Here is a 57,671-nt window from a genome sequence, read left to right on the forward strand (position 1 = left end):
CCCAACCGGCGTCGCCGTCCCGCTGCCCGGTCTTGCAGCTCCGGCGCTCGGTAAGTGCCGGCGTTTGCTGTACTCGGTGTTGGGTCAGCGCCCGCCCAACCGGCGTCGCCGTCCCGCTGCCCGGTCTTGCAGCTCCGGCGCTCGGTAAGTGCCGGCGTTTGCTGTACTCGGTGTTGGGTCAGCGCCCGCCATACCCGGCGTTGTTGTTGTTCCGGTACTCGTCGGCGGCCTGGCCGTCCCGGGTGAAGTCCCACCCGCCGGCGGCCTCTCGCCCGGGTCGGCCGCCCATGGCGAAGCCGCCGATCTCCTGACCGCGCCGCCAGCCACGGAAATAGCCCGTGGTGTGCGCCGCGATCGAGGCGGCGTCGCGGACGATCCGCAGCGGCCGTTCGTCGCGCAGCGGGGAACCCGGCACCAGGTTGGCCTGGGGCACCCGCTTCGGCAGGCCGGCCGAGGTCTCGGCGGCCACGGCCGGGGTAGCGGCCTTCTCCGCCGCACGCCAGCCGCTGTCGTTCGGGTTCGCCCAGTCCGGTTTGTCGGACTCCTTGGGTCCGGTGAACCAGGCGGAGCGCGCCGCCGCGAAGATCAGCAGGTCACCGTCGTTGCCGTCGGCCGGGACCGGTGGTGTGGTGCTGCGGTCGAGCGCGGTCAGCTTGTGGCTGCTGGAGCCGCGGGGGTCGCCGTCCACCAGGCGCAGTGGAGGCGGGCCGCCCATCGGGTCCAGACCGGCCGCGCCGGCGCGGCCGCCGAGCTGGGGGTCGACCAGGCGCAGCGACGGCGGCTCCTTCGGCATGTCCTGCCACGGCGGCTTGACCCGGCCCGAGGAGGGCGGCGAGCTGACCGACGCGGCTGCCGGCGGTGGCGTCGTGGCGGCGTCGTCGTTGCCGGTGTTGAGCAGCGGCCAGTTGGCCCGTGAGCCCGGCTCCGGCGTCTCCTGTGCGGGACGCTGGCTGGGCATCGGCAGGCTGTAGTCGGTGGCACCGGCGGTCGAACCGTTGGCGGCCGCCGGGGTCCGGGTGCTCGGCCGGGGCGGGATGACCGTGCGCTGGCGCTCGGCCCGCGCCCGGTTGATCTCGGCGTTGGTGAGGGTCGGCCGGAAGGGCTCGCCCGCCTCGGCCGGGGTGCTGCCGCCGCGGGCGGCGGGCTGCACCGACGAGGGCGCTCCGGGCGTCCGCGACGCCGGCACCGGGCGCGTGCCCGGGGTGATCGGCGTCATGCCGGGCGGGGGCGGCGGCACGGAGACCGGGCGGTTGCCCGGGTTGCCGCCGCGGGTCGGCAGACCGTTGGCCGCGGCCGGTGCGACCGGCGGCGGTGCGATCGGGTCCGGTGCGACCGGCGGTGTGGTCATCGGTTTCGGCGTGGCCGGACCGGCGCCGGTGGTGGCCGGCTCAGGACGGCTGCGACGGCCGAAGCGCGAGCTGTCGTTGTTGGGCACCGGGGCCAGCGCCGGCTCGGCGGCCCGCCGCGCGGCGCGACGGCCGACGTTCGGGCTGTTGGCGGGCTGCGTGGCGCGGGCGCTGAGAGTGCCGACCAGCGCGGTGCAGGCGGCGTCGCAGGAGCGGACGGCCGCGATGGCCTGGCGGACCGCCTCGGCGGCGGCCGGTGCCAGCGACTTGTTGACCCCGCCTCGCCGCGGCGACTCGCTGATCGCCACCTGCAGAGCGGTGACGGCACCGATCACCTGGTCCTGCGGTCCCGCGCCGGCGCGGGTCAGCTCGACGGCGACCTCGCGCGCGGTCTCGGCCGGGTCGCCCCGGCCGGTCAGCCGCCCGGGCTCGGGAAGTGCGTCGAGAACGGCGAGGACAAGAGGGTGCGCCGGATCCGGGTACGCCCGAAGGGCGGCCGGGTAGAGCTCGCGCAGCACCTCGCGCAGCGCGGCGGCGGCCGAGTTGCGCCCGTTCAGCATGGCCACGTGGGCCGCCAGGACGGGCTTGTAGCTGACCAGGTCGCGCGGTGTGGTGAGGTTCACCGCGGCGATGGCGCCGGCCTGCAGGGCGCGGGCCAGGCCCACGGCACGCCGGGCGGCCGCGGGCGCCTGGATCTCCTCGGGGGAGTCGTCGTCGGAGAAACGCTCGGCGAAGTCGTCCGCGTCGTCGTCGTCGACCACCACCAGCGGCCGGCCGGCCGCTGTCAGCAGCGAGGTGACCACGTGGTCGTCGCTGTCGGCGGCGACCGCCGCGTCGCTGAAGCCCGTCGTCCGTTCCACGAGCAGCGAACCCAGCTGGGCGTAACCGCCCGGGTCGTCGCTGATCTCATGAACGCCGAGCAGCCGGCCTGCGTCGTCCACCACGGCGATGGTCAGCGGCGCGGCCGAGGCCGAACGCACCGAATCATCAGCCGACGCCAGACCGCAGTACACGCGCACGAGCGCCACGGCGTCGTCCTCCTCCCCGGGACTGCTGCTTCGTTGTGGCCAAGGACTGATGTTCCCTGGTAATCGGTCAGTCACGCCAGTCCACAGCGGCAGAGATCTTGCCGATGACGGAGCGCCAGCCCAGACTCGCCTGTTGTGCCCCGATTTTCTTCAATCTCCGGCGGCCAAAGAAACCCCCCATTCCGCCACTTTCCGCGGCGCGAAGGGAGTCGTCCAGGTCGTCGAGCGGTGAGCCGGGCGACAGTGCCAGGATCACCGGCTTGATACGGAGCGCGTATCCCAGGTCTCGGGCCACTTCGCCAGCGGCGATGAGCAGCGGTAGGTCCCACGTGTCATGCCCGCCACGCAGGTTCTCCACCACGAGGTCCAGCTCGTAGCGATCATCAGGCAGCGGGTCGATGTCGCTCGACTGTACCCGCTCCGCGACGGTGTCCCAGGTGTCCAATTGTGCGAGATCGTGGGGCGCACCCGAACGAATGAAGGAGACCAGCGACTCGGCGCTCTTGAAAGCGAGCAGCCGGCCCTTGTGGCTGAGGAACATGGGTACGTCCTCGTCAGCCGCCTGGTCCTTGACCTCCTCCGACTCGTCCTCGAAGTCGGCCGGGTCGGGCTCCTCGGCGTCACCCTTCGCGATCTCGCCCTTCTCGGAGTCCTCGGCGAGCAGCGCCTTGAACTCCTCGTCGACGATGATCTCTTCCTCGTCGTCCTCGTCGGCGGCGGCCGCGCGCTTGCGGCTCTCGAACGGGTCGTCCTCGTCGATCTGGATCTCGGTCGGCGTCAGCTCCGAGGCCGTGCGGTGGGCGCGCAGCGTCAGGCCCACGCCGCCGGGCAGCGCGATCTCCACCGGCTGGATCCGGACACTCTCCCAGAGCTCCTGCCCGGCACCCCCGTCGGTCGAGGACTTCTCGGCCACCGGCGCGGGCGCCTCGGGCTCGTCGGACTGGCTGGTCACGGTAGACCTCCGGGTGTTCTGGGGGTGGCGGGACGGGTGACTCTGGGCACACACCCTAGTCGGCAACGCTGTGTGACAACCGCCCCGTCCCCGTTGTTAGAAGCCCTTCGGGTGCCAGACGGTCTTGGTCTCCAACAGCGCCGTCATCGGCCGCAGCCCGGGATCGGCGCCGAAGTCGACTTCGCCGGCTGGTCGCCTGACCACCCGCTTCAACGTTCCCGCGGCGGCGCGCTCCAGCTCGGTCGCCAGGTCCGGCTCCGAGACACCGGTCAGATCCAGGGCGTTCACGTCGGCGTGCGACGCCAGCCACGGAGCCGTCTCCGCATAGCGGCCGGTGAGGATGTTCACCACGCCACCGGGCACGTCGGAGGTGGCCAGCACCTCGGCCAGGGTCACCGCGACCTGCGGATTCGCCGCGAGCACGACCACCGTGTTCCCGGTCACCACGGCCGGGGCGATCACGCTGACCAGCCCGAGCAGCGAGTCCGGGGCGATCACGGCGACCACACCGGTCGGCTCCGGCGCGGAGATGTTGAAGAACGGCCCGGCCACCGGGTTGGCGCCACCGGCCACCTGGGCGATCTTGTCGGACCAGCCCGCGTACCAGACCCAGCGGTCCACGGCCGCGTCCACCTCGTCGTCCGGGACGCCGAGCGACACGAACTCGGCGCGCCGGGCCTCGACCATCTCGGCGACCCGGTACAGCACCTGACCCCGGTTGTACGCGGTGGCGCCGGCCCACTTCGACTGGGCGGCCCGGGCGGCGAGCACCGCGTCGCGGGCGTCCTTGCGGGAGGCGAGGGCCACGTTGTCGCCGTTCACCACGTAGGTCCGTCCTGATTCGCTGCGCGGAAACTTGCCGCCGATGTAGAGCTTGTAGGTCTTGCGGACCGAGAGTCTAGGCAAGGTACGCCTCCAGGCCGTGCCGGCCGCCCTCACGGCCGTATCCGGACTCCTTGTAACCGCCGAACGGCGACGTCGGGTCGAACTTGTTGAACGTGTTTGCCCAGACCACGCCGGCCCGCAGCTTGTCGGCCACCGACAGGATCCGCGAGCCCTTCTCGGTCCAGATGCCGGCGGACAGACCGTACGGTGTGTTGTTGGCCTTCTCGATCGCCTCGGCCGGCGTCCGGAACGTCAGGACCGACAGCACCGGTCCGAAGATCTCCTCGCGGGCGATCCGGTGTGCCTGCGTCACGCCCGTGAAGATCGTCGGCGCGAACCAGAAGCCCCGGTCCGGCAGCTCGCAGGCCGGCGACCAGCGCTCAGCGCCCTCCTGCGCCCCGATTTCCGACAATTCGGTAATACGGGCAAGTTGCGCGGCGGAGTTGATTGCGCCGATGTCGGTGTTCTTGTCGAGCGGGTCACCGACGCGCAGCGTGGACATCCGCCGCTTCAGCGAGGCGAGCAGCTCCTCGGCGATCGACTCCTGGACCAGCAGGCGCGATCCGGCACAGCAGACGTGACCCTGGTTGAAGAAGATCCCGTTGACGATGCCCTCGACCGCCTGGTCGATCGGCGCGTCGTCGAAGACGATGTTGGCTGCCTTGCCGCCCAGCTCGAGGGTCAGCCGCTTGCCCGTGCCGGCCACCGAGCGGGCGATCTCCCGGCCCACCTCGGTCGAGCCGGTGAAGGCGACCTTGTTGACGTCCGGGTGCTGCACCAGGTGCGCGCCGGTGTCGCCGGCGCCGGTCACGATGTTCACCACGCCGGCCGGCAGCTCGGCCTGGCGGCAGACGTCGGCGAAGAAGAGGGCCGACAGCGGGGTGGTCTCGGCCGGCTTGAGCACCACGGTGTTGCCGGTGGCCAGAGCCGGTGCGATCTTCCAGGCGAGCATCAGCAGCGGGAAGTTCCACGGGATGACCTGACCGGCGACGCCGAGCGGCCTCGGGTCCGGCCCGAACCCCGCGTACGAAAGCTTGTCCGCCCAGCCCGCGTAATAAAAGAAGTGTGCGGCGACCAGCGGGAGGTCGACGTCGCGCGACTCCTTGATCGGCTTGCCGTTGTCGAGGGACTCCAGGACGGCCAGTTCACGGGAGCGCTCCTGGATGATCCGGGCTATCCGGAACAGGTACTTGGCGCGCTCCGAACCGGGCAGCGCGGACCAGCTCTCGAAGGCGCGGCGAGCGGCGGCGACCGCCCGGTCGACGTCCTCCGGGCCGGCCGCGGCGACCTCGGCGAGGACCTCCTCGGAGGCCGGGTTCACGGTCTTGAAGACGTTGCCGTCCTTGGCCGCCTCGAACGACCCGTCGATGAACAGGCCGTACGAGGAGGCGATATCTACTATCGAGCGGGATTCCGGTGCTGGTGCGTATTCGAACATCGGGCGGCCTCAGTCCAGGGTGAAGTAGTCCGGACCGGCGTAGTGGCCGGTGGTGAGCTTGGTCCGCTGCATGAGCAGGTCGTTGAGCAGCGACGAGGCGCCGAACCGGAACCAGTCCGGGTCCAGCCAGTCGTCGCCGACCGTCTCGTTGATCATCACGAGGTACTTGATGGCGTCTTTGGTGGTCCGGATGCCGCCGGCCGGTTTCACGCCGATCTGGCGCCCGTGCCGCTCCCGGAAGTCCCGGACCGCCTCCAGCATCACGAGCGTGACCGGGAGCGTCGCGTTCACCGAGACCTTGCCGGTGGAGGTCTTGATGAAGTCGGCGCCGGCCAGCATCGCGAGCCAGGAGGCCCGGCGCACGTTGTCGTACGTCGCCAGCTCGCCCGTCTCCAGGATGACCTTGAGGTGGGCGGCGCCGCACGCCTCCTTGACCGCGACGATCTCGTCGAACACCGCCCGGTAGTCACCGGCCAGGAACCGGCCCCGGCTGATCACCATGTCGATCTCGTCGGCGCCCGCCTCGACGGCGCTGCGGGTGTCCGCGATCTTCACCTCCAGCGGCGCCTGGCCGGACGGGAACGCGGTCGCCACGCTGGCCAGGTGCACGCCCGAACCGGCGAGGGCCTTGGCGGCGACCGGGACCATGGCCGGATAGACGCAGATGGCGCCGACCGAGGGGCAGCTCGGGTCGGCCGGGTCGGGGCGGATGCCCTTGGCGCACAGTGCCCGCACCTTGCCGGGGGTGTCGGCGCCCTCGAGCGTGGTCAGGTCGACCATCCGGATCGCCAGGTCGATGGCCTTCGCCTTGGCGCTCGTCTTCACCGATCGGGTGCCGAGAGCGGCCGCACGAGCCTCGATGCCGACCTTGTCGACACCGGGCAATCCGTGCAGGAAGGAGCGCAGATCAGACAGCTCGGTGGCTGCTGTCACAGTCATGAACGCGATTCTACGCGGCCCGCTGCCAGTTGATCTTGATGGACCGGTAGGTTGAGCGCGTGGACGTACTGGTCGTAGATCACCCGCTGGCACAGACCCGGCTCACCGCGATGCGCCGCACGGACACCGACTCCGGCGTCTTCCGTGCTTCCCTGCACGAGCTGACCACCATGGTGGTCTACGAGGCCGCCCGCCTGTTCGCGGTGGAGAAGTACCCCATCGAGACGCCGGTCGCGCCGACCGAGGGCACCCGCCTGGCCAACCCGCCGCTGATCGTCCCGGTGCTGCGCGCCGGTCTCGGCATGGCGGACGCCGCGCTCGGCCTGCTGCCCGAGTCGTCGATGGGCTTCGTCGGGCTCGCCCGCGACGAGAAGACGTTCGAGCCCCGGGCGTACATGGAGTCGCTGCCCGGCGACCTCTCCGGCCAGCCGGTCCTGGTGCTCGACCCGATGCTCGCCACCGGTGGCTCGCTGCTGCACTGCTGCAAGCTGCTCGCCGACCGTGGCTGCACCGACATCATCATCTGCTGCGTGCTGGCCGCTCCCGAGGGCATCGAGCGCCTGGCCGCGTCCGACCTCCCGCTGCGCCTGGTCACCGCGTCGATCGACCAGGGTCTCAACGACAAGGCGTACATCGTGCCTGGCCTGGGTGACGCCGGCGACCGCCAATTCGGCGGCATGCGCCGCTTTTAAGAGCATTTCAGCGTACGCGTAAAGCACTACACAGTCGTGAACGACCACGACTGGGCCTTACCCGCCAGGAACGGCATCACCCCGTGGAATACTTCCGGCCGCTCGGCGAAGACCAGCGGCAGGAAGTGCCGGTCCGACTCCCACATCGGCACCCGTCCGGCCAGCACCTCGTCGATCTCGACCCAGTGCAGGCTGCCCTCGTCGTTGGCGGAGTGCGGCGTCCCGGTCCAGGCGGTGACCCGGAACAGGAAGCCGAGCCAGTTCTCGCCGTCGCGCCCGAAGCCGGGCCAGGAGATCGTGCCGGCCAGCTCGACGCCGGTGCAGTCGATGCCGGCCTCCTCGTGCAGCTCCCGGCGCAGGCCGCTCACCACGTCCTCGCCGGGCTCGAGCTTGCCGCCCAGGCCGTTGTAGTAGCCGAAGTGGATGTCATCCGGGCGGGCGTCTCGCCGGATCATCAGGATCTTGCGACGATCGGGGGAGAAAACGTAGCCGAGCGTGGCGACAATGGCCTGCACGTGGCCAACCCTAGAGCACGCGCCTGGGTGACGAATGCCCCACAGGGGCTACAGACCGTGATGAACGGCCTTCACGTCCCGGTTTGCCGGTCTGCTAACGTTCGCCGAACAGCGGGCGCACAGATCGCGCCGGAGCACCCCGCGCCAGTGGTTCGGTCCCGGGCAATGAAATTTGGAGGGTCACGGGATGGATTCCGTGCTGAGCGTCGTTGTGCCGATCTACAACGTGGCGCCCTATCTGGAAGAGTGCCTCGACTCGATCGCCGCTCAGTACTACACGGCTCTCGAAGTCATCATGGTCGACGACGGGTCCACCGACGAGAGCGGCGAGATCGCTGCCGACTACGCGCGTCGTGACTCTCGGTTCAAGTTGGTGACCAAGGCGAACGCCGGTCTGGGCGCGGCCCGCAACACCGGCGTCGAGCACGCCACCGGCGAGTTCCTGATGTTCGTCGACAGCGACGACGTCATCCCGCCCGCGTCGGCCGAGCTGCTCATCGCCTCGATCACCGAGACCGGCTCCGACTTCGCCTCCGGCAACGTCTACCGGCTGACCAGCCGTGGCGTACACCAGTCCGGCCTGCACCGCACCGCGTTCGCGACCACCACGTTGCGCACCCACGTCAGCAAGCAGTCCTCGCTGATGGACGACCGCACCGCGTGGAACAAGATCTTCCGCCGTAAGTTCTGGGACAAGCACAAGCTGGCCTTCCCCGAGGGCGTGCTCTACGAGGACACCCCGGTCATCGTCCCGGCGCACGTGCTGGCGAAGACGGTGGACGTGCTCGACGTGCCGGTCTACTACTGGCGCGAGCGCGAGGGCCAGGACAAGTCGATCACCCAGCGCCGTGACGAGGTCCGCGGCTTCGTGGACCGGCTCGCCGGCGTGGAGCAGGTCAGCCGGTTCCTGGCCAAGCACAAGCAGCACAAGATCAAGCGGATCTACGACGCGTCGGTGCTCCAGGGCGACCTCATGATCTTCATGCGGGAGCTGCCCAAGGTCAACGACGCGTACCGCGAGACGTTCCTGGACGGGTGCAATCGGTTCCTCGACGGCGTCGACGCCCGGGTCTGGGACGAGCTGCCGGCCGCCAACCGGGTGCTCTGGCGCCTGGTCCGCAACCGGATGCTGGCCGAGCTGCTGGAGATGATCCCGACCGTCCGGGCCCGGCACCGCATCGTGCGCAAGGGCCTGCGCCGCTACCACCTGTTGATGTACTTGGAGGAGCGCCTGCCGAACGTGCCGCGCTCGCTCTTCCTGGCCGGCGTCCCGCGGCCGCGCACCCGGCTGCACGACGCTCAGTGGCGCGGCGACAAGCTCTTCCTGCGCGGGCACGCGTTCATCCCCGGGCAGGGTGCCGCGCACCCGTGGTCGACGACCCGCCTTCTCTGGCTGCGCGACGAGGAGGGCCGCCGCACCAAGCGGCTACCACTGGCCAACCACAAGTCGATCGACGCCACCGCGGTGCACGGCAACCAGGACATCTCGTACGACTGGTCCGGCTTCGAGACCGAGATCGACGTGCAGGCGCTGCGCGGCGAGGACGGCCAGTGGCACGACGGCATCTGGACCGTGGTGATCGGCGTGCTCGGCCTCGGCCAGAAGAGCAAGGGCCCGCTGACCGTCGGCGAGCACGCCAACCCGATCCGGCTGACCAGCATGTACGTCGACAAGGACGTGCGGATCACCCCGGTCGTCACCAACGGCAAGTTCCAGCTGTACGTGGAGCACGTCGGCGCCCGGATCACCGGTGGCTCGCTGAACGGCGACTCGCTGGAGATCCGTGGCGAGCTGACCGGTGCGAACCGCAAGCCGGCGACGGCGCGGCTCTCGCGTACGTCGGGGATCGTGTGGCGCAGCTACCCGGTGGACATCAGCGACGACGAGTTCGTCTTCCGAGTGCCGGTCACCGACCTGCGCGCGCCCGGCGCGGAGTACCCGCAGCTGCTGCCCGGCGAGCCGGGTGAGCGCTGGGACGTCGAGCTGGCACCCGGCGACGAGCACAGCGCGCCGATCCGCCTGGCCGTACACGAGTTCTTCTCCTGGCCGCCCCTGCACCTGGGCAGCCGGACGATCAACCTGGTCCCGGACCACAAGGGTCACCCGGTGCTCACCGCGCTGCCGGTGACCCCCACGCTGACCAGCATCACCGCGGGCAGCGCCGGGTTCCGGCTGGCCGGCCTGCTGCCGCCCGTGGGCGACTGGAGCGACATGCGCCTCGTCGTGCGGATCTCGAACGCCCGGGAGACCCGCGACATCCCGGTGGAGATCGACGGCGACAGCTGGAGCTTCGAGCTGGACCCGCTGCGGGTGCCGAGCTTCGGCTGGGACGTCCGGCTGAAGGCCGGCACCTGGAACCTGCTCTACCGGCTCGGTGACGGCCCGATCCGGCCGCTGCCGGTCACCGCGAGCGGCATGGACAACCTGCCGCTGCCGCACCCGGCCGACCCGCAGCGGGTCACCCTCGAGTGGCTCTCCGACCAGCGGGTCGTGGTCCGCGTCCGGACCGCGCTGACCGACGACGAGCGCGGCAAGGCGAACGGCCACATCAGCCGTACCGTGCTGTACCCGAAGATGCGCAAGACCCCGCTGCGTGACGTCGTGCTCTACAACAGCTTCACCGGCCGGCAGTACTCGGACAGCCCGCGTGCCGTACACGAAGAGCTTGTTGCCCGTGGTCTTCCGCTGGGTCATCTCTGGGTGATCAGTGACGGTCAGGCCGCCGTGCCGGACACCGCCAAGACGGTCGCCCTCTGGCGCCACGAGTGGTACGAAGCGCTCGCCACCAGCCGCTACATCGTCACCAACCAGCACCTGCCCGCCTGGTTCGAGCGGCGCGAGGGCCAGGTCGTCATCCAGACCTGGCACGGCACCCCGCTCAAGCGGATCGGCTTCGACATCGAGGACCTGCAGTTCGCCGACAAGCAGTACTTCGAGAAGCTCGAGGAAGAGGCGCAGAACTGGAGCCACCTGGTCTCGCCGAACAGGTTCAGCACCCCGATCCTCAAGCGCGCGTTCCGCTTCAAGGGCGAGATGCTGGAGATCGGCTACCCGCGTAACGACGTCCTGTTCGCCGAGGGCGAGAAGCGCGACGCCGTCATCGCCGACGTCCGCAGCCGGATCGGCCTGCCCGAGGGCAAGAAGGTGGTGCTGTACGCGCCGACCTGGCGCGACGACGAGTACTACACCGGCGGCCAGTACAAGATCACGATGATGCTGGACCTGGACGCGGCCCGCGAGCGCCTCGGCGACGACCACGTGCTGCTCATCCGGCGGCATCCGAACGTGGTCGACGAGATCCGTGGCGCCGGCAACGGCTTCGTCTACGACGTCTCGACGTACCCCGACATGGCCGACCTGCTCGCGATCACGGACGTCCTGATCACCGACTACTCCTCGGTGATGTTCGACTTCGCCAGCACCGGCCGGCCGATGCTGTTCTTCACGTACGACCTGGAGAACTACCGGGACAACCTGCGCGGCTTCTACTTCGACTTCGAGGCGGAGGCGCCGGGGCCGCTGCTCGCCACCTCGGACGAGGTGATCGACGCGATCCGGGACGCCGACCAGGTGCGTGGGCAGTACGCCACCCAGTACAAGGCGTTCACCGAGCGGGCCAGCGACCTCGACGACGGCCACGCCGCCGCGCGACTGGTCGACGCGATGCTCGACGCCGGGCGTAAGATCCGCTGACTTTCATCGACTTCGAGGGACGACCAGTGTTTCGTGAGGTGTTCAAGCCCGACGCCGACAAGACGGCCGAGGAGAAGCGCAAGGCGGCCGCGGCGAAGCGCAAGGCCGACGAGAAACGCGAGGCCGAGGACCGCAAGATCCTCACCGACATCCGCTGGGAGTTGCAGGAGCAGCGCAAGTACCTCGAGCTGTTCCGCGTCATGCTCACCAAGGACGTCATCACCGAGGTGACCGCGTTCACCGGCGAGCACCAGCTCACCTTCGAGGACACGCTTCAGCGGATCATCAAGGACAGGGTGAGCTTCGCCCGGTTCGGCGACGGCGAGTTCAAGACCATGCTGCGCTCGGACTTCAATCTGAAGTTCCAGCCCTGGTCGCCGGGGCTCGCCTCGGAACTGCGCGAGGTGCTGCGCTTCGACGGCTTCGACCAGGAGCGCCTGATGCTCGGGTTCCCGTACCCGTACCGGAACCTGCACTGGTCGGGCGTCTGGGTGGACATCTGGCACGAGGTGCGGCCGCTGCTGCGTACCGACATGAAGTACGGCAACAGCCACGTCTCCCGGCCGATCTTCTTCCAGCAGATGGGCCAGCGTGGCGCCGACATGTGGCGCCAGGTCTGGGAGGACCAGGACATCTGCATCATCACCGGGGAGAACTCGCGGTTCACGCTGACGCCGCAGCTCTTCGACAACGTCAAGAGCAGCTCTTACATCTACTCGACCCCGGTCAATGCGTACGCTGATCTGCCCCGCCTCATGAAGGTGCTCGAGGACGAGGACCCGGACCGGCTCTACCTGCTCTCGCTCGGCCCGGCCGGCACCCTGGTCAGCGCGTGGCTGTCCCGGATGGGCCGCTGGGCGATCGACGTCGGGCACATCAGCGACAGCTGGGCCAACGTCTTCGACGGTGGGGCCTGGCCCGAGTCGCTGGGTGTCCACCGGAAGTGACCGACCTGCGGATCTGTTCGAGTGACCGGGAGCACTATCGTTGCGAGATATGACCCCCATCCCGCTCGCCGAGGAACTACTCCTCCTCGCGTACGACGACCAGACCGGTAAGGCGACCGGCTCACGCATCGGGCTCGATCTGGGCATGGCCGCGGCCGTCCTGATCGACCTGGCGCTGGCGAACCGGGTCGCCTACGCGGCGGACGGCTACCTCAAGGTGGTCGACGCCACCCCTCTGGGCGACCCGGTGGCCGACGCCGTCCTGGAGAAGGTGTCGTCCGACGAGCCACACACCCCGGCGCAGTGGCTGCAGCGGCTGAGGCACCGCCTGCGGACCCGCGTGCTGGAGGACCTGTGCGCCCGGGGCGTGGTGCAGGACGTGGACGAGACCCAGCTGGGCGTCATCCACGTGCACCGCTATCCGACCTCCGATCCCGCTTACGAGGCTGAGATCCGGCAGCGCCTGGCGGCCGCCCTCATCGGCGACACCCTGCCCGACGAGCGCACCGCCGCGCTCGCCACGTTGCTGGTCGCGGCCCGGATGGAGCCGGCGCTGAAGCTCCCGGCGGAGGAGTCCGAGCGGGCACACGAGCGGCTCGAGGAGATCGCCAGCAACGCCGGCTTCGTCGGCGACGTCAGCCTGGAGGACTCCATCGTCCGCCCGAGCGTCGCGCTGGTGGTGGCCACTCTGGGCCGGGCGATCCAGGCCGCACTGGGCACCCCCAAGCCTCTCTGACAAGTCGTTCCAGGGGAGAGCAGTTGCCGCTGCTCTCCCCTCAGACATTCCCCGTGTGGAGTTCGGCCCACCCACGCACCCGAACTCCCCACGCTGAGCGGCAGCGGTCGCCGTGTGGAGTTCGGCCCACCTGCGCACCCGAATTCCCCACGCTGAGTGGCAGCGGTCGTCGTGTGGAGTTCGGCCCACCTGCGCGCCCGAACTCCACACGCAGGGTTTTGTTTTAGAGGGCTAGGAGGGTGGATGTTTCGGTGCGCAGGGTGGTTAGGGCGAGTGCGGCGCGGTGACGGGCCGTCGCCAGGTCGCCGTCGGTGACGGGTTCGACAACTTCGAGGTACGCCTTGAGCTTCGGCTCGGTGCCCGACGGCCGGATCACCACGCGAACCCTGGCGGTGCGGAACGTCAGCACGTCGTTCTCCGGCAGCAGGTCGCTCACCGACGTCACCGGCGAGCCCAGCAGTGACGCGGGTGGGTGCTGCCGGGCGCGGGTCATGGCGCGACCGATCTCGCTCAGGTCGTCGACGCGGACCGAGAGCTGGTCGGTGGCGTGCAGACCGAACTCGGTGGCCAGTTCGTCCAGCCGGTCGCCGAGCGTGCGGCCCTCGGCCTTCAGCTCGGCGGCCAGCTCGGCCACGGTCAGCGCGGCGGTGATGCCGTCCTTGTCGCGGACCAGGGCGGGGGCGACGCAGTAGCCGAGTGCCTCTTCGTAGCCGAACGCCAGGTCCTCGGCGGCCCGGACGATCCACTTGAAGCCGGTGAGGGTCTCCGCGTACGGGACTCCGCGGGCGGCGCAGAGGCGGCCCAGCAGCGACGAGGAGACGATGGTGGTGGCGTAGAGGCCGGGGGTGCCGCGGCGGATCAGGTGGTCGGCCAGGAGGACGCCGAGTTCGTCGCCGCGCAGGGGACGCCAGGTGTCGCCGGGGCCGGGGATCGCGACGGCGCACCGGTCGGCGTCGGGGTCGTTGGCGATCGCCAGGTCGGCGCCGGTCGTGCCGGCGAGTGCCAGCAGGCGGTCCATGGCGCCGGGTTCCTCCGGGTTGGGGAACGCGACGGTGGGGAACTCGGGGTCGGGTTCGGCCTGCTCGGCGACCACGGCTGGTGCGGGAAATCCGGCGGCGGTGAAGGCGGCGGCCACCGTGCCACCACCAACGCCGTGCAACGGCGTGTACGCCACTCTCAGGGCCCGCGAAGAGCCCTCGGCGAGGACGGCGACGGCGCTTTGCACGTACCCCTGGAAGGTTTTCTCGTCGAGAAGCGTGCCGGGATCGCCCAGCGGGACCGACGCGAGGCTGCCGGCGGCACGGATCGCGGCCTCGATGCCGGTGTCGGCCGGCGGCACGATCTGAGCGCCGTCGCCGGCCGGACCGCCCAGCTCGCGGCCGAGATAGACCTTGTATCCGTTGTCCTGCGGCGGGTTGTGGCTGGCGGTGACCATCACCCCGGCCACGGCGTCGAGCGCGCGCACCGCGTAGGCCAGGACCGGCGTGGGCAGCACGCGCGGCATCACGAGGGCTTCCCGGCCGGCGCCGGTGGCCACGCGGGCGGTCTGCTCGGCGAACTCACGGGAGCCGTGCCGCGCGTCGTAACCGATCACCAGCGGGCCCTGCCCGCCCTCCGCGGCCAGCCAGGACACCAGCCCGGCCGCCGCCTGGGTGACCACCGCCAGGTTCATGCCGTTGGGTCCGGCCCGCAGCCGGCCGCGCAGACCCGCGGTGCCGAAGGTGAGCGGCCCCGCGAACCGGTCCCGCAGCTCCGCCTCGGTGCCGGGCAGCCCGTCGAGCAGCGCACGCAGCTCCGCCCGGCTCGCCGGATCCGGATCGTCGGCGAGCCAGGCCTCGGCCGTGGCCTTCAGATCAACATCAACTTCGGACGCCATCAGGGATTGATAGCACAGCCGCCGTCAGAGGTTCAGCTGAAAGCTCTCGGCCATGGCGTCGAAGTACTTCTTGCTGTCGGCGAACTCGGCGTCCGAGGAGGTCAGGTAGAACGAGTACATCTTGTTGTCGACCGTGGTCATCCGCCAGATGCCGTGCCGCATGTTGTCGCCGGTCCCGCAGGTGTACTCCAGCTGGGCGCCGGGGTTGCCGGAGACCTCGACCTCCTCGGTGGCGACCGTGGTGTACGGGGCCGGGCAGTTCTTCGACTTCTTCAGGCCGGCCGGCGCCGTCGAGGAGACGAACTTGGTGGGGCTGATCGAGCCCTTCTCCACCAGCACCCGGACCTTGCGCAGCTTGTTGTCCGGGTCGACGTAGTCGACGTAGACACCGCCCGCCGCCCGTGTCCAGCCGGCCGGGACCTGCACGCTGACCGCGGCGTTGCCCTTGTAGTCCTGCGTCTGGACGTCGGCGGCGGCCGGGGCGCTCGCCGGCGGCTGGGCCGCCGGCGTGGTGGGCGGCGGGTCGCCGCCCCCGGTGAGGGAGAAGACCAGGATCAGGATGAGCACGACAGCGGCGGCCGAGCCCGCGGAGATCAGCTGCTTGTTGCGGGGCCAGGACTTGAACGTCTCGACCGCGGTCGAGGAGGTGTCCCGGGCGATCCGGGTCACGTTCTCCAGGGCCATCCGGCGCTTGGCGGCCGGGCTGGTCACCACGGTGCCGGGGCGCGGGGCCGCGTTCCACGGGTTCTGGGGCGGGATGACGCTCGTGGGGTCGGCCGAGGGGACCTGGTGGGCGGGCAGCGTGCCGGTCGGGTATCCCGCCCGGTCGGACGGCTCCGGTGCGCGGCGGCGGCCGCCGGCCGAGGCGTTCTGCTGCTCCAGCTTGGCCAGGTGATCGGTGAGGGACTCGCCCGGCTGCAGCATGGCGCGGCCGCCGATCTGGCCGGTCGGCTGCGGCGGGATCGGCTGGGTCGCGGCGGGCGCCGGGCTGACCGGGCGCGGGCCGGAGACCACCGAGTACGGGTCGGTCATCATGTGCGGCGGGCTCTTGCTGGCCAGCGGGCCGGCGAGTTGCTGGCGCAGCATGGTCCGCGCGGTCTGCACGTCCATCCGCTGTGCCGGGTTCTTCTCCAGCAGGCCCATCAGGACCGGGGTCAGCGAACCGGCGCGCACGACCGGTGCGGGCGGGTCCTCGACCACCGCGTGCATCGTCTCGATCGGGTCGCCCTTGTCGAACGGCGGGCGGCCCTCGATCGCGGTGTAGAGCGTGACGCCGAGCGAGAACAGGTCGCTCGGCGGGCCGAACTCGTGGCCCATGGCCCGCTCGGGCGAGATGAAGTGCGGCGAGCCCAGCACCATGCCGGGCGTGGTCAGCTGCACGTCGGTGGGCATCCGGGCGACGCCGAAGTCGGTCAGCACGCAGCGGCCGTCCTGGCAGATCAGCACGTTCGCCGGCTTCACGTCGCGGTGCAGCACGCCGTGGGCGTGCGCGACCTCCAGGGCGCCGAGCAGCGCAATACCGATCTTGGCGACGACCCGCGGGGAGACCGGGCCGTCCTCGATCACCATGTCGGCGAGGCTGCGGGCGTCCAGCAGCTCCATCACGATCCACGGGCGGCCGTTCTCGTGCACCACGTCGTAGACCTGCACGACGGCCGGGTGCTGGAGTGCGGCGGCCGCGCGGGCCTCGCGCATGGTCCGCTCATACATCGCGTCGCGGTCGCTCGGCGCCAGGCCGGGCGGGAGGATGACCTCTTTGATCGCCACGTCGCGGCGCAGCAGCGTGTCCGCCGCGCGCCACACCGTGCCCATGCCGCCGTGACCGACCGCGGCGCGCAGCGTGTACCGCCCGCCGATGAGCGTGCCCGGGGCTGCACGTCCGCTGAGGGGAGCGCTGTTGCCACCGCTCCACGTCGGAATCTGAGTCACTGAGGATGCCACCGAGGGGGTATAGGGGCTGTCGACCAACCCCGCTATCTTGCCCGCTTGTGGGCTCTCAACAAAAGTCGCGCCCGCAACGTTAATCACTTCTCGACCCTGGGTAGTTGCGGCGTGGCCGAGGGTGTGCTCACGGGAACGCACCGTGCCAAATCCCTCACTGTCGGCGGCCTGAACGACCCTTAGGATCAACCTGTGAACGCAGAGTCGGGATTTCCGATCCAGCCGGTGTACGGTCCCGGCGACGTGCCCGCGGACGCCGGGCGCGATCAGCCCGGTGAATATCCGTACACGCGTGGCGTCTACCCGACGATGTACACGAAGCGCCCCTGGACCATGCGGCAGTACGCGGGCTTCGGCACCGCGGCCGAGTCGAACGCGCGCTATCACCAGCTCCTGGCGGCCGGCACGATGGGCCTCTCGGTCGCGTTCGACCTGCCGACCCAGATGGGTTACGACTCCGACGACCCGGTCGCGCACGGTGAGGTGGGCAAGGTCGGCGTGGCGATCGACTCGATCGACGACATGCGGCGGCTGTTCGACGGGATCCCGCTGGACCAGGTCTCCACCTCGATGACGATCAACGCGCCCGGCTCGGTGCTGCTCCTGCTGTACCAACTGGTCGCCGAGGAGCAGGGCGTGCCGGGCGACAAGCTCCAGGGCACGATCCAGAACGACATCCTGAAGGAGTACATCGCGCGCGGGACGTACATCTTCCCGCCGAAGCCGTCACTGCGGCTGGTGGCCGACACGTTCGCCTACTGCCGGACCGAGATCCCCCGGTGGAACACCATCTCGATCTCGGGCTACCACATGGCCGAGGCCGGCGCGTCGCCCGCGCAGGAGATCGCGTTTACGCTGGCCAACGGCATCGAGTACGTGCGTGCCGCGATCGCCGCCGGCCTGGCCGTCGACGACTTCGCGCCCCGGCTCTCGTTCTTCTTCGTGGCACGGACGACCCTGCTCGAGGAGATCGCCAAGTTCCGGGCGGCGCGGCGGATGTGGGCCCGGATCATGCGGGACGACTTCGGCGCCAAGGACCCGAAGTCGATGATGCTGCGCTTCCACACGCAGACCGCAGGCGTCCAGCTCACCGCTCAGCAGCCCGAGGTCAACCTCATCCGGGTGGCGATCCAAGCTCTGGGTGCCATCGCCGGCGGCACGCAGTCGTTGCACACCAATGCGTACGACGAGGCGATCGCTCTGCCCACGGAGAAGTCGGCGCGACTGGCCCTGCGGACCCAGCAGGTGCTCGCGTACGAGAGTGGACTGACCGGCACCGTCGACCCGTTCGCCGGCTCGTACGCGGTGGAGGCACTCACCGACGCGGTGGAGAAGGAGGCGACCGCGCTGATCGACCGGGTCTTCGAGCACGGCTCGGCGGTCGACGCGATCGAGCAGGGCTTCCAGAAGGGTGAGATCGAGGCTTCGGCGTACCGGATCGCCACCGAGATCGACGCGGGGGAGCGGGTGGTCGTCGGCGTCAACCGGTTCGCCGCCGACGCCGAGGAGAAGTACGAGCCGCTGCGGGTCGATCCGGCGATCGAGGCGGCCCAGGTGGCCCGGCTCGCCGAGCTCCGTGCCGATCGTGACGACCCGGCCGTGCAGGCCGCGCTGGCAGATCTGGCGAAGGCCGCCGCCGGAAGTGTGAACGTCCTACCGTTGATGAAAGAGGCGTTGCGGCTCCGTGCGACGGTGGGGGAGGTATGCCACACGTTGCGCGGCGTGTGGGGTGTCCACCGTCCGGTCGAACGCTTCTGAAGCCGCGAGACGTACTCATAGTGTGTCGCGTCACCTCAGCGATCCACTACCAGTTACGGGAATGGCGGGCCGGGAAGACCTCCTGTATGCCCGCCTGACTTCGGCGCAGCGCAGCACAACGAGAGCCGTCGATTTTACCGGACCGTTACACAGCGTGATCGTTTTAGGATTATGCTGTCGCGCGTTGCAAAACCCGACAAACCTTCGAGATTGAATACGGAACCCGACGTGACTACTGCTCTGACAGCGCCCGAGGGCGCTGAAAAGGCGTGGCCCGGGCCCCCGCCCGGTGCTGACCCCCTGCCCGGCCAGCTCGACCGCTGGCTCGCTTCGCGGGGCGCCGAGCTGGTAGCGATTCGTCGGCACATTCACGCTCACCCCGAGCCGTCACACTCCGAGTTCGAGACCGCGGCGCTGATCGCCCGGGAGTTGTCCGTCGCCGGCCTCCAGCCCCGGATGCTGCCCCGCGGCAACGGTGTCGTCTGCGACATCGGCGAGGGCGACCGGGTCATCGCTTTCCGGGCGGACATCGACGCGCTGCCGCTGCAGGACCTCAAGGACGTGCCGTACCGCAGCACCGTCGACCGGATGGCGCACGCCTGCGGCCACGACGTGCACACCACGATCATGCTGGGCCTCGGCCTGGCCCTGGCGCAGCTCCACGAGAAGGGCGAGCTGCCCGGCCGGGTGCGGCTGATCTTCCAGCCGGGCGAGGAGGCCATCCCCTCCGGCGCGCCCGAGGTGATCGCCTCCGGCGCGCTCAAGGACGTCGCCGCGATCTACGCGCTGCACTGTTACCCGCAGCTGCCGGCCGGCCTGGTCGGCGTGCGCTCCGGGCCGTTCACCGCGGCCGCCGACACGGTCAAGGTCGAGCTCCGCGGGCCCGGCGGGCACACCGCCCGGCCGCACCTGACCGCCGACCTGGTGCACGCGCTGGGCCGGGTGATCGTCGACGTCCCGTCGCTGCTGGACCGCCGGATCGACCCGCGCGCCGGTGTCTCGCTGGTGTGGGGCGCGGTGCACGCCGGACAGGCGTTCAACGCCATCCCCGGCTCCGGTGAGGTGCTCGGCACGGTGCGGATCCTCAACCGCGAGGCGTGGCGGCAGGCGCCCGACATCGTCACCAAGCTGATCCGTGACGTGGTCGCGGCCACCGGCGCGGAGGTCGAGATCACGTACACCCGCGGTGTCCCGCCGGTGATCAACGACCGGATGGCCTCCGCGGTCATCGCCGGCGCGGCGGGCGCGGCCCTGGGCGCCGAGCGGGTGGTCGAGGCCGAGCTGAGCATGGGCGGCGAGGACTTCTCGTTCTACCTGGAGCACGTCCCCGGCGCGATGATCCGTCTCGGCACCGGCATGCCGGGCTCGGACGTGCGCCACGACCTGCACCAGGGCGACTTCGACGTGGACGAGAGGGCCATCGGGTACGGCGTACGCGTCATGGTCCACACCGCGATGGCCGCCCTCTCCACGGGAGCGTTCTGACCGGTCAGCTGCTGGCGGCCGGAGCCTCGGCAGGTGCCGGGGTGGCCGCCGGGGGCGGACGGCGCCGCAGCCGCCGGATGACGTAGAGCACCGCCCACACCGGCAGGCCGATCGCGATGATCCACGGGATCAGGGCGCCCAGCACCGTCATCAGCACGGCGAGCGAGGCCATCAGGGCGTTCCAGCCGCCGGAGAGGCCGGCCAGGAAACCGGGCGGCTGCTCCTCCTCGGGCTGGGCGGCGTCCGGGTCGAGCAGGACGACGGTGATCGTGGAGAGCGAGGTCAGGTCGGCCAGGCGTCGCTTCTTGGCCTCGAGGGAGCCCAGGTCGGCCTCGCGGGTCGCCACCTCGCGCTCCAGCATGACCAGGTCGTCGAGGTCCTTGGCCTGGGTGAGCAGCTTCTTGGCGCTCTCCACTCGGGCCTTCTGCACGGAGATCCGGGCGTCCAGGTCGACGACCGCCTCGGTGACGTCCTCGGTGTTGATGCCGCGGACTTCCTCGGTGCCCAGCTTGGCGAGCTGGTCGACCACCGAGCTGAACTTGGCGGCCGGTACCCGCAGGGTGATGTTCGCGGTGTCCGAGCCGGTGCCGCTGTGCCGCTCGTCCGAGCCGATGAAGCCGCCGGCCGCCGAGGCGATGCCGGTGGCCTGCGCGGCCGCGGTGGTGACGTCGTCGACCCGTACCGTGATCGAGCCGGTGTAGATGATCGAGCGTTGGTCGACGCGGAGATCCGGTGCCTGCGCCGTGGTGTCCTTGCCCTGCTGGGGCGCCTCGGCCCGGCCCTCGGCCGGCGCGGCCTGATCCGCGAGGCTGCCGCCGCCGGGCTCGGCAGCGGCGTTGGGCGCTCCGCCCTCGGACGAGGCGGCGTCGTCGGCGGCGCCGCATCCGGCAAGAAGAGCGCCGGCCAGCAGGACGGCGCCGATCAGTTTGATGGTTCCCCGTTTATGCATCGTCGCTCCTCGTGTCGCGTGATTGAGCGGTGGGACGTACGGCAGAGCGGTTCCGGTTCCGGCAGACTGCGAGATGACCGGTCACGATTCAGCTGCGGAGGGGTCCCGTGCGCGTCACGAAGTTCACGCATTCCTGCCTACGGGTCGAAGGCTCGGGGGTACTCGTCGTGGATCCCGGCGAATTCTCCGAGTCGTCCGCATTGGACGGTGCGGACGCCGTGCTCATCACGCACGAGCACGCCGACCACCTGGACGTCGCGGCGGTGACTGCCGCGGTCGCGGCGCGCCCGAATCTGCGGATCTTCGCGCACGAGGCGGTGCTGCCGCTGCTGTCCGGAGTCGCCGAGGCCACGACGTCGGTTGCGGTGGGTGAGGAGTTCCAGGCCGCGGGTTTCCACATCAAGGCGTACGGGGGACAGCACGCGATCATTCACCCGTACGTGCCGGTCTTCGCGAACCTGGGATTCCTGATCACCGGCGACGGCACGAACCTGTACCACCCGGGTGACTCGTTCGCGCTTCCCGACCAGCCGGTGGAGACGCTCTTCGCGCCGCTCAACGCGCCGTGGACGACGATCGCCGGGTCGCTGGAGTTCGTCCGCGCGGTGAAGCCGGGGAGGGCGTTCGCGCTGCACGACGGGCTGCTCAACGAGCGCGGGTCGGCGATCTACGGCAAGCACCTGGAGAGCTATTCCGATACGTCGTACCGGCAGGTCGCGCCCGGCACGGTTCTCGACTGACGTGCCGAGCAGCACCGACAGCGTGGTCCGGCGGCTCTACGAGGAGCCGCCGGAGGGTTTCGTGGCGACCCGCGCCGCCGCGATCGAGGAGGCCCGCCGGGCCGGTGACCGGGAGACGGCCAAGCGTCTCGCCGCGCTGAAGAAGCCGACCGTCGCCGCCTGGGTGGTGAACCTGCTCGCCCGCAAGCGCCCGGAGCTCATCGGCGAGCTGGTCGAGCTGTCCACGGCGCTGCGGGCCGCACAGCGTGACCTGCACGGCGACCAGCTGCGTGAGCTGTCCAACCAGCGCCGGCAGTTCGTGTCGGCTCTGGTGGCCGCCGCGCGCAAGCTCGCCGTGTCGTCCGGTGCGCCGCTGGCGAAGCTGCCCCTCGGTGAGGTGGAGGCGACGCTGACGGCGGCGCTGGCCGATCCGGAGGTCGCCTCGCAGGTGCAGAGCGGGCGGTTGATCCGGGCCGCGACCTACGCCGGGTTCGGCGAGGTGCCGCGGCCGAGGTTGCGACTGGTCACCGACGACACCGACATATCCGAAATATCGGATATTGAGGAGGAGGTGGCGGGCGACGGCGACACTGAGTCGCCGCAGGAACGGGCGGCCGCCGAACAGCGCCGCCGGGAGGCCGACCAGCGCCGCCGCGAGAGCGAGCGCCGGAAGCGTGACCTGGAACGGCAGTTGACCGCCGCCATGGCCGCCGAGCGCCGCGCCGACGCCCAGCTGGAACGGGCCGAGGCAGCCGAGCGCGACGCCGGGCACACGGTCGAGGATCTCGACGCCGAACTGGCCGAACTGGAACGTCGCCGCACCGAGGCGGTGGCCGACGTGGCCCGGCGCAAATCCGCGCGCCGCGCCGCCGAGCGGGAGGCCGCGGCGGCAAGGCGGCAGGTCGGTGATGTACAGGCGGCCCTGGACGATCTCGGCGACTGAGCAATTCGGACGGTCATCGATCGGGGAGCGTTTTCATTCCCCGGTCAAGGAGAGCAGAATCGGGCAGGTGACCCCGGAACAGGCAGCAGCGAACGCCAAAGCGGGACTCGCCACGATCATCGGCGCCTTCGCGGAATCACCGCAGACGCTGCGCCGTGCCCGGCTGCTCGGCCTCTCCGGCTGGGCCTATCACGTCTCGGCGCGGGCCGGCGCCCTCGGCGAGGTGCGGCCGGAGACCGTGGCCGCCGTGCTGGCCTTCATCGCGCCGGAGGCGGTGACCGACGGCTGGGAGGCGACCGCCAAGACGTCCGCACCGGCCGAGGTGGCCACCTGGCACCTGCACGAGCTCTGCACCTGGGGCACCGAACAGCTCGGCGGCTTCCCGCGGCTCACCCGGCTGCTCGAGCTGGGCGGCCGGGTGGTGGACGCGGTGGACCAGGCCGGGCTGCCGCTGTTCGCGGCGTGGCGGGCGATGCCGGTGCCGGACCCCGGTGCGGGCGCCCGGGCCGCGGCGCTGCTGCACCTGCTGCACGAGCACCGGCAGGGCGTGCACGTGATCGCGGTGCGCGCCGGTGGGCTCACCCCGATCGAAGCGATCATCGCGGGGCCGGACGGGGAGACCGGTGCCGTGGCGTTCGGCTGGCAGCCGCCGTACCCGCCGGCCGGGCCGCTGGTGCGCCGGCTCATGTGGGCCGAGGCGGTGGCGAATTCGCTGGCCGGGCAGGCGTACGCGGTGTTGGATCGCAGCGAACGGGTGGAGTTCGCCGGGCTGCTGGAGTCGCTGAGCCACCGGCTGACCCGCTGAGAACAGGAGAGGTGACCCGATGACCCTGACGTTCCGCCGTCCCACCCTCGACGACATGCCCGCCATTCTGGAGATGGTGCACGCGAGCGACATCGCGGCGACGGGCGAGCCCGACTTCACCCTCGACGAGGTGCGTGAGGAGCTGACCGGGCCGAACACGGACATGACCCGGGACAGCTGGCTGGCGCTGGACGAGAGCGGGCGGATCGTCGGTTGGGCGTACCCGCGGAATCCCACCGGCAAGGCGCGCGACTTCGCCGAGGTCTACGTCTGGCCGGGCGCCGGCGAGCCGGCGCAGCGGCCCCTGCTGAGCCTGCTGATGGGCCGGATGACCGAGCGTGCGGCCGCGTTGGGTCACCAGGTCTATGAGGTACGCGCAGCCGCGATCCCCACCGAGAAGGCGTGGATCGACGTCCTGTCCGAGGCCGGCTTCCTCTTCCTCAAGCAGCACGCCCGCATGCAGATGTCGCTGGACGGTGTCGCGCCGGTCCCGCCGGAGCCGCCGGCCGGTGTCACCGTCCGCCCGGTCCGCGAGGAGGACCTGCCGAGCGTCCACGCCGTCATCGAGGAGGCGTTCCAGGACTCCGACCACCCCGCCCTGGCCTACCCGGACTGGCGTGAGCAGTTCGGGGCCGAGACCGGGATCGACCTCGCCGAGTGGTTCGTCGCCGAGGTCGACGGCGTGCCGGCCGGTGCGCTGCAGTCCGGCGGCACGGGCGGCTCCGAGGACAACGACGAGGGCTGGGTGAAGAACCTCGGCGTGCTCCGGCCGTACCGGCGGCGCGGTGTGGGCGAGGCACTGCTGCGCCACGCGTTCGCCGCGTACGCCGCGAAGGGCCGCGCGAAGGCCGGGCTCGGCGTCGACCTGGCGAACCCGACCGACGCCGCCAGCCTCTATCTCAAGGTGGGACTCGAGCCGCTGTACCGGGCGAACGTCTACCGCACGACGGTGCGGTTACGCCTCGGGTGACGCGGTCCGGGTGGGGCGCCGGCGCAGATCCTCGACGTAATCGTCGGGCGCACCCGCCTTCTCGGCCGCGTTGGCGATCTCCGAGAGGTACCACGCGGTCGGCATGCCGCCCTCGTACCCGGCGAAGACGTACACCCAGGCGGACAGCTCACCGTCGAGCGTCGATACACGCACGGTGAGCTTCTGGTACGCCTCGGCGGTCACCCCCTCGACCTCGTCGAGCTGTGCGGCGTCCCACGGGTGGACGTCGTAGACCGAGACGAAGACGCGGTCGCCCGGCGACTCGACGATCGTGGTTACCGCTCCCTCCCAGCCCATTTCTCCCTCACCGGCGAAGGTGAGGCGCCAGCCTTCGATCCACCCCACGCCGACCATCGGCGAGTGCGGACAGTAGGCCCGCATGCGGGCGGGATCCAGGTTCGAGCCATACGCGGCGTAGTGACGCACGGCGACGACGATAGTCGTAGCGGCGGGTGGTGAGAATATGAGACGTGCGTGTCGGCACGCCTAATGGTGTTACTTGCACTTTTTGCTGCGGGAGGTCTTGAGTCGTGAGCCGGATCGTGATCATCGGTGGGGGCCCGGGTGGATACGAGGCCGCCCTCGTCGCCGCCCAGCTCGGCGCGGAGGTCACTCTCGTGGAGGCGGACGGTCCGGGGGGCGCGTGCGTCCTCACCGACTGTGTGCCCTCCAAGACCTTCATCGCCAGTTCCGAGGTGATGACCGGGTACCGCCACAACGAGGGGTTCGGCATCCGCTCGAACGGCCTCGACGGGGTCAGCGTCGACGCCGTCGCCGTGAACGAGCGGGTCAAGCGGCTCGCCCTGGCCCAGTCCGGTGACATCCAGACCAAGCTGGTCAAGGCCGGGGTGGACGTGGTCCGCGGCCGGGCCCGCCTCGGCGAGGACCGCCTCGGCCACACCCACCAGGTGCTGATCACCCCTGAGGGCGGGTCGCGGTACGCGGTGGAGGCCACAACCGTCCTGATCGCGACCGGTGCCACCCCGCGGGTGCTGCCGACCGCCCGGCCCGACGGCGAGCGGATCCTCGACTGGCGCCAGGTGTACGACCTGACCGAACTCCCCGAGCACCTCGTGGTGATCGGCTCCGGTGTGACCGGTGCCGAGTTCGCCAGCGCCTACCTGGCGATGGGCGTGCGGGTGACGCTCGTCTCCAGCCGTGAGCGGGTCATGCCGCACGAGGACGCGGACGCCGCGATGGCCATCGAGCGGGTCTTCCGGGACCGCGGGATGACGATCCTCAGCCAGTCCCGTGGCAAGTCGGTGGTCAACACCGGCACCGGCGTGCAGGTCACCCTCGGCGACGACAGTGTGATCGAGGCCTCACACGCACTGATCGCGGTCGGCGCGATCCCCAACACCGCCGATCTGAGCCTGGCCGAGTACGGCGTGGCCGTCGGCGACGGCGGTTACGTGACCGTGGACCGGGTCTCCCGGACGAACGTGCCGGGCATCTACGCCGCCGGGGACTGCACCGGTGTGCTGCCGCTGGCCAGCGTCGCCGCGATGCAGGGCCGGATCGCGATCTGGCACGCCATGGGCGAGGCGGTGGCGCCGCTGCGGCTGCGGACCGTCTCGGCGAACGTCTTCACCGACCCGGAGCTGGCCACCGTCGGTGTCTCGCAGAACGAGGTGGACTCCGGCCGGACCCCGGCCCGGCAGGTCATGCTGCCGCTGACCGGCAACGCCCGGGCCAAGATGGCCGGCCTGCAGGACGGTTTCGTGAAGCTCTTCTGCCGCCCGGCGACCGGTCAGATCATCGGTGGCGTGGTGGTGGCGCCGAAGGCCAGCGAGCTGATCCTGCCGATCACCATGGCGATCGAGAACAACCTCACCGTGGACCAGCTGGCCCACACGATCACGATTTACCCCTCGCTGTCGGGCTCGATCGCCGAGGCGGCCCGTCAGCTCATGCAGCACGAGATTCAGTAGCGGCGGCGGTCTTCTCGCCCTCTTCGGTGCTCTTGCCGCCGAAGAGGGCCAGGATCCAGCCGGCTGTGCCGAATATCACGGCGGCGGTGGCGGCGATCGCGAACAGCCGCCAGGCGGACTGGGTGATCGCGGTGCCGCCCAGGTGCCCGACCAGGCCGCCGTAGCAGGCCCAGCTCAGCGCGGCGAGGCCGTCGTAGCCGACGAACATCTTGATCGGGTAACCGGTGCGGCCGGCGTGGTAGCCGGAGGCCATCCGGCCGCCCGGCACGAACCGGCAGAGCAGCACCACGAGTGGGCCGGGTTTGCGCAGGCCACGGGTGAACCGTTCGGCCGCGCGGCGGGTCTTGGACTCCTCGGCGTCCTCGTTCCTCGGCGCGAACCGGGCGCGCAGGGCACTCAGCCGCGCTCCGGTGGAGCGGCCCAGGACGAACGCGATCGTGTCGCCGGTGAACATACCCAGAGCACCCACCGCGATGACGATCGCCAGGTCGAGATTTCCGTAGACGGTCAGCGCGCCAGACGTGATCATGATGGCCTGGATGGGCACCACCGGGACCAGGGCGTCGACCGCGAGAAACCCGAACAGGGCCAGGTACGCCCAAGCGGGCGTTGCCAGCACGGTCAACAGTTCGGTCATCAGTCGGTGTCACCTCGCGGCTTCGGGACTCACGGGCATTGTCCGTGGGCGTAGCTGAGAGTGCGCTGTGTTCAGCATCCTCCGTACCGCGCCATCACCGCCGTGATGCCGGACACGCTACGTTGCGACACCGCTCCCGCGCGCTCCCTTTTCATGGCGCGAGGGCCGGCGGGCGTAACGTTGGACTGCCCGCGCCCCGGGATTCCCTCGGGCACCCGGCGACGCGGTCGCGGGCCGCCGGTAGGTCCCGTATCGGCGGCCCGTCCCTGGCAGAGCCCAGGTCAGTCGATGGTGCAGATGACCGTGCCCGCGGTGATGGTGGCGCCGACCTCGGCCGCGAGCCCGGCGACCGTACCGGCCCGGTGAGCCTGCAGCGGCTGCTCCATCTTCATCGCCTCGACCACCACGATCGTGTCGCCCTCGGCGACCTCGTCGCCGTCCTGCACGGCCACCTTGACGATCGTGCCCTGCATCGGGGCGGTCAGTGCGGCGCCGGTGACCGCGGCTGCCGCTCCCGAGCCGGTACGCGACCGGGCCGGTGCTCGTTTCGGTGCGCTTCCCCCCGTACCGGAAAAAAGGCTCTTGGGAAGACGTACCTCGACGCGCCTTCCGCCCACCTCGACCACGACGGTCTCGCGTTCCACCGCCTCGCCGCCCGCAGGGCCGGCGGCGGTGAACGGCTCGACGCCGCCCGCCCACTCCGTCTCGATCCATCGCGTGTGCACGGTGAACGGCTCGCCGGTGAACGCCTCGTCGCGGATGACCGCGCGATGGAACGGCAGCACCGTGGCGATGCCCTCGATCCCCGTCTCGTCCAGCACCCGCCGCGACCGCTCCAGGGCCTCGGCGCGGGTGGCACCGGTCACGATGATCTTCGCCAGCATCGAGTCGAAGTTGCCGCCGATCACGCTGCCGCTCTCCACGCCGGAGTCGACCCGCACGCCCGGACCGGACGGCCAGGTCAGCGTGGTGACGGTGCCCGGCGCCGGCAGGAAGTTACGGCCCGCGTCCTCACCGTTGATCCGGAACTCGATCGCGTGCCCGCGCGGCACCGGGTCCTCCGTGAAGGCCAGGGCCTCGCCCGCCGCGATCCGGAACTGCTCGCGCACCAGGTCGATGCCGGTGGTCTCCTCGCTGACCGGGTGCTCCACCTGCAGCCGCGTGTTGACCTCGAGGAACGAGATGGTCCCGTCCTGACCGACCAGGTACTCCACGGTGCCGGCGCCGTGGTAGCCGACCTCGCGGCAGATCGCCTTCGCGCTCTCGTGGATCTTTCCGCGCTGCTCGTCGCTGAGGAACGGCGCGGGCGCCTCCTCGACCAGCTTCTGGTGGCGGCGCTGCAGCGAGCAGTCACGGGTGCCGACCACCACGACGTTGCCGTGCGTGTCCGCCAGGACCTGCGCCTCGACGTGCCGCGGCCGGTCCAGGTAGCGCTCGACGAAGCACTCGCCGCGACCGAAGGCGGCCACCGCCTCCCGGGTCGCGCTCTCGAACAGCGCCGGGATCTCCTCGATCGTCCGGGCCACCTTGAGACCCCGCCCGCCGCCGCCGAAGGCGGCCTTGATGGCCACCGGCAGGCCGTGCTCCCGCGCGAACGCGATGATCTCGGTCGCGTCCGCGACCGGCTCGGGTGTGCCGGGCACGAGCGGCGCTCCGGCGCGCTGGGCGATGTGCCGTGCGGTGACCTTGTCGCCGAGGTCGCGGATCGCCTGCGGAGTGGGGCCGATCCAGGTCAGTCGGGCGTCGATCACGGCCTGAGCGAACTCGGCGTTCTCGGAGAGGAAGCCGTAACCGGGGTGCACGGCGTCGGCGCCGCTGCGGGCCGCGACGTCGAGCAGCTTGTCGATGCGGAGATAGGTGTCGGCGGCGGTCTCGCCGTCCAGCGCGAAGGCCTCGTCGGCCTGGCGCGCGTGTGGTGCGTCCCGGTCGCTGTCGGCGTACACGGCGACGCTGGCGAGGCCGGCGTCCTTGCAGGCCCGGATCACCCGGAGGGCGATCTCGCCACGGTTGGCGATCAATATCTTCCGCACGGCAATGAGCCTAACGCTCGTTCTACTCTTGGGTAGTGTCCGCGACTCGCATGATGATCCTCGGTCTGGTCCAGATGATGCAGCCGGTGCACGGCTATGACGTACGGCGGATGCTCCTCAGCTGGAATGCCGATAAATGGGCCAATGTCCAGCCTGGATCCATCTACCACGGTCTGCGCAAGATGGCCGAGGAGGAACTCCTGCACGAGGTCGCCACCGAGCAGGTGGGCGCCCGCCCGGCCCGGACCAGGTACGAGATCACCACCAAGGGCCGGCACGAGTTCGACTCACTGCTGCGCAACTTCTGGTGGACCCTCTCCACGCCGGCCGACCCGTTCATGGCCGCGTTCTCGTTCCTGCCGTCGCTGTCGCGCGACGAGGCCGCCGCCGCGCTGCGCAGCCGGGCCTCCCAGTTGCGGTCGGCGGTCGACTACCTGAACGTCGCCACCACCGCCGAGTGGGCCAAGGAGAAGCCGGCGTTCGTCGACTGGTTGTGGGAGCTGGGGGTGGTCCGGTCCGAGGCGGAGATCGCCTGGTGCGAGCGGACGGCCGCGCGGATCGAGGCCGGGGAGTCCTATGAGTGAGCTCTTATTAGTCAAGTTTGACTAGTCTCACGCCGAGGGCGTAGGTTGGCGACATGATTGAGACTCGCGAATTGCGCAAGTCCTTCAAGACCCGCCGCGGCCCGGCCGTGGAGGCGGTGCGCGGCATCGATCTGGACGTCGCCGAGGGCGAGATCTTCGGCTTTCTCGGGCCCAACGGGGCCGGCAAGACCACCACCCTGCGCATGCTGGCCACCCTCATCGAGCCGGACGGGGGCCAGGCCACCATCGCCGGCGCCGACCTGCGGCGCGAGCCGGGCGAGGTGCGGCGCCGGATCGGGTATGTGGCACAGGGCGGCGCCACCTGGGACGACTCCACCGCGGTGGAGGAGCTCGTGCTGCAGGCCCGGCTCTACGGGGTGTCGAAGTCCGAGGCGCGCGCCCGGGCCACGCGGGTGCTGGACGCCTTCCAGTTGTCGGAGTATGCGGATCGCAAGGCCAAGACCTACTCGGGTGGGCAGCGCCGCCGGGTGGACATCGCGCTCGGGATCATCCACGAGCCGCGGCTGCTCTTCCTGGACGAGCCGACCACCGGGCTGGATCCGCAGAGCCGGGCGCACATGTGGGACGAGATCCGGCGGCTGCGCGACGAGGGGATGACGGTCTTCATCACCACGCACTACCTGGAGGAGGCCGACGCGCTCTGCGACCGGATCTCGATCATGGATCACGGCGAGATCGTGGCGTCGGGGACGCCGGCGTCGCTCAAGCGGTCTCTCGCCGGCGAGGTTGTTCGCGTGGGGCTTCCCCTGCCGGCCGTCGCTGAAGCCTCGTCGGTTCTGTCCGCTTACAAGGTTGACGTGCTGGAGGACGGCCTTCGGCTGCACGTCGAGGACGGCGCGTCGGCTATTCCCGACATTCTGCGCTTGTTGGATGCTTCGGGTGTTCCGCTGACCGGGATCGAGCTGCACCGGCCCAGCCTCGACGACGTCTTTCTTGCCAAGACCGGCCGATCCCTGCGGGAGAGTGCGGAATGAAGTTCGCGCGCGACACCTGGCTGATCTTCGAGAACCAGATGCGCCTGCTCCTGCGCAACCCGGTCTGGGTGCTGGTCGGGATCTTCCAGCCGGTGATGTACCTGTTGTTGTTCGCACCGCTGCTGCGGCCCGCGCTGCAGGTGGCCACGGACGCCGAGGCGTATGAGATCTTCGTCCCCGGCATGCTGGTCATGCTCGCGATCTTCGGCGGCCTGTTCCAGGGCTTCGGCCTCATCGCGGAGCTGCGGGCCGGCGTCATCGAGCGGTCCCGGGTCACGCCGGTCAGCCGCCTGGCACTGCTGCTCGGCCGCACTCTGCGCGACGTGGTGTCGCTGATCGTCCAGGCGATGATCATCACGCTGCTCGCGGTCCTCTTCGACCTCCGGGTCTTCCTGGGCAACATCCTTCTTGCGTACGTGATGCTGGCGCTGATCGCGCTGATGACGTCGGCGCTCAGTTACGGCGTGGCGTTGCGGGTGCGCAGCGAGGACGCCCTGGCTCCGCTGATGAACACGGTTGCCCAGCCGCTGCTCCTGCTCTCCGGCATCCTGCTGCCGCTGACGTTCGCGCCGGAGTGGCTGCAGAGTGTCGCCCAGTGGAACCCGTTCTCGTGGGCGGTCGACGGGACGCGGGCGCTGTTCCGCGGCGATCTCGGCGCGCCCGAGGTCTGGCAGGGCCTGGCCATCACGGCGGTGCTCGCCGCGCTGGCCGTGGGATGGGCGGCGCGGGAGTTCGCGCGCAGCGTCCGGTGACGTTCTCTTGATAGGCAGCCGTTTGGCTGCCTATTCTGGTGACGTGGATGAGGTGTTCCGTGCGCTCGCCGACCCGGGACGGCGGCACCTGCTCGACAGCCTGAACCAGAAGAACGGCCAGACGCTGCGGGAACTCTGCGACGGCATGGGCATGGCCCGGCAGTCGGTCAGCAAGCATCTGGCGGTGCTGGAGGCGGCCGGGCTGGTGACGGTGACCCGGCGTGGGCGGGAGAAGCTGCATCACCTCAACGCCGAGCCGGTCAACGCGATCGCGGACCGGTGGATCAGCCGCTATCACCGGCCGCGGGTGCGGGCGCTCGCCGGGCTCAAGGCCGCCTTGGAGGGATCGACGATGGGATTCAGCTACACGACGTACATCGCGACGACGCCGGAGAAGCTGTGGGAGGCGCTGACCGATCCGGTGTTCACGAAGCAGTACTGGGGTGTGGAGTTCACCACGGACTGGCGGCCGGGATCGGTGATGTCCTGGACCGAGAGCGGCGTGACGATCGAGGACCCGGAACAGGTGGTGCTGGAGGCGGTGCCGGGGGAGCGGTTGGCGTACACCTGGCACACGTTCACGCCGGAGTTCGCCGCGGCGCACGGGTTCAGCGACGAGTGGCTGGCCTCGGCGGCCGCGGCGACCGGCCGGTCGAAGGTGCTGTTCGAGATCGAGCAGGCCGGTGACGTGGTGAAACTGACCGTCACGCACGACGACTTCGACCCGTCGAACGTCGCCTTCCAGGGGATCGCCGAAGGCTGGACGCAGTTGCTGTCCAGCCTGAAGACGCTGCTGGAGACCGGAGCCGGCCTCAGTTTCGCCACAGCGCGGTGATCGGGACGCCCATCTCGCCGAGCAGGTTGCGCAGCAGCGGCAGCGACAGGCCGATCACGTTGCCCGGGTCACCCTCGATCCGGTCCACGAACGCGCCACCCCGTCCGTCCAGGGTGAACGCACCGGCCACCTGCAGTGGCTCACCCGACGCGACGTAGGCCTCGATCTCCGCGTCGCTCACGTCGGCGAAGTGCACCACCGTGGTGCCGACCGCCTCCGCCTGCAGCCCGCTGACCAGCCCGGTCAGGTGATGCCCGGTGTGCAGCACGCCCGACCTGCCGCGCATCGCCATCCACCGCTTGACGGCCTCCTCGGCGTTCGCCGGCTTGCCGAAGACCTCGTCCTCGAACGCGAGCACCGAGTCGCACCCGAGCACCAGCGCGGCGGGGTCGGCCGGCAGGCTCGCCGCCACCGTGCGCGCCTTCATCCGGGCCAGGGCGAGGCTCGTCGTGTACGCGTCCTCCTGGTCGACGACGCTCTCGTCCACGCCGCTGACGATGACCTCGGCATCGATCCCGGCCCCGGTGAGCAGCGCCCGCCGGGCGGGGCTGGCCGAGGCGAGGATCAGGCGGTACGCGATGTCGGTCTGCACGGGAAAGGAGACTACAAGCCCCGGGGGTGGGAAAGTGCCCGCAAGCGCTATGTTCAGTCCAGTATGCGGACAAATCGCCTGGTGCTGTCCGCTTTTGACCGTGCTGTTTTCGGTCAGGGGATCGGGTCGTGGTGATGTCCTCGGGTGTGATGGAGCCCGCTGCGCCTACCTGTAGCGAGAAAAACGACTCTCGTCGTCAAGCGGCCCTTATCGCGGGCCCGGGGTCGGCCGGGTCCTCGCGTGGCGTCGGGATGACCGGGTCGATGCCCCGCGCGACCGGCCAGGTGGTGTCTCGCCGGAGGGCACCCGGAGCGCTCTCGGTGCGCCGCCGGGTGGGGTTGGCGATCATCGGCGGCTGGCCGATCACCCCACCGACGGGATTGACTGTCTGCCTCGTCGGCGGAGTGGATGCGCGCCCCGCGGTCGGGGCGGCCGGCGCGAGCACGGGCGGGAAGACAAATCCACGTCGCCGAACCGGCCCATCATGGACGGCCTGTCGCCTTTCGGCGCGGCCCTGACCTCTGTTGTCTTTCGCGCCTTCCGTGCCTTTCGCGCTATCCGTTCCTTTCAACCCGGCCTTGTCGGCTGGCCGCGCATGTCCGATGGGCTGCCGCTGTCCGGCCTCGGGCGCGACCGGTCCCGACGGGCGGACCTCGCTCAACCTCGGCCCGGTGGCCCCCGCCCTGACCGGCGGCCGTGACTCCGCGGCGGCCCGGACCATCAGGCCACTTCCCGCTTCCCTGATCGAGGGCGGCCGGAAAGGGCTCGGCTCGACGATCGACACCTTCGCCACAGCCAGCTCGGTGCTCAGCGACGACATGATCTGGCGGGCCTGTTCGGCCAGGTGGGCCTGCCTGCCGGCGGCCACGGGCGGCTGCGGGGGCACGCCTTTCGCTTTGCCGCCGACCAGGTGGTGGAGACGCAGATCAGCACGGTACGCGGCGAGCCGCACCTCATTGGCCGCATGCTCTCGGTGTATCTCCGCCATCGCCCGGCGCGCCGAGTCCAGGGCACCGGTCGCGCCGCTGAGCGCGCGGTGGTTCTCCACCGCCGCCTCGTAGGTCTCCCGCAGACTCGCGAGCAGGAGGTCCAGCCGTTCCAGATAGGCGGCCGCCGCCGGGCTGCGGGCGGGCGGCCAGGCGGTGACGAGGTCCTCCCGGTACCGCCGAACGTGTGAAATGTGCTGCAGCACCAGCTCCGACGACTTCCGCCAGCCGCCGATCAACGTCCGGTGGGCAGCGCCGTCGTGACGCTCGATCATCGACCACATCTCGTCGACACGCAGCGCCCACCAGTCGGTCCCACCGCCGTCACCCATCAGCCCGCCCCGCCGTCGTCGCGCATCCGGCTGTCGCGGTCGGGTGGGAGCCGGTCTGCTGTCGCGGTCGTGCGGAAGCCGGCTTGCACGTCGGTGACCCGGGCGCGGGCGAACGCGTCGGAGCCCCGATATCTCTCGCTCACCTCGTGCGCCGCGTCGGCCAGGCCGTAGGTGCCGTCGGTGAAGTCGCACACGTTCCGCAGGGCGGCCTCCCGTGCCCGCTCGTGGGCCTGGCGGAACTGCCGCAGCTCGGCGAAGCGCTCGTCCGCCTCGGGCAGGGCGCTCACCATCGTGTCGCTCACCGCGAGTGCCCGTGGCGCGTACCCGCGCTCGACGTCCTCCTTCAGCGCGGCGGCGAACTCCTCCATCGCCCGCAGATCGGCCTCAATGTCGCCGTAGTCACGCAGCCAGGCGGGTCCGCGGTCCTCGTCGGGGATCATCCGGGCCTCCCATCGACGAAACGCCGAACAACCTCGGAGAGATTATCCGGTCACGGTGCGTATGTTCGGCCCCTGTGGACAGCGTTATCGAGGCAACGCCGAGGTACGCCACGAGCGCGGGGGCATGCCCGGCCGGGCTGATCGGATCCAGTCGGAGGGCCGCTGAGGGGTGGTTCCGGAATTGACCGAAGTGGATCGAGCTGCCAGGATGGCGGCCAACGCCGCCAGCTCATGATCGTCTAGGCTTCCTCGTACGACGCTGACCAGCGGTTCCTGATTCATCAGCCGAGCGTACGACGGGTTCTGAGAGTTCCGGTGACACGTGTCCCACACTCGGCTGATCAATTCGCGGCCGCTCGACAGAACCAGGTATTTTCTGCGTGATGTCTTCTTCTCCCCCACTCGTTGTCGCTGATCGGTACCGGCTTGTCGCGCCGCTCGGTCAGGGCGGGATGGGGCGTGTCTGGCGGGCGACCGATGTCGTCCTGCACCGGGACGTGGCCATCAAGGAACTCGTGCCGCCACCCGGACTGACGCCGGGCGAGCGGCAGGAGATGCGGGAGCGGTCACTGCGTGAGGCACGCGCGATCGCCCGGCTCAACAACATCAACGTGGTGCGCGTCTTCGACGTCCTGCGTACGGACGCCGACCCCTGGATCGTCATGGAGTACGTGGCGTCCCGGTCGCTGCAGGACACCCTCGCCGCCGACGGTCCGTTCAACCCGATCCGCGCCGCCGAGATCGGTCTCGGCGTGCTGAACGCGCTGCGCGCCGCACACCGGGCCGGCGTCGTCCACCGTGACGTGAAGCCGGGCAACGTGCTGCTCGGCGCCGACGGCCGTGTCGTGCTGACCGATTTCGGTCTCGCCACCGTGCCCGGCGACCCGAACGTGACTCGCACCGGCCTCGTGCTGGGCTCCCCGGCCTACATCGCGCCGGAGCGGGCCCGGGACGGGACAGCGGGACCGGCCGCCGACCTCTGGTCGCTCGGCGCCACCCTGTTCGCCGCGGTGGAGGGACAGTCGCCGTTCGCCCGGCCGTCGGCCATCGCCACGCTGGCCGCCCTGGCCACCGAGAACGTGCCGCCCTCCCGGAACGCGGGCCAGCTCAAGCCGGTGCTCAACGGCCTGCTGCGCAAGGACCCCGCACACCGGATCAACGCGGAGGAGGCGGAGCGCCTGCTCGCCCGCGCCTCCGGCCGCCGCGCCAAAATCACCTTCCCGATGAGCCCGACGATGCGCCGCCCCGGCGTCGGCCGGGAACGCCCGTCGCTGCCCAGCGGCCCCGGCGGGCCGCCGGTACTGCCAGGCTCGGGTTACGCGACCGGCTCCGCGCCGGTCGTGCCCGGCCCACGCCCACCGGTCACCGCCGGCCCGCCGCCGGGCACCGCTGGCCGGTCTCCGGGCACCGCCGGCCCGCCGCCGGGCACGGCTGGCCGGTCTCCGGGCACCGCGGGCCCGCCGCCGGGTAATCGCCCGACGTTCGCGCAGGGCAAGGCCCCGGTGGGCGGTCCGGCACCGGCGGACCCGCCGCGCCCGGGCAACAAACCCCTCGACGCGACGCGGCTCGACACGCCGCCGGTCGCGGACTTCCCGGGCAACCCACCCCAGGCCGGAACGCCGCACCGCGCGACGTCCGCGGTCCCGCAGTCCGGCCCGAAGCCGCCCCTGCCGCCTTCCGCCCCGGTCAGCCCCACCCGAGTCGGCTTCACCGCCGCCGACGTGGCCGCCAACCGCCGCAAGCAGGCCGCCCCCGAACACGAGCGCTCCCTCGCGGCCGCTACCGGCGCCTACCCGGTCGTACCCACCCCGGTCGACTCCGCCCAGGCCACCACGGTGATGCCCGCCGGCACCGTTCCCACCGCCGACGCCACCACCGTGATGCCCGCGAGCCCGGCCCCCACGGCCGAGGCGACCACGGTCATGCCAGCCAGCCCGGCCCCCACGGCCGAGGCGACCACGGTCATGCCGTCCGCCGCCAGGCCGTCCACGGTGAAGCCGGCGACAACCCGGCCGTCCGATGTGAAATCGGACACAGCGCAGCCGGGCCCGGCGACCACGAAGCCGTCCGCCGCCAAGCCAGCCGCCACCGAGCCGGTCGCCGCGAAACCGGCCAAACCCGAGAAGCCCACAGCCACGGGTCCCGAGAAGCCCGAGGCCGGCGAGGTCATCGAGTCCACGGCCGGGCAGACCGATGCGGCAGGGTTCGAGTCGGCCGAGGACTCACAGTCCCAGGCGGAGCGGCCCCAGCCCCAAGCCGAGCAGGTCGATGTCGAGCAGTCCGAGGACCAGCAGTCCGAGGACCAGGTTGCCCAGGACGCGGCGACCGGGGAAACGGCGGATGTCGGCGTTCCGGCTGGGACATCGGAGGACAGCCCGGCAGCGGGAGACCTCGAGCCGGAGAAGCACGGAGCAGCAGCGCTCCCGCCTGAGCAGCCCGCCGCGACGGAGCCGGACTCGGACGCTGCGACGGAGCCGGAGTCGGACACCGCGACGGAACCGGACTCGGACACCGCGACGGAGCCGCAGGCGGGGGCCGCGACGGAGGCCCGGTCCGGAAGCGCGGAGCCGGGGGAAGCGGAGCCGGGGGAAGCGGAGGCTGAGCCGGACAGGGCTGTCGCGGCGTTGACGCCGGGGCGGCGGCCGGCCAGGAAGCCGGACCTGCCCGCCGACAGGACAACGGTGTTGCCGCCGGCTCCGGTTGACGCGGACAAGACCTCCTACGTCGACCGCACCGCGTTCGTGCCACCCCAGCGGCCGGAGGCGGAGGCCGGGGCCGTTCCCAGTTTCGCCCGGCCCACCCGGCCCGCCTGGACGCCGATGCCGCTGCGCACGCCCGGCCGTCGCGCCGGGATCACGATCCTGGGCACCACGCTCACGAAGCGGCAGGCCGCGATCGGCCTCGGCATCGTGCTGACGTTCGTACTGCTGGTCGGCATCATCCTGGTGCAGGCGTTCGGTTCGGACGACGACGCCACGGCCAACCCCGAGCCCACCAAGGCGGCGGTGACCGGCAATCCGGCGCCGGACAAGTCCACCCCGGCCAAGGGCGGGACTTCGGAACCCGCGCCGCAGAGCACCGTGCCCGCCGGGATCCCGGAGGGCTGGCGCACGTACAAGGCGTCCGGCTTCAGTTTCCCGGTCCCGAACAGCGTCTCGGGTGGCGGTGGCGGCAGTGGTCTCAGCGTGAGCTGGAACAACCGGATGATCCGGGTCGACGTGATCAACGCGCCGCTCGGTGATCCGGTGAAGTTCATCGAGGCGCAGCAGACCGGTCACTACCGGAGCTACCAGAAGATCGGCGTAACCCCGGTCGACTTCCACGGCAAGGCCGCCGACTGGGAGTTCACCTACAAGACGGGCAGCGGGAACTCGCAGCACGTGGTGCGGCGGGCGTTCGCCATCGACGGCCAGACCTATCTGCTGTCGCTCTACACCTCGCCGGAGGTCTGGGACGAGGCGCGCAAGGACTTCGACGTGGTCGCCGGAGGATTCGCCAAGCGGTGATGCGTGAGATCCGGGCGGCTGGGTAGTTATCCACCGTCACGGATGGAGGTGCATCATGAACTGCCGACGGCACGGCAGGAAGCCCACGATCGCCCTGTGGATGCTCATCGCGGTGGCGGACCTAGCGCTCGTCGTTGCGGCTGCCGGTCTGCTCATCACTCTTCTCGTCGTCGCCGGTGCGGCTGTGGTGGCCGGCGGTGTGATCGCCGCGCGGAACCTCGGCCGGCGCGAGGCGGAGCCCGCGGAGGCGGTGGTACGCCGGCGCGCTTAGCGTGATCGGCTACAGTCCCCCGGGTGTTGTCGATCGACGGTGTGAACGACCTCTGGGACCAACTCTTCGGTGCCCAGCCCGACCCGCCCGGGATGCTGGTGCTGCTCACCGCGGTGGCCGGTCTCCTCGCGGTGGCCGTCCGCCCGGTCTGGCGGGTGGCGCGCAACGCTGTCACGATCGCGCACGAGGGCGGTCATGCCCTGTTCGCGCTGCTGACGGGCCGGAAGCTGCGCGGCATCCGGCTCGAGTTCGACACGTCCGGGCTCACGCTCTCGGCCGGTCGCCCGACGGGTCCCGGCATGATTCTGACCCTGCTCGGCGGCTACATCGCGCCGTCGCTGGTCGGCGTGCTCGGAGCCTGGCTGCTCGGCGGTAACCGGATCACGCTGCTGCTCTGGCTCGCCGTGGTTCTGCTGCTGCTCATGCTGATCAACATCAGGAACCTGTTCGGCGTGATCTCGCTGCTGGTCACGGGCGCGATCGTCTTCGTCGTCTCCTGGTACGCGTCACCCGAGGTGCAGGCCGCCTTTGCGTACGCTGGTGTCTGGTTCCTGTTGTTCGGTGGTGTTCGTCCGGTCTTCGAGCTGCAGACGCTGCGCAACCGCGGCCGCATGCGCGACTCCGACGCCGATCAGCTGGCCCGTCTCACCCACCTGCCTGCCCTGCTCTGGGTGGGCGTCTTCCTCGCGGTGAACCTGATCGCCCTCCTGGCCGGCGCGTTCCTCCTCGCCGGCCAGTGGCTCCCCACCACCTCAACCGTCTGAAGCACAGCGGTTTGGCGTGTGGAGTTCGGCCCTCATACGCGCCCGAACTTCACACGCGGAAAGCCGTTAGAGCGGGATGTTGCCGTGCTTCTTGGGCGGCAACGATTCCCGCTTGGTGCGGAGCATTCGGAGGGCGCGGGTGACCTGCGCGCGGGTCTGTGACGGCTGGATGACCGCGTCCACGTAACCGCGCTCCGCGGCGATGTACGGGTTCGCGAGCGTGTCCTCGTACTCCTGGATCAGCTCGGCCCGGCGCCCAGCCGGATCCTGCGCACCGGCCAGTTCCGCCCGGTAGAGGATGTTGACCGCACCCTGCGCGCCCATCACCGCGATCTGCGCCGTCGGCCAGGCGAAGTTGACGTCCGCGCCGAGATGCTTGGAACCCATCACGTCGTAGGCGCCGCCGTACGCCTTCCGCGTGATCACCGTGACCTTGGGGACGGTGGCCTCCGCGTACGCGTAGATGAGCTTGGCCCCGCGCCGGATGATCCCGTCCCACTCCTGTCCGGTGCCGGGCAGGAAGCCGGGCACGTCCACGAACGTCAGCACGGGGATGTTGAACGCGTCACAGGTACGCACGAACCGCGCCGCCTTCTCCGACGCCGCGATGTCGAGTGTCCCGGCCAGGTTCATCGGCTGGTTGGCGACGACTCCGACCGGGCGGCCCTCGACCCGGCCGAACCCGACCACGATGTTCTGCGCGTAGAGCGGCTGCACCTCCAGGAACTCGTCGACGACCGTCTCCACGACCTTTTTGATGTCGTAGGGCTGGTTCGGCGAGTTCGGGATGAGGGTGTCCAGCGCACGGTCCTCGTCACCCGATTCGAGATCGCCATCGACGGGGAGCAGCACCGGCTCGTCCAGGTTGTTGCTGGGCAGGTACGACAGCAGCGCCCGGACGTAGTCGATCGCGTCCTCCTCGTCGCTGGCGAGGTAGTGCGCGTTGCCGCTGCGGGAGTTGTGCGTACGCGCCCCGCCCAGCTCCTCGAACCCGACCTCCTCGCCGGTGACCGTCTTGATCACGTCCGGGCCGGTGATGAACATGTGCGAGGTCTGGTCGACCATGACCGTGAAGTCGGTGATCGCGGGGGAGTAGACCGCGCCGCCCGCACACGGGCCCATGATCAGCGAGATCTGCGGGATGACGCCGCTGGCCCGTACGTTGCGGAAGAAGATGTCGGCGTAGAGGCCGAGCGCGACCACGCCCTCCTGGATCCGGGCGCCGCCGGAGTCGTTGATGCCGATGATCGGGCAGCCGATCTTCATGGCGAGGTCGAGCACCTTGACGATCTTCTCGCCGAACACCTCGCCGAGGGAGCCGCCGAAGACCGTGAAGTCCTGCGAGAAGACGCACACCTGACGGCCGTCGATCGTTCCGTGGCCGGTGACCACACCGTCGCCGTACGGCCGGTTGCGGTCCAGGCCGAAGGCGGTCGAGCGGTGCCGGGCCAGTTCGTCCAGCTCGACGAACGAGTCCTTGTCGAGCAGCAACTCGATGCGTTCGCGCGCGGTCTTCTTGCCGCGGGCGTGCTGCTTCTCGATGGCCCGCTCGGATCCGGCGTGCACCGCTTCCTCGGTACGCCGGGCGAGGTCGGCGAGCTTGCCGGCGGTGGTGTGGATGTCGGGCTGCTCTGCAGGGGTGTTCGCCACGCGCTGATCGTATCGTCGCGCCGACGCGCGGAGAACGAGTGCGTTTCATACCCAATGCCCCATTCGTTACACTCCTCGTGACGAACTGGATGACCGCGGCAGGGCTCGCCTTCATCGCAGGCGGCCTCGCCACGTTGATCAGCTTCCGCGCTGTGATCTTCGGCGGCGGGGGCCGTCGCGTGTCCCGGGCCGGCGCGCCCGCACGCCGGCGGCGACCGGTGGCCGTTCCGCCCGCACCCCCGGTGTCGCGCCCGATCCGCGAGCCCGAGGGAGACGTGTTCCCGTCGACCGAGTTCGACTGCGTCGAACCGCTGCCCGAGCCGCTGCTCGAATCGCTGCCCGAGCCGGAGACCCGGGCCGGGCGCCGGCGCCGGCTGGCCGCCGCGTTCAGCGGCCGTCCGTCCGACCCGGACGCCGACGGCAGCGGCCTGGCCTCGATCGGCCTGGCCGACGACGCCCACGAGGACGAGCAGGGCTGGCCGGAGCAGGACGAATCGGAGCAGGGCGAGCCGGAGGACGGCGAGGACGGCCCCCGGATGATCGGGTACGAGGATCACGAGCCCGAGGAGCCCGAGCGCGATCCGGAGCGCGACGACCCGGACTACGACGACGACCGGGGTTACGACGACTACGAGTGGGCCGCCGCCCAGCGCCGGCCCGCTGCGGACCCGTGGGCCGGCGACCGGGTCGAGAACTGGGTGCGGCCGCACTACCGCGACCTGGACGACCGCCCGCCGGCCGGCGACTACTGGACCCCGGTCCCGGACGATCTCTACGCCGACCCGGAGCCGTCGGCCCGCGGATACGGCTGGCCGATCCCGGTGGAACGGCTGCCGCCGGTGCCCGACTACGAGCCGGCGACCGGCTTCGACCTGACACCGGTCCAGGCCGCGGAGCCCACCACGCTGGTCCCGGCCTGGCATTCCGAGAAGCATCCCGCCTGGCGGCCCGAGAGGCCCGGCGATGAGGAATCCCGCCGGATCCGCCTGCCCAGGTCGTGGGCGGCCCGCGACGAGAAGGCAACCGCCCCCCGACACGGCCGTCCCCGCCCCCGCCCGCGCCCCACTGAACGCTCCGAGCCCGGCACCGGCTACGTCAGCCGCCATTCCGCCGGAGCCGCTGACTAGGCTTCCGGAGTGGCCGCTTCGCCGTACTCCGACCTCGACCGTCCTCCCCTGTCCGCCCGGGCACTGACCCGGGCCTTGGTCGTACCCGGTGCGCTCTGGTCGAAGCTGGACGTGCGGGCCGAGACCGGATCCACCAACGCGGACGCCGCCGAGGCGGCCCGGCAGGGTGCCGCCGAGGGCCTGGTCGTGGTGGCCGAGAGTCAGGTGGCCGGCCGAGGCCGCCGGGACCGGCAGTGGACGTCACCGCCGCGGGCCGGGCTCACGCTCAGCGTGCTGCTGCGCCCGGTCGCCGCGAACGCGGAGCGCGGCTGGGCTCCCGCGCCGATCGGCAGCATCGGCTGGCTGTCGCTGCTGGCCGGGGTGGCGCTGCGTGAGGCGGTGATCCGGGTGGCCGGTGTGGACGCCGAGCTGAAGTGGCCGAACGATCTGCTCGTCGACGGCCGCAAGTGCGCCGGGATCCTGGCCGAGGTGTCCGGCGACGCCGTGGTGATCGGGATCGGCCTCAACGTCAGCACCCGCGCCGAGGAGCTGCCGGAGACCACCGGTGTGCCGGCCACGTCGCTGCGGGTGGCCGGTGCCGAGGACTTCGACCGCGATCCGCTGCTGCGGGCGCTGCTGCGCAGCCTGGACCGGTGGTACGGCGGCTGGCGCGAGGCCGGCGGTGACGCCGAGATGTGCGGGCTGCTCGGCGAGTACCAGCGCGGGTGCGCGACGGTCGGCCGCGCGGTCCGGGTGCTGCTGCCGGGCGGCGGCGAGCTGACCGGCGAGGCCGTCGCGGTCGACCGAGACGGCCAGCTGGTGATCCGTACGGAGGACGGCGCCCACCTTCCGGTCTCGGCCGGTGACGTGCTGCACGTACGCTGACGGCGTGGCGTTCCCCGACGAGGTCCTCGCGGAAGAGGAAGAGGTCGTCCTCCATCTGCGTCCGCACTGGAAGGCGGCGGTGGCACCGGTCCTGGTGCTGCTCCTGACGCTGGCCGGCTTCATCCTGGCCTGGGTGATGCTGCCGTCCAGTGAGGGCGGCCGGATCGGCCTGCTGATGGTCGCCACCATCATGGTGTGGTACGGCGTCCGCAACGGCCTGGCCCCGCTGGTGTCCTGGCGCTGCACCCACTACGTGCTGACCGACGAGCGGATCCTGGTGCAGCACGGCGTGCTCACCCGCGAGCGCCGCGACCTGCCGCTGAACCGGGTGAACGACCACGCGCTGTCCCAGTCGCTGCTGGACCGGATGCTCGGCAGCGGCACGCTCACCATCGACTCGATCGGCGAGCAGAGCGCGAAGCTGGCCGGCGTCCCGGGCGCCCAGCAGGTGCAGAACACCCTCTACGAACTGATCGAGCACGCGCCCGCGGAGGAGGACGAGGAGGAGGAAGAAGAGCCGGCTCCTCGGCGAAGGCGCTAGCTGGGATCCAACTCGGGCTTGAGGTCCAGCCGCGCCGCACTGCCCGGCACGTCGACCGCGCTGAGCTCGGCCAGGCCTGCGGTGGCGTCCAGCTCGGCGATGGCGCCCTCGTGCCCGTCGACCGGCGGCTTGAGGAAGACGAACGTCCGGTACGCCCAGAAGCGGAAGATCGTCGCGATCCCGATGCCGAGCACCGTCACCGCCATGAACGCGACCTCGTCGTGCTCCTCGGTGAGGCCGAATCCGTACTTGCCGATGGTGATCGCGCCGGACTGAATGATCATGCCGACCAGGTTGAAGCCGAAGAACAGCGTGTACTCACGCCGCATCGCGGTCCGCGTGTGGTTGCGGTAGGTCCAGTAGCGGTTCGCCAGGTACGCCAAGGTGGTCGTGATGACCGTGGCCACCACACTCGCCTTGACCGCGCCGATCGGCAGCAGAACGTACGTGATCGCGAGGAACAGCGCGGTGTTGCCGGCGCCGATGATGCCGAACGCGATGGCTTCCGGCGCGAGACGGCGGAGGCGCTGTGCCAGCGTGCTGCTGCCTGAGGGCATTGGACAACCTTACGGGGAACGGGGGGAGGACGCCGACGTCATACTCCCGGCCGGCACCGGGGCGTCGGTGACCCGGAAAACGAATCGGCGGTAGGACCAGAACCGGAACAGGGTACCCAAAGCGGTACCGATGAGCTGTCCCGAGACGATGTCCGCGAAGTGGCTCTGCAGCGCCGGCCAGATCTGCCCGAGCGCGTAGTGGCTGATCGCGAGGCAGGTCAGGGCGATGCCGAGGCCGATCGCATTCAACACGAAGAACATCGTGTACTGCCGGGCCATGTGTGTGTGATCACCATGGCGCCAGGTCCAGAACCGGTTGCCGAAGAACGCGAGCGTCGTCGCCACCGTGGTGGAGAGGGTCTTGGCGATCAGCGGTTCGCTGCCACGCTGCAGCAGGAAGTTGAAGATCGCCAGATCGACCGCGAACGCGATCCCGCCGACCAGTCCGAACTTGCTCACCTCACGGGCGAACGCCCGGATCCGTGTGCGCAGACCGGTCGGCTGCGGTGGGTTCGGGGGCACGGATCCGAGGGTACCGGGGGTAGTCACGCCTCGCTGTCTTCGCTGCCGAGTCTTAACCGGACGTCTCGACGTGGTGACGCTGTCGATACGGCGCGTTACGAAAGCCGTCGACCTCGCGGATCTCGGCGAGCCGCCCGCGGCAGTCCTCGCACCATGCGAGGTGGGTGCGCATCCGGTGGGAGTCACGCGGAGCGAGCCGTCCGCGCACCTGACCGCCCAGCCGTTCGCCCGCCCAGCGGCACTCAGGGTGATCGGCAGCGGTCACGTGCTGCTGAAGATAGAGACTGCGCAGGCCCTCGCGGGCCCGGTGGGCCAGCACGGCCACCGCGTTCGGGGTCAGTCCCATCCGCGGCGCGAGCTCGGCGGGGGTGTTGCCCTCGACCTCGGTCTGCCAGAGCACGTCGCGCCAGCGCGGCGGCAGCTGGCGGAACGCGGCCGCGGCGAAGCTGCGCTCGAGACGGTCCAGCGCCGGGTCGGTGAACGGCTCGCCCGGGTCGTACCGGGTCAGGTCGTCGGTGAACTCCAGGCGGCGGTCCAGCCGGGCCCGGTGATAGCAGACGTGCCGCATCGTGGTGTGCAGGTACGCCCGGAACGCCACCAGCGGTCCCCGCCCGGCGCGCAACGTCGCGAACACCTTCGCGAACGTCTCCGCGACCAGGTCGTCGACGTCGGCGGGATCGCGGGTCAGCCCGTACGCGAACTGGCGCGCGGCCGCGTGGTGGCGCTGATAGAGCGTCCCGAACGCGGCTGTGTCGCCGGCCCGGACAGCGGCCAGAAGGTCCGTGTCCGTGTCCGCGTCGTTGCCCGGGATCGTCATTCCGCCTCCTGTGGCCGGAACTGCGAGGAAAGCCCGATTAGGTGAAAGTCTAAGGCGTTAAGTCCTTTTTGTGAAAGTTGTCGTCTAGGCGGTGTGGCACGCCGAGTTCGGGCTCGCTTGCGCGCAGCTGCGCTTGGGAGCGAAGAATCGATCGTCTGCGCGCAAAGCAACCAAAGATTGTGCGGTTGTCCACAGGTATGACCGATGAACTCAACGCAGTGTCGGGCTTACGCTGACGTAACTCCCATGACCGACGCCGGGCTCCCCGGCTGATGCGTCATTGGTCAGTGCCGACCGAAGGAGCTTCATCTTGTCTCAGCCCCCTACCTCGCATCCCCGCCTTCTGGCGTGGATCGACGAGGTCGCCGCCCTGACAACACCCGACCGGATCGTCTGGTGCGACGGTTCGGAAGAGGAGTGGACCCGCCTCACCGACGAGCTCGTCGCGTCGGGCGCGCTGGTCCGCCTCGACGAGGAGAAGAAACCCAACTCGTTCTGGGCACGTACCGATCCGTCCGATGTGGCGCGCGTCGAGGAGCGCACCTTCATCTGCTCGGTCGACGAGGCCGACGCCGGTCCCACCAACAACTGGATGGCGCCGGCCGAGATGAAGCAGGTCATGACCGGGCTCTACCGGGGGTGCATGGCGGGCCGCACGATGTACGTCGTCCCGTTCTGCATGGGCCCGCTCGACTCACCACAGCCCATGTTCGGCGTGGAGCTCACCGACAGCCCGTACGTCGTGGCCAGCATGCGCATCATGACCCGGATGGGGGCCGGGGTCCTGGAGGCGATGGGCGACGACGCGGACTACGTGCCGTGCCTGCACTCGGTCGGCGCGCCGCTCGCCGAAGGGGACACGGACGCCGCCTGGCCGTGCAGCGAGACCAAGTACATCTCGCACTTCCCGGAGACCCGGGAGATCTGGTCGTTCGGCTCCGGGTACGGCGGTAACTCGCTGCTCGGCAAGAAGTGCTTCGCCCTGCGGATCGCCAGCGTGGCGGCCCGCGACGAGGGCTGGCTCGCCGAGCACATGCTGATCATGAAGCTCACCTCGCCGGAGGGCCGGGTCCGCTACATCGCCGGCGCGTTCCCGTCGGCGTGCGGCAAGACCAACCTCGCCATGCTCGAGCCCACCCTGCCCGGGTGGAAGGTCGAGACGGTCGGCGACGACATCGCCTGGATGCGCTTCGGCGAGGACGGCCGCCTGTGGGCCACCAACCCGGAGTACGGGCTGTTCGGCGTCGCGCCCGGCACCGACTTCCACACCAACCCGAACGCCATGCGCACGCTGGCCAAGGGCAACTCGGTCTTCACCAACGTGGCGCTCACCGACGACGGCGACATCTGGTGGGAGGGCATGGGCGAGCCGCCCGCGCACCTCATCGACTGGAAGGGAAAGGACTGGACGCCCGACTCCGAGGCCGTCTCCAGCCACCCCAACAGCCGGTTCTGCACGCCGATCGAGCAGTGCCCGATCCTGGCGGACGAGTATCACGACCCGCGTGGCGTACCGATCGACGCGATCCTGTTCGGCGGCCGGCGCAAGACCACGGTTCCGCTGGTCACCGAGGCCCGCGACTGGGTGCACGGCGTCTACCTCGGCGCCACGCTCTCCAGCGAGACCACCGCGGCCGCGGTCGGGCAGGTCGGCGTCGTGCGCCGCGACCCGATGGCGATGCTGCCGTTCATCGGCTACCACGCCGGCGACTACTTCCAGCACTGGATCGACATGGCGAAGGGCGCCTCGGGCGACGCCGACAAGCTGCCCAAGGTCTTCTACGTCAACTGGTTCCGCCGCGGCGACGACGGCCGGTTCCTCTGGCCGGGCTTCGGCGAGAACAGCCGGGTGCTCAAGTGGGTCGTCGAGCGCCTCGACGGCAAGGGCGACGCGGTGGAGACCGCGATCGGCCACGTGCCGACCGCGGACGCCCTCGACCTGACCGGTCTCGACATCGACCCGGCCGACCTGGATGCCGTGCTCAAGGTCGACACCGAGGAGTGGCTCGCCGAGATTCCCCAGGTCACCGAGTGGTTCCAGAAGTTCGGGGACAAGCTCCCCGCGGTGCTCTGGGCGGAACTCGACGCCCTGCGCGCCCGCCTCGAGAAAGCGTGACATCTCCAGCGGCAGGGGAGATGAGCACGCCGTAGGGCACGATTGGCGCGATGGGGATCGATGTCTACGACGTCGCGGTGATCGGTGCGGGCCCGGCCGGCTCGGCGGCGGCACTTGCCGCCCGCCGGGCCGGTGCCCGGGTGCTGCTGCTCGATCGCGCGGATTTCCCGCGCGACAAGACCTGTGGTGACGGCATCGCCGCGCAGGCCGTCGACGTACTGTCCGGGCTGGGCGTCGCGGACACCACCGCCGGATATCCGCAGGTGGAGACCCTGCGCCTGGTCTCGCCCGGTGGGACGGCTGCGGCACGGCGGCTGCCCCACCCGGCCTACGTGATCCCCCGCCGGGTCTTCGATTTCCGGATCACCCGGGCTGCCGTCGCCGCCGGCGCCGTGCTTCATAAACATCAAGTTCGAGAGGTACGCGAGGAGCACACCGTTGTCATCGACGGCGAGTTCCGCGCGCGTGTGGTGATCGGAGCCGACGGCGCTTCGTCAGTGGTGCGCCGCGCACTCGGCTCCGGAGTCAACCCGCCCGGACATCTCGCGATCGCGATCCGCGGTTACCGCCCGGCCACCACCCGCGAACAGCTGATCGTCACCACCCGGCAGCGCTGGCCGGCGTACGCGTGGGAGTTCCCGATCGGCGACGGCACCGCCAACGTCGGTTACGGAGAGCTCCTTCGCGGAACGGCGCTGTCCCGCCCGTACCTCCTGAAGCAGTTGAACGATCTCCTGCCCGGCGCCGAACCGACCGGCTTGCGTGGGCACCACCTGCCCCTGTCCACCCGCCGGCCGGCGCCGGGTCGCGGCCGCGTGCTGCTCGCCGGCGACGCCCTCTCCCTGATCAACCCGTGCACCGGGGAAGGCATTTTCTACGCCGTGCTCTCCGGCGCGCTGGCCGGCGCCTGCGCGGCAGGTGGCCCGATCGGGGTGGCCCGCCGCTACCGCGACGCGCTGCACCGGCGTCTCGGGCGGCATCTGCGGCACTCGGCGACGGCGGCCCGGCTCACCTCGTGGCCGCGCGTGGCGGACGCCGCGATCGGAGCGGCCGCGAACGACCCGGCCGTGTTCGCCCGGATGGTGGAGCTCGGTCTCGCTGACGGGCTGCTCGACGCTCGCACGATCGGGCGCATCGCGCTGCGGATGGTCCAGAGGCCGACCGTCGGCGCTTGAGCGTGCGGCGCGGGTGGCTACCCTTTGCGGTGATGAGTCTGCGTTCCCTGATCTATTCCTTTTACGAGCGGCGGCTGGCGGGCAAGCTGGCCGGCATTCCCGTGCCCCGGCACGTCGGCGTGATGTGCGACGGCAACCGGCGCTGGGCCCGCGAGATGGGGTTCGTCGATCCCAACGACGGCCACCGGGTCGGCGCCACGCGCGTCAAGGAGCTGCTGACCTGGTGCGACCAGGCCGGCATCGAGCACGTCACCCTCTATCTGCTGGCCACCGACAACCTGCGCCGCCCGGCCTCCGAGCTCGACCCCCTCGTGAAGATCATCGAGGACCTGGCGACCGAGCTGGCCGAGGACGGCAACCCGTGGCGGCTGCGCATGGTGGGCGCGCTCGATCTGCTGCCCGCCGCCACCGCGGCGTCACTGAAGGCGGCACAGGAGCGCACCCGCCGTCGCAGCGGCGGCGTCGAGGTCAACATGGCGGTCGGCTACGGCGGCCGGCGCGAGATCACCGACGCGGTCCGCTCCCTGCTCTACGAACACGCCGCCTCCGGCGGCACCCTCGAGGAACTGGCCGAGATCCTCGACGTCGAGCACATCGCCGAGCACCTCTACACGCGCGGCCAGCCCGACCCCGACCTGGTCATCCGCACCAGCGGCGAGCAGCGGCTATCCGGCTTCCTGCTGTGGCAGTCGGCACACTCGGAGTTCTACTTCCACGACGCCAACTGGCCCGACTTCCGCCGCATCGACTTCCTCCGAGCCCTCCGCTCCTACGCGAGCCGCCAGCGCCGCTACGGCGCCTGACCCCCACCGGCGCGACGTCCGCCTCGCGCGCGGAGCCCGTCAAGCGTGTGGAGTTTGGGTGCGCTGTGGGGCGCAACTTCACACACCCGGGTGGGGGTTGGTTGCGTGTGGAGTTGGGGTGCGCTGTGGGGCGCAACTCCACACACTGGGTTTGCTGTGGGCGTCGGCGGTCGCCGGACGGCCTGGGGTGGCAGGTCGGTCGCGTTGACTCTTGAGAGCTGCGGGGTCCGGCGGGGGAGCCAGGACTCGTACCAAATGGAGGTTTTGACCCTCCTTAGAAGCGGCGCAATCCTTCGGTGAGGAAGGCGGCGACGGCGGCTGGGGAGTCGAGGGTGAGGTCGGCGGCGCTGGAGACCTCGGCGCCGGTTTCCGGGTTGGCGACGGCGACCGCCATGCCGAAGAAGTCCGGGTCGACGGCTTCGCGGGCGCGTAGTGCGTCGAAGGCCTTGATGTCGGACATGTCGTCGCCGAAATACCAGGCGCAGCCGGCGTTGCGGACGCCCTCGGTGATGACCATGCCCTTGTCCTGGTCGACCGGTGGCTTCAGCTCGGCGACCATCCGGCCGCGTTGGATACGCAGGCCGTGGCGCTCGGCGCGCTCGTGGGCCCACTGCTCGACGGTCGCGGCCAGCTCGGGAGCGACCCGGTAGTGCAGGGCGACGGAGAGCCGCTTGTATTCCACCAGGATCTCGCCCGGCAGCTCGGCGCGGGCCTGCTCGGCCAGCTCGGCCATGGTCGGCACGAAGTCCAGCGCGGACGGCTCGGTGACCACCTCGCCGTCGTGCCACACCTCGAGGCCGTAGAGGCCGTAGAGGTCGACGTGCTCCAGCGTCGCGAAGCGCGAGCGCAGGAAGCTCACCGGCCGCGCCGAGACGATCGCCACGCGGGCCACGACGGTGGCCAGCTGCTCGAGCACCCCGGGCACCGCGGCGACCGGCTGGGAGGCGTCGGGATCGTCGGTGACCGGCGACAGGACGCCGTCGAAGTCGAAGAAGAAGGTGGTCGCAGATGCGCGCTCGGCGGTGAACGCCCACGCCTCGTCGATGCTCAGCGGATGTGTCGGACGGGTCGTCTCTGCCACGCAAGTCAGACTACCCGTGGATGGTCGTCTTTCATGCGCGGTGATTTTCGGCTGCGGTGAGCGTCACCCCTGCGTGCTGGATATTCCGCTCTACCGCAGGACGCTGTTGACCGCTAGCGTTTGAGTCATGGCACGGGGTCGTCCCGGGCCAGCCGGTCGGCCCGGACCTGCGACAACATGCGCCACGGGGCCCGCAATCCGACCCCGTGCAAGGTCTCGGCGACCGGAGGTGGCGGACTGCGGGCGGACCGGGTTGCGCGCCCGCTGGAGCAGGCCTGTGACATCTCGCCGTACCGATGCCGGGGTCGACACGAACCCGGCCGAAAAAGTCTCCAGCAGCCGTGCCACCACGGGACGCCGTAGGTCCCGGGACCGGCACGCCGACGCGGAGCCCGCCCCCGCCGGCAGGGTCTTCGTCCTGGACACTTCGGTCCTGCTGTCCGACCCGGCGGCGTTCCGCCGGTTCACCGACCATGAGGTGGTCGTCCCGCTCGTGGTCATCTCCGAGCTGGAGGGCAAACGTCACCACCCTGAACTCGGCTGGTTCGCGCGGCAGTCGCTGCGCATGCTGGACGAGCTGCGCATCAAGCACGGCCGGCTCGACCAGCCGGTGCTCTGCAACGACGAGGGCGGCACGCTGCGCGTCGAGCTGAACCACGCCGACCAGAGCGTCCTGCCGCAGGGCTTCCGCAACGACTCGAACGACACCCGCATCCTGTCGGTGGCGCTCGGGCTGGCCGCGGAGGGCCGTGACGTCACGCTGGTCAGCAAGGACATGCCGCTGCGGGTCAAGGCCGCCTCGGTCGGCCTGACCGCCGACGAGTACCGGCACGGCCAGGCCAGCGACCCCACCTGGACCGGCATGGCCGATCTGCAGCTGTCCGAGGACCAGGTGGCCGCCCTCTACTCCGGCGACGAACTGGAGGTGGAGGAGGCGGAGAACCTGCCCTGCCACACCGGCCTGGTGATCCACTCGCCGCGCGGCTCGGCCCTGGCCCGGGTCAACCCGGACAAGACGGTCAAGCTGGTTCGCGGCGACCGTGATGCGTTCGGCCTGCGGGGCCGCTCCGCCGAGCAGCGGGTCGCGCTGGACATCCTGCTCGACGAGTCGATCGGCATCGTCTCGTTGGGCGGCCGGGCGGGCACCGGCAAGTCCGCTCTCGCGCTCGCCGCCGGCCTGGAGGCGACCATGGAGCGCAACCGCCACAAGAAGGTGATCGTCTTCCGCCCGTTGTACGCGGTCGGCGGCCAGGAGCTCGGCTACCTGCCCGGCAGCGAGTCGGAGAAGATGTCGCCCTGGGCGCAGGCGGTCTTCGACACCCTCGGGGCGGTGGTGCACGCCAACGTGGTCGAGGAGGTGCTGGCCCGCGGCATGCTCGAGGTGCTGCCGCTGACCCACATCCGCGGCCGGAGCCTGCACGACGCGTTCGTGATCGTCGACGAGGCGCAGTCGCTGGAACGCAACGTGCTGCTGACCGTGCTCTCCCGCATCGGACAGGGCTCGCGGGTGGTTCTCACCCACGATGTCGCGCAGCGTGACAATCTGCGGGTCGGCCGGCACGACGGTGTGACAGCGGTGATCGAGGCGCTGAAGGGACATCCGATCTTCGCCCACGTCACCCTGACCCGTTCCGAGCGGTCGCCGATCGCCGAGGTGGTCACCGATCTGCTGGAGGAGATCCCTCTGTGAGATGACGCCAGCGCGGTGGTTTTGAGCCGAAATGATGCCTATTTCGTTGTGACTAAAGTCACATCACCGCGCTGGCATTTCACATCCACTTCACGTTGCGCCATGGTGTTCGGCGGGCACCGGCCATTTCCCCCGCGGGTGTGAGCGGCGACCGGGACGGTCGCGGTGCTCGCGGCGTGTTCCACCGAGAGTAACGGTGGGTGCGCGCCGCGTCATTGCCCCCGACGAAGGGAATCTTCGTGAAGCGGCTCTGGAGCCGGCTCGGAGTTCGTGCGGCATCCGTCACCCTCCTCCTCGCCGGTCTGGTCGGCGGTGTCTACCTCGGCCAGAACCAGGACATCCAGCAGCAGAGCGCCGAAGCCAAGCTCGTCGTCCAGGCGAACGCCGACGAGATCCAGCTGCTGAAGGCCCGCGCGGCCGACCACGCCGCGGCCCGGGCCTACCGGAGCCAGGCGGAGGACGCGGCCGCCGCGAAGGCTGCCTCCGAGGCCAAGGTCGCCGCCGGCAAGGCGCGCACCCTGGAGAAGAAGGCAATCGCCGAGGAGAAGGCCGAGAAGGAGGCCGAGGCGGCGCGCAAGGCCGAGGAGACCGGCGGCCCGGTGGCGTACACCGGCCCGATCCCGGCTTCCTGCGACGAGTACAGCGGCAGCCGCAAGATCGGCTGTGCCCTGACGCTCGAGGCGGGCTTCGGGCTCGACCAGTTCCCGTGCCTGGACAAGCTGTGGAAGAAGGAGAGTGGCTGGAACTACAAGGCCACCAACCGCAGCTCCGGGGCGTACGGGATTCCCCAGGCGCTGCCGGGCACCAAGATGGCCTCGGCCGGCTCGGATTGGAAGACCAACCCGGCCACCCAGATCAAGTGGGGCCTCGGCTACATCAAGGGCCGGTACGACACGCCCTGTGGCGCCTGGAGCCACTCGCAGAACGTCGGCTGGTACTGACAGCTCCAGCTTTCCCGGGGTCGCGCGGCACGCCGCGCGGCCCCGTTTTGCTGTGATCAAATGTCTGCATGGTCCGAAATGCCGTTTCGGCTGTCCTGGTCGCCGCCGCCGCGGTCCTGCCCGGCGTGGCGGCCTCGCCCGCCCGGGCCGCCGAGCGTGACCACCCGATCCGCGAGGTGGTCGGCGGCAAGGTCGCCGAGGCCGGCCGGTTCCCCTGGGTTGTGCGTCTGTCGATGGGCTGCGGCGGCACGCTCGTCGCGCCGCGGGTCGTGCTGACCGCCGGGCACTGCGCCGGCGCGACCGGCCGCACCGACCGGATCGAGGTCACGGCCGGCGCCTCCGACCTCGACGCCAAGGAGGCGATCACGGTCAAGTCGGTCGAGGTGATCCGGGCCAACGGGTTCATCACCGAGACCCGCGGCGACGACTGGGCGGTGGTCAAGCTCGCCCGCGCGCTGAACCTGCCGACGATCGACCTGGTCAAGGACGGCAGCGGGGACGCGGGCACGTTCACCGTGATGGGCTGGGGGCAGACGAAGGAGGCGTCGCTGCAGCAGGAGCGGCGGCTGCACTACGCGAGCGTGCCGACCATCGCGGACGAGGCCTGCGCCGTGGCGTACCGCAAGGCCGGCGTGGACCTGGTACGCGACGAGTCGATCTGCGCGGGCAAGCACGGCGTGGACACCTGCCAGGGCGACTCCGGCGGCCCGATGGTGCGCCAGGAGGCCGGTGGCCGGTGGGTCCAGGTCGGCATCGTGAGCTGGGGCCTGGGCTGCGCGCGGGACGGGTACTTCGGCGTCTACACCCAGATCTCCAAGTTCCGGCCGGCGATCAAGGCGGCGATCCGCAAACTCGCCTGAGTGGTGGCTCGTGCGTGACCCTGCCACCATCGACGCATGGGGTACAGCTGGGCTGAGACACAGAGCGACGAGGCGGCGCGCTTCGGCACCGAGCCGTTCTACGCGTCACTGGGCCGGGCGTTCGTGACCATGTGCGCGGTGGTCCCGGCGCTGTTCCTGATCGAGGCCATCGACGTCGGGCTGGGCCAGGGCACGCTCGACGTCGCCGGCGGCATCATTCCGCACCACATGCGGGGGCTGGACGGGGTGCTGTTCAGCCCGTTCCTGCACTCCGGGTGGGAACATCTCTACGGCAACGCGGTGCCGCTCATCCTGCTCGGCACGTTCGTGCTGGCCGGCGGCGCCAAGCGGTTCATCTGGTCGACGTTTCTGATCATGATGGTGACCGGGATCGGCGTCTGGTTCGTCGGCGATCCGCGCAGCGTCGTGGTCGGCGCCAGCGGCGTGATCTTCGGCTATCTGGGGATGCTGCTCACCCGCGGTGTGGTCGAGCGGTCCTGGTGGAACTTCGGGGTGGCCGCGTTCATCGGGCTGCTGTACTGGTACCAGCTGTACGGGATCCTGCCGACCGATCCGGGTGTCTCCTGGCAGGGGCATCTGCTCGGTCTGATCGGCGGGGTCATCGCGGCGATCATCTTCCGGCGGCGCCGCCCGAAGAGCACGTTCTGAGCTGACGCCGCCGGGGTGTTGTCTCAGATGCCGTCCGGCAGGTGGCCGTCGAAGTCCACCGCGGAGTACAGCGCGAGCTTCTCCAGCCGGTGATACGAGTCGATCACCCGGATCGTGCCGCTCTTCGACCGCATCACGATCGACTGGGTGTGTGCGCCGCCAGCCCTGTACCGCACGCCCTTGAGCAGGTCGCCGGAGGTGACGCCGGTCGCCACGAAGAAACAGTTGTCGCCGGTGACCAGGTCGTCGGTGGTGAGCACCCGGTCCAGGTCGTGCCCGCCGGCGATCGCCTTCTCCCGCTCCGCCTCGTCGCGCGGCCACAGCTTCGCCTGGATCATGCCGCCGAGACACTTGAGCGCGCAGGCGGCGGTGATGCCCTCCGGCGTGCCACCCACACCCATCAGCACGTCGACGTCGGACTCCAGCCGGGCCGCCGAGATCGCGCCGGCGATGTCACCGTCCGAGATGAACTTGATGTTCGCGCCGGCCTGCCGCACCTCGTCGACCAGCTTGGAGTGCCGGGGACGGTCCAGGATGCACACCGTCACGTCGGAGACGCTGGACCTCTTCGCCCTGGCGATGCGGCGCAGGTTCTCCTTCACGCCGGCGTTGATGTCGATCACGTCGGCGCAGTCCGGCCCGACGGCGATCTTGTCCATGTAGAAGACGGCGCTCGGGTCGAACATGGCTCCCCGCTCGGCCACCGCCAGCACCGCGATCGAGCCGGGCATGCCCTTGCTCATCAGCGTCGTGCCGTCGATCGGGTCGACCGCGACGTCCACCTCGGGCCCGGTGCCGTCGCCGACCTGCTCCCCGTTGAAGAGCATCGGCGCCTCGTCCTTCTCGCCCTCGCCGATGACCACGACCCCGCGCATCTGGATCGAGTTGATGAGCTTGCGCATGGCGTCGACGGCGGCGCCGTCACCACCGTTCTTGTCGCCGCGGCCGACCCAGCGGCCGGCCGCCATGGCGGCAGCCTCGGTCACGCGGACCAGATCGAGAGCGATGTTGCGGTCGAGGTCCTGGGGGACTCGGGCGGGCACGGCGGCCTCCTCGCGACGTTGCGGGGCTGGTTGGTCCCCCGATCCTGGCACTAGAGGACGCGCCAAGTCTCGGTTCAGCGACATGGTTAACAATGGGCTGGTGGAACCCGCATCGCCCTCGCAGCCCCACCCCGCCGCGCCTTCGCAGGCAGCGCCCTCGCAGGCAGCGCCTTCGCAGGCCGCGCCTGTTCCGGCTGACCCGGAGACGCCGAGGCTCGCGGAGCGGGAGGGCCGCCGCCCGCGGGACATGGTCATGTCGCTGCTGGTGCTGATCGTGCCGATCGCGCTGCTGATGACGTTCTACCGGGTGGTGCTGGACGGCGACGAGCCGATCTCGGTGGACGCGGCGCCGGCGATCCAGCAGGCGTCCAAGGAGTTCCCGGTCGCCCAGCCGGCCGGGCTCGGCGACGACTGGCACATCGCGTCGGCCACGTTCCGCCGCGAGACCGGAGGCGCGACGCTCCGGATCGGATACGTCGACCGCGACGACGACCCGGTGCTGCTCGTGCAGAGCACGGTCGAGGCCGCCACCCTGGTCCCGGCCGAGGTCGGCAAGGAGGGCAAGCGCTCCGGCACGTTCCGCGACGACGTGCGGACATGGATGGTCTACGACGGGCGTCCCGGTGAGATCGCGCTGATCTCCACCGAGCAGAAGCGGACGATCATCATCCTCGGCCGCACCGACCAGGAGAACCTGGAGCAGCTCGCCGCCGCCCTGCCATAAGCCTTACTGCTCGGCTCTCGCTGCCCGGGCGGCCTCGATGCGCTCGCGGGCGCCGTCCAGCCAGCGCTGGCAGACGTCGGCCAGTTTCTCGCCGCGCTCCCACAGTGCCAGGGACTCCTCCAGGCTGCCGCCACCCTGCTCCAGCCGCTCCACCACGGTGGCCAGCTCGGTGCGAGCCTGCTCGTAGCTGAGGTTCTCCTCGGTCATGCGCCCTCTCCCTTTGCCTCTGCCTGAATTTCGCCCCGAGCCAGCCGGATGCGCAGCATGTCGCCGGCCCGCACCTCGTCGGCGGCCCGGACGACATGGCCGTCGGCGCGCTGCACGATCGCGTAGCCACGCTCCAGCGTCGCCGCGGGTGACAGCGCGCGCAGCCGGGCGACGGTGTGCCGCAGGTCGTCGTCGGCGCGGCGCAGCCGGTGCTCCAGGCTGCGGCCGGCCCGGTCGCGCAGCGCGGTGACCTCGGCGCCCCGCTGGTCGATCAGCGACTCCGGGCGCGCCAGCACCGGCCGTGAGCGCCACGCCTCGATCCGGTGCGACTCGCGGTCGATCATGCCGAGCACCGCGCGGTCCAGCCGGGACCGGGCGTGCTCGATCAGGCGCAGCTCGTCGGCCAGGTCCGGCACGATCCGCTTCGCCGCGTCGGTCGGGGTGGACGCGCGCAGGTCGGCAACGTAGTCCAGCAGCGGCGCGTCGGTCTCGTGGCCGATCGCACTGACCACCGGGGTGCGCGCCCCGAACACGGCGCGGCACAGCGCCTCGTCGGAGAACGGCAGCAGATCCTCCACGCTGCCGCCGCCGCGCGCGATCACGATGACGTCGATCGAGTCGTCGTTGTCCAGCACCTTGAGCGCGTCGATGATCTGCGGCACCGCGGCCGGCCCCTGCACCGCCACGTTGACCACCCGGAACTCCACGGCCGGCCAGCGCCGGCGGGTGTTCATCAGCACGTCGCGCTCGGCCGCGCTCGCCCGCCCGGTGATCAGGCCGATGCGGGCCGGAAGGAACGGCAGCCGGCGCTTGCGCTCACGGGCGAACAGGCCCTCCGCGGCGAGCAGCCGCTTCAGTTTCTCCAGGCGGGCCAGCAGCTCGCCGAGGCCGACCTGGCGGATCTCGTCGGCGCGCAGGCTCAGCGTGCCGCGGCCGGGATAGAACTCCGGTTTGGCGTGCAGTGTGACCCGGGCACCCTCGGCCAGCTCG

General features: G+C 70.5%; 52 protein-coding genes and 1 pseudogene (1 of these 53 only partly in view). 29 read left to right on the top strand and 24 right to left on the bottom strand.

All coding sequences use genetic code 11. The features are described 5' to 3' along the window. Positions 1–178: 178 nt before the first annotated feature. The 5 genes from AB0M02_RS01865 to deoC form a co-directional block, all read right to left on the bottom strand. On the bottom strand, positions 179–2,374 hold the full coding sequence (locus tag AB0M02_RS01865) for a transposase (protein WP_364219885.1): 2,196 nt from the start codon (positions 2,372–2,374) through the stop codon (positions 179–181). A gap of 67 nt (positions 2,375–2,441) precedes the next feature. Continuing rightward, a complete protein-coding gene (locus AB0M02_RS01870; protein ID WP_364222477.1) occupies positions 2,442–3,287 on the bottom strand; it encodes a DNA primase in 846 nt (281 codons plus the stop codon). 135 nt (positions 3,288–3,422) lie between these two features. Then, a complete protein-coding gene (locus tag AB0M02_RS01875; RefSeq protein ID WP_364219888.1) occupies positions 3,423–4,232 on the bottom strand; it encodes an aldehyde dehydrogenase family protein in 810 nt (269 codons plus the stop codon). After that, on the bottom strand, positions 4,225–5,649 hold the full coding sequence (locus tag AB0M02_RS01880; RefSeq protein WP_364219891.1) for an aldehyde dehydrogenase family protein: 1,425 nt from the start codon (positions 5,647–5,649) through the stop codon (positions 4,225–4,227). Before AB0M02_RS01880 ends, AB0M02_RS01875 begins: the two co-directional genes overlap by 8 nt. A 9-nt stretch (positions 5,650–5,658) precedes the next feature. Further along, complete coding sequence (deoC, locus tag AB0M02_RS01885) at positions 5,659–6,588, bottom strand: deoxyribose-phosphate aldolase (protein WP_364219894.1); 930 nt, start codon at positions 6,586–6,588, stop codon at positions 5,659–5,661. 59 nt (positions 6,589–6,647) lie between these two features. Between deoC and upp the strand changes: the two genes are divergently transcribed. Continuing rightward, positions 6,648–7,280 carry a uracil phosphoribosyltransferase gene (gene upp, locus AB0M02_RS01890; protein WP_364219897.1) on the top strand — a complete coding sequence of 211 codons (633 nt, stop codon included), beginning with the start codon at positions 6,648–6,650 and terminating at the stop codon, positions 7,278–7,280. A gap of 26 nt (positions 7,281–7,306) precedes the next feature. Here upp and AB0M02_RS01895 read toward each other — a convergent pair whose 3' ends face one another. Beyond that, a complete protein-coding gene (locus AB0M02_RS01895) occupies positions 7,307–7,795 on the bottom strand; it encodes an 8-oxo-dGTP diphosphatase (protein WP_364219900.1) in 489 nt (162 codons plus the stop codon). A gap of 187 nt (positions 7,796–7,982) precedes the next feature. Here AB0M02_RS01895 and AB0M02_RS01900 point away from each other — a divergent pair, with 187 nt between their 5' ends. Genes AB0M02_RS01900 through AB0M02_RS01910 form a run of 3 tightly spaced genes read left to right on the top strand, consistent with a single transcriptional unit; the run spans position 7,983 to position 13,172 of the window. Further along, complete coding sequence (locus tag AB0M02_RS01900) at positions 7,983–11,489, top strand: CDP-glycerol glycerophosphotransferase family protein (RefSeq protein ID WP_364219903.1); 3,507 nt, start codon at positions 7,983–7,985, stop codon at positions 11,487–11,489. A 26-nt stretch (positions 11,490–11,515) separates the two neighbouring features. Next, positions 11,516–12,436 (top strand): GT-D fold domain-containing glycosyltransferase, encoded by a 921-nt coding sequence (locus tag AB0M02_RS01905; protein WP_364219906.1) that lies wholly within the window; start codon positions 11,516–11,518, stop codon positions 12,434–12,436. 49 nt (positions 12,437–12,485) lie between these two features. Continuing rightward, on the top strand, positions 12,486–13,172 hold the full coding sequence (locus AB0M02_RS01910) for a GPP34 family phosphoprotein (protein ID WP_364219909.1): 687 nt from the start codon (positions 12,486–12,488) through the stop codon (positions 13,170–13,172). A gap of 223 nt (positions 13,173–13,395) precedes the next feature. On the opposite strand, the gene AB0M02_RS01915 is transcribed toward AB0M02_RS01910, so the two are convergent. Together AB0M02_RS01915 and AB0M02_RS01920 are read right to left on the bottom strand one after the other, a co-directional pair. Beyond that, positions 13,396–15,048 (bottom strand): phospho-sugar mutase, encoded by a 1,653-nt coding sequence (locus tag AB0M02_RS01915; RefSeq protein ID WP_364219912.1) that lies wholly within the window; start codon positions 15,046–15,048, stop codon positions 13,396–13,398. Positions 15,049–15,072: 24 nt separating this feature from the next. Next, positions 15,073–16,977 carry a protein kinase gene (locus AB0M02_RS01920; protein ID WP_364219915.1) on the bottom strand — a complete coding sequence of 635 codons (1,905 nt, stop codon included), beginning with the start codon at positions 16,975–16,977 and terminating at the stop codon, positions 15,073–15,075. A gap of 204 nt (positions 16,978–17,181) precedes the next feature. Here AB0M02_RS01920 and AB0M02_RS01925 point away from each other — a divergent pair, with 204 nt between their 5' ends. After that, the gene (locus AB0M02_RS01925) at positions 17,182–18,747 is read left to right on the top strand and encodes an acyl-CoA mutase large subunit family protein (RefSeq protein WP_364219918.1); all 1,566 of its coding nucleotides are present in this window, start codon (positions 17,182–17,184) and stop codon (positions 18,745–18,747) included. 228 nt (positions 18,748–18,975) lie between these two features. Then, positions 18,976–20,232, top strand: coding sequence for an amidohydrolase (locus AB0M02_RS01930; protein ID WP_364219920.1), 1,257 nt, complete (start codon positions 18,976–18,978; stop codon positions 20,230–20,232). A 4-nt stretch (positions 20,233–20,236) separates the two neighbouring features. Here AB0M02_RS01930 and AB0M02_RS01935 read toward each other — a convergent pair whose 3' ends face one another. After that, positions 20,237–21,181 (bottom strand): DUF4349 domain-containing protein, encoded by a 945-nt coding sequence (locus AB0M02_RS01935; protein ID WP_364219923.1) that lies wholly within the window; start codon positions 21,179–21,181, stop codon positions 20,237–20,239. Between the two features lie 107 nt (positions 21,182–21,288). Between AB0M02_RS01935 and AB0M02_RS01940 the strand changes: the two genes are divergently transcribed. From AB0M02_RS01940 to AB0M02_RS01955, 4 genes are all read left to right on the top strand, one after another. Then, the gene (locus AB0M02_RS01940) at positions 21,289–21,921 is read left to right on the top strand and encodes an MBL fold metallo-hydrolase (RefSeq protein WP_364219926.1); all 633 of its coding nucleotides are present in this window, start codon (positions 21,289–21,291) and stop codon (positions 21,919–21,921) included. A 1-nt stretch (position 21,922) separates the two neighbouring features. Beyond that, positions 21,923–22,843: a hypothetical protein gene (locus AB0M02_RS01945; protein WP_364219929.1), complete on the top strand. Its 921-nt coding sequence runs from the start codon at positions 21,923–21,925 to the stop codon at positions 22,841–22,843. A gap of 67 nt (positions 22,844–22,910) precedes the next feature. After that, positions 22,911–23,648, top strand: a complete 738-nt coding sequence (locus AB0M02_RS01950) for a hypothetical protein (protein WP_364219932.1) — start codon at positions 22,911–22,913, stop codon at positions 23,646–23,648. 19 nt (positions 23,649–23,667) lie between these two features. After that, positions 23,668–24,618 (top strand): GNAT family N-acetyltransferase, encoded by a 951-nt coding sequence (locus AB0M02_RS01955; RefSeq protein ID WP_364219935.1) that lies wholly within the window; start codon positions 23,668–23,670, stop codon positions 24,616–24,618. Here the strand turns inward: AB0M02_RS01955 and AB0M02_RS01960 are convergent. Then, positions 24,604–25,065 carry a gamma-glutamylcyclotransferase family protein gene (locus tag AB0M02_RS01960; protein ID WP_364219938.1) on the bottom strand — a complete coding sequence of 154 codons (462 nt, stop codon included), beginning with the start codon at positions 25,063–25,065 and terminating at the stop codon, positions 24,604–24,606. The two genes, AB0M02_RS01955 and AB0M02_RS01960, sit on opposite strands and share 15 nt — an antisense overlap. Before the next feature lie 104 nt (positions 25,066–25,169). Between AB0M02_RS01960 and AB0M02_RS01965 the strand changes: the two genes are divergently transcribed. Next, the gene (locus AB0M02_RS01965; protein ID WP_364219941.1) at positions 25,170–26,570 is read left to right on the top strand and encodes an NAD(P)H-quinone dehydrogenase; all 1,401 of its coding nucleotides are present in this window, start codon (positions 25,170–25,172) and stop codon (positions 26,568–26,570) included. Here the strand turns inward: AB0M02_RS01965 and AB0M02_RS01970 are convergent. Beyond that, positions 26,548–27,207, bottom strand: a complete 660-nt coding sequence (locus AB0M02_RS01970; RefSeq protein WP_364219944.1) for a DedA family protein — start codon at positions 27,205–27,207, stop codon at positions 26,548–26,550. The two genes, AB0M02_RS01965 and AB0M02_RS01970, sit on opposite strands and share 23 nt — an antisense overlap. 281 nt (positions 27,208–27,488) lie before the next feature. Continuing rightward, positions 27,489–29,237 carry a biotin carboxylase N-terminal domain-containing protein gene (locus tag AB0M02_RS01975; RefSeq protein ID WP_364219947.1) on the bottom strand — a complete coding sequence of 583 codons (1,749 nt, stop codon included), beginning with the start codon at positions 29,235–29,237 and terminating at the stop codon, positions 27,489–27,491. Between the two features lie 35 nt (positions 29,238–29,272). On the opposite strand from AB0M02_RS01975, the gene AB0M02_RS01980 reads away from it, so the two are divergent. Genes AB0M02_RS01980 through AB0M02_RS01995 form a run of 4 tightly spaced genes read left to right on the top strand, consistent with a single transcriptional unit; the run spans position 29,273 to position 32,403 of the window. Continuing rightward, positions 29,273–29,821: a PadR family transcriptional regulator gene (locus tag AB0M02_RS01980; RefSeq protein ID WP_364219950.1), complete on the top strand. Its 549-nt coding sequence runs from the start codon at positions 29,273–29,275 to the stop codon at positions 29,819–29,821. A gap of 53 nt (positions 29,822–29,874) precedes the next feature. Next, entirely contained in the window at positions 29,875–30,816 is a 942-nt protein-coding gene (locus AB0M02_RS01985) for an ATP-binding cassette domain-containing protein (RefSeq protein ID WP_364219953.1), read from the top strand. Next, positions 30,813–31,568 carry an ABC transporter permease gene (locus AB0M02_RS01990; protein WP_364219955.1) on the top strand — a complete coding sequence of 252 codons (756 nt, stop codon included), beginning with the start codon at positions 30,813–30,815 and terminating at the stop codon, positions 31,566–31,568. The genes AB0M02_RS01985 and AB0M02_RS01990 overlap by 4 nt, the downstream gene beginning before the upstream one ends. Before the next feature lie 43 nt (positions 31,569–31,611). Then, positions 31,612–32,403 carry a metalloregulator ArsR/SmtB family transcription factor gene (locus AB0M02_RS01995; protein WP_364219958.1) on the top strand — a complete coding sequence of 264 codons (792 nt, stop codon included), beginning with the start codon at positions 31,612–31,614 and terminating at the stop codon, positions 32,401–32,403. Here the strand turns inward: AB0M02_RS01995 and AB0M02_RS02000 are convergent. From AB0M02_RS02000 to AB0M02_RS02015, 4 genes are all read right to left on the bottom strand, one after another. Continuing rightward, the gene (locus tag AB0M02_RS02000) at positions 32,381–32,995 is read right to left on the bottom strand and encodes a Maf family protein (protein ID WP_364219961.1); all 615 of its coding nucleotides are present in this window, start codon (positions 32,993–32,995) and stop codon (positions 32,381–32,383) included. The two genes, AB0M02_RS01995 and AB0M02_RS02000, sit on opposite strands and share 23 nt — an antisense overlap. A gap of 196 nt (positions 32,996–33,191) precedes the next feature. Continuing rightward, on the bottom strand, positions 33,192–34,313 hold the full coding sequence (locus tag AB0M02_RS02005; RefSeq protein ID WP_364219964.1) for a hypothetical protein: 1,122 nt from the start codon (positions 34,311–34,313) through the stop codon (positions 33,192–33,194). Next, on the bottom strand, positions 34,313–34,753 hold the full coding sequence (locus AB0M02_RS02010; RefSeq protein WP_364219967.1) for a hypothetical protein: 441 nt from the start codon (positions 34,751–34,753) through the stop codon (positions 34,313–34,315). Before AB0M02_RS02010 ends, AB0M02_RS02005 begins: the two co-directional genes overlap by 1 nt. A gap of 84 nt (positions 34,754–34,837) precedes the next feature. Continuing rightward, entirely contained in the window at positions 34,838–35,035 is a 198-nt protein-coding gene (locus AB0M02_RS02015; protein WP_364219970.1) for an acyl-CoA carboxylase epsilon subunit, read from the bottom strand. A 101-nt stretch (positions 35,036–35,136) separates the two neighbouring features. Between AB0M02_RS02015 and AB0M02_RS02020 the strand changes: the two are divergent. The 3 genes and pseudogenes from AB0M02_RS02020 to AB0M02_RS02030 form a co-directional block, all read left to right on the top strand. Then, a pseudogene (locus AB0M02_RS02020) lies at positions 35,137–36,732 on the top strand (protein kinase); the annotation flags it as partial. Positions 36,733–38,314: 1,582 nt separating this feature from the next. Next, positions 38,315–38,530, top strand: coding sequence for a hypothetical protein (locus tag AB0M02_RS02025; protein ID WP_364219973.1), 216 nt, complete (start codon positions 38,315–38,317; stop codon positions 38,528–38,530). Positions 38,531–38,553: 23 nt separating this feature from the next. Further along, positions 38,554–39,294 (top strand): M50 family metallopeptidase, encoded by a 741-nt coding sequence (locus AB0M02_RS02030; protein WP_364219976.1) that lies wholly within the window; start codon positions 38,554–38,556, stop codon positions 39,292–39,294. Positions 39,295–39,360: 66 nt separating this feature from the next. Here AB0M02_RS02030 and AB0M02_RS02035 read toward each other — a convergent pair whose 3' ends face one another. After that, positions 39,361–40,944, bottom strand: coding sequence for an acyl-CoA carboxylase subunit beta (locus tag AB0M02_RS02035; RefSeq protein WP_364219979.1), 1,584 nt, complete (start codon positions 40,942–40,944; stop codon positions 39,361–39,363). A 77-nt stretch (positions 40,945–41,021) separates the two neighbouring features. Between AB0M02_RS02035 and AB0M02_RS02040 the strand changes: the two genes are divergently transcribed. From AB0M02_RS02040 to AB0M02_RS02050, 3 genes are read left to right on the top strand one after another with little or no spacing between them, the layout of a single operon-like run. Continuing rightward, entirely contained in the window at positions 41,022–42,071 is a 1,050-nt protein-coding gene (locus tag AB0M02_RS02040) for a hypothetical protein (RefSeq protein WP_364219982.1), read from the top strand. A gap of 9 nt (positions 42,072–42,080) precedes the next feature. Further along, positions 42,081–42,935, top strand: coding sequence for a biotin--[acetyl-CoA-carboxylase] ligase (locus AB0M02_RS02045; protein ID WP_364219985.1), 855 nt, complete (start codon positions 42,081–42,083; stop codon positions 42,933–42,935). Positions 42,936–42,939: 4 nt separating this feature from the next. Next, the gene (locus tag AB0M02_RS02050) at positions 42,940–43,476 is read left to right on the top strand and encodes a PH domain-containing protein (RefSeq protein WP_364219988.1); all 537 of its coding nucleotides are present in this window, start codon (positions 42,940–42,942) and stop codon (positions 43,474–43,476) included. On the opposite strand, the gene AB0M02_RS02055 is transcribed toward AB0M02_RS02050, so the two are convergent. Genes AB0M02_RS02055 through AB0M02_RS02065 form a run of 3 tightly spaced genes read right to left on the bottom strand, consistent with a single transcriptional unit; the run spans position 43,473 to position 45,372 of the window. Then, a complete protein-coding gene (locus AB0M02_RS02055) occupies positions 43,473–44,033 on the bottom strand; it encodes a GtrA family protein (protein ID WP_364219991.1) in 561 nt (186 codons plus the stop codon). The genes AB0M02_RS02050 and AB0M02_RS02055 overlap by 4 nt on opposite strands. Positions 44,034–44,042: 9 nt before the next feature. Continuing rightward, positions 44,043–44,555: a GtrA family protein gene (locus tag AB0M02_RS02060; RefSeq protein ID WP_364219994.1), complete on the bottom strand. Its 513-nt coding sequence runs from the start codon at positions 44,553–44,555 to the stop codon at positions 44,043–44,045. A 52-nt stretch (positions 44,556–44,607) separates the two neighbouring features. Then, positions 44,608–45,372, bottom strand: coding sequence for a sigma-70 family RNA polymerase sigma factor (locus tag AB0M02_RS02065; protein ID WP_364219997.1), 765 nt, complete (start codon positions 45,370–45,372; stop codon positions 44,608–44,610). Between the two features lie 310 nt (positions 45,373–45,682). Between AB0M02_RS02065 and AB0M02_RS02070 the strand changes: the two genes are divergently transcribed. Genes AB0M02_RS02070 through AB0M02_RS02080 form a run of 3 tightly spaced genes read left to right on the top strand, consistent with a single transcriptional unit; the run spans position 45,683 to position 49,466 of the window. Next, positions 45,683–47,488, top strand: a complete 1,806-nt coding sequence (locus AB0M02_RS02070) for a phosphoenolpyruvate carboxykinase (GTP) (protein WP_364220000.1) — start codon at positions 45,683–45,685, stop codon at positions 47,486–47,488. Between the two features lie 50 nt (positions 47,489–47,538). Next, on the top strand, positions 47,539–48,663 hold the full coding sequence (locus AB0M02_RS02075; RefSeq protein ID WP_364220003.1) for a geranylgeranyl reductase family protein: 1,125 nt from the start codon (positions 47,539–47,541) through the stop codon (positions 48,661–48,663). A gap of 32 nt (positions 48,664–48,695) precedes the next feature. Further along, a complete protein-coding gene (locus AB0M02_RS02080; protein ID WP_364220006.1) occupies positions 48,696–49,466 on the top strand; it encodes an isoprenyl transferase in 771 nt (256 codons plus the stop codon). A 274-nt stretch (positions 49,467–49,740) separates the two neighbouring features. On the opposite strand, the gene otsB is transcribed toward AB0M02_RS02080, so the two are convergent. Further along, on the bottom strand, positions 49,741–50,547 hold the full coding sequence (gene otsB / locus AB0M02_RS02085; protein ID WP_364220009.1) for a trehalose-phosphatase: 807 nt from the start codon (positions 50,545–50,547) through the stop codon (positions 49,741–49,743). A 277-nt stretch (positions 50,548–50,824) separates the two neighbouring features. Between otsB and AB0M02_RS02090 the strand changes: the two genes are divergently transcribed. From AB0M02_RS02090 to AB0M02_RS02105, 4 genes are all read left to right on the top strand, one after another. Beyond that, positions 50,825–52,237, top strand: a complete 1,413-nt coding sequence (locus AB0M02_RS02090; protein ID WP_364220012.1) for a PhoH family protein — start codon at positions 50,825–50,827, stop codon at positions 52,235–52,237. Positions 52,238–52,476: 239 nt separating this feature from the next. Next, on the top strand, positions 52,477–53,178 hold the full coding sequence (locus tag AB0M02_RS02095) for a transglycosylase SLT domain-containing protein (protein WP_364220015.1): 702 nt from the start codon (positions 52,477–52,479) through the stop codon (positions 53,176–53,178). 68 nt (positions 53,179–53,246) lie between these two features. After that, positions 53,247–54,038, top strand: a complete 792-nt coding sequence (locus AB0M02_RS02100) for a serine protease (protein WP_364220018.1) — start codon at positions 53,247–53,249, stop codon at positions 54,036–54,038. 36 nt (positions 54,039–54,074) lie between these two features. Then, positions 54,075–54,707 (top strand): rhomboid family intramembrane serine protease, encoded by a 633-nt coding sequence (locus AB0M02_RS02105; protein WP_364220021.1) that lies wholly within the window; start codon positions 54,075–54,077, stop codon positions 54,705–54,707. A 23-nt stretch (positions 54,708–54,730) separates the two neighbouring features. Here the strand turns inward: AB0M02_RS02105 and glpX are convergent, their stop codons facing one another. Further along, a complete protein-coding gene (glpX, locus tag AB0M02_RS02110; protein WP_364220024.1) occupies positions 54,731–55,750 on the bottom strand; it encodes a class II fructose-bisphosphatase in 1,020 nt (339 codons plus the stop codon). Between the two features lie 100 nt (positions 55,751–55,850). Between glpX and AB0M02_RS02115 the strand changes: the two genes are divergently transcribed. Next, the gene (locus AB0M02_RS02115) at positions 55,851–56,474 is read left to right on the top strand and encodes a DUF4245 domain-containing protein (RefSeq protein WP_364220027.1); all 624 of its coding nucleotides are present in this window, start codon (positions 55,851–55,853) and stop codon (positions 56,472–56,474) included. A gap of 3 nt (positions 56,475–56,477) precedes the next feature. Here the strand turns inward: AB0M02_RS02115 and AB0M02_RS02120 are convergent, their stop codons facing one another. After that, complete coding sequence (locus tag AB0M02_RS02120; RefSeq protein WP_364220030.1) at positions 56,478–56,681, bottom strand: exodeoxyribonuclease VII small subunit; 204 nt, start codon at positions 56,679–56,681, stop codon at positions 56,478–56,480. Beyond that, positions 56,678–57,671: the 3' portion of an exodeoxyribonuclease VII large subunit gene (xseA, locus tag AB0M02_RS02125; protein ID WP_364220033.1), read on the bottom strand. 230 nt of this gene lie beyond the right edge of the window; 994 of the gene's 1,224 nt are visible here — the last part of the coding sequence; its start codon lies off the right edge, out of view; the stop codon is at positions 56,678–56,680. Before xseA ends, AB0M02_RS02120 begins: the two co-directional genes overlap by 4 nt.

Source organism: Actinoplanes sp. NPDC051861 (genome assembly GCF_040681145.1).
Taxonomy (GTDB): domain Bacteria; phylum Actinomycetota; class Actinomycetes; order Mycobacteriales; family Micromonosporaceae; genus Actinoplanes.

What these genes read in the sequence shown, in the direction of transcription:
- AB0M02_RS02065 (WP_364219997.1), bottom strand. Translation starts at nt 45,372, where the DNA reads ATGACGATCCCGGGCAACGACGCGGACACGGACACGGACCTTCTGGCC.
- AB0M02_RS01915 (WP_364219912.1), bottom strand. Translation starts at nt 15,048, where the DNA reads ATGGCGTCCGAAGTTGATGTTGATCTGAAGGCCACGGCCGAGGCCTGG.
- AB0M02_RS01970 (WP_364219944.1), bottom strand. Translation starts at nt 27,207, where the DNA reads ATGACCGAACTGTTGACCGTGCTGGCAACGCCCGCTTGGGCGTACCTG.
- AB0M02_RS01990 (WP_364219955.1), top strand. Translation starts at nt 30,813, where the DNA reads ATGAAGTTCGCGCGCGACACCTGGCTGATCTTCGAGAACCAGATGCGC.
- AB0M02_RS01900 (WP_364219903.1), top strand. Translation starts at nt 7,983, where the DNA reads ATGGATTCCGTGCTGAGCGTCGTTGTGCCGATCTACAACGTGGCGCCC.
- AB0M02_RS02105 (WP_364220021.1), top strand. Translation starts at nt 54,075, where the DNA reads ATGGGGTACAGCTGGGCTGAGACACAGAGCGACGAGGCGGCGCGCTTC.
- AB0M02_RS02055 (WP_364219991.1), bottom strand. Translation starts at nt 44,033, where the DNA reads ATGCCCTCAGGCAGCAGCACGCTGGCACAGCGCCTCCGCCGTCTCGCG.
- AB0M02_RS02015 (WP_364219970.1), bottom strand. Translation starts at nt 35,035, where the DNA reads ATGAATCAGGAACCGCTGGTCAGCGTCGTACGAGGAAGCCTAGACGAT.
- AB0M02_RS01955 (WP_364219935.1), top strand. Translation starts at nt 23,668, where the DNA reads ATGACCCTGACGTTCCGCCGTCCCACCCTCGACGACATGCCCGCCATT.
- AB0M02_RS01935 (WP_364219923.1), bottom strand. Translation starts at nt 21,181, where the DNA reads ATGCATAAACGGGGAACCATCAAACTGATCGGCGCCGTCCTGCTGGCC.
- AB0M02_RS01910 (WP_364219909.1), top strand. Translation starts at nt 12,486, where the DNA reads ATGACCCCCATCCCGCTCGCCGAGGAACTACTCCTCCTCGCGTACGAC.
- AB0M02_RS02100 (WP_364220018.1), top strand. Translation starts at nt 53,247, where the DNA reads ATGGTCCGAAATGCCGTTTCGGCTGTCCTGGTCGCCGCCGCCGCGGTC.
- AB0M02_RS02025 (WP_364219973.1), top strand. Translation starts at nt 38,315, where the DNA reads ATGAACTGCCGACGGCACGGCAGGAAGCCCACGATCGCCCTGTGGATG.
- AB0M02_RS02075 (WP_364220003.1), top strand. Translation starts at nt 47,539, where the DNA reads ATGGGGATCGATGTCTACGACGTCGCGGTGATCGGTGCGGGCCCGGCC.
- AB0M02_RS02005 (WP_364219964.1), bottom strand. Translation starts at nt 34,313, where the DNA reads ATGGGTGACGGCGGTGGGACCGACTGGTGGGCGCTGCGTGTCGACGAG.
- AB0M02_RS02010 (WP_364219967.1), bottom strand. Translation starts at nt 34,753, where the DNA reads ATGATCCCCGACGAGGACCGCGGACCCGCCTGGCTGCGTGACTACGGC.
- deoC (WP_364219894.1), bottom strand. Translation starts at nt 6,588, where the DNA reads ATGACTGTGACAGCAGCCACCGAGCTGTCTGATCTGCGCTCCTTCCTG.
- AB0M02_RS02080 (WP_364220006.1), top strand. Translation starts at nt 48,696, where the DNA reads ATGAGTCTGCGTTCCCTGATCTATTCCTTTTACGAGCGGCGGCTGGCG.
- AB0M02_RS01880 (WP_364219891.1), bottom strand. Translation starts at nt 5,649, where the DNA reads ATGTTCGAATACGCACCAGCACCGGAATCCCGCTCGATAGTAGATATC.
- AB0M02_RS02120 (WP_364220030.1), bottom strand. Translation starts at nt 56,681, where the DNA reads ATGACCGAGGAGAACCTCAGCTACGAGCAGGCTCGCACCGAGCTGGCC.
- AB0M02_RS01985 (WP_364219953.1), top strand. Translation starts at nt 29,875, where the DNA reads ATGATTGAGACTCGCGAATTGCGCAAGTCCTTCAAGACCCGCCGCGGC.